Raw genomic sequence first — 57,671 nt, forward strand, 5'->3', positions numbered from 1 at the left:
GACCTTAAGATTTGCACCTTTTGTTGACAGGACTGAACCAGGAACATATGAAATTCGTGGTACTGTATTTGAAGAAGATGGAATGGATGTCAATAAATGGACACCACTCAACTTTGAAGGGTTCTATTACGATATTGATGAAGGACTTCAAACAGAATCACTTAAAGTCACTGATGATACTGGTGATGATATCGGATTAGATTATATTAGTGATGCTGTTAATGTTGAATTTGAATATGAAGACTGGGGCAAATACAAAGTCATAGGGTTCATGGCTGAAAAATATTTTGCAGGTTACCATGAAAGCAATGATGAAAACAACACTGAATTTACAAATGATGACATTAGTCCATTATCAGATGGTCAATTGTCTAAAGCACTGATAGATAGCGAAGAACAAAAGTCCATTTACACAGGTTCATCATTAATACTTGAAGAAGGATATACACTGAATATAAACGAAGTAGACGTTAACGGAGATAATGTTTTCATAGAACTTAGAAATGGTGGTGAACTGATAGAACAGGATATCATATCCAGTGGTGAAGAATACGTATATGAAAAAGACCTCGGTTCTACTGATGATGTCCCAATAATTGCAGTCCACTTCTCTGAAATATTTAGAGGTCAGGAAACAAATGCCGTCTTTGTTGATGGAATATTCCAGATTTCTGATGAATATACAGAAATAGAAAATGGTGATTCCTATGGAAAAATGAAAATTAACAACATCGGAAGAAACAGTATAAAAATGACAAATGATGGTTCCATCACCCTTGATAAAGGAGATACAATTAATATCATGGGAGATATCAAGTTCAAGGTCGCTGACTCCGATACACTGAGATACTATCCCTTTGTAGAAGTTACAACCGAGCGTGGTGAATCACTGAATCTTGATATCCCTGATACCGCAATAAGAGGAGAAACATTCACAATAACTGTGACTTCTCGAGGTGCAGCAATTGAGAACGCCGAAATCAGTTACAATGGTGAAAATGTTGGAGAAACATCCACAGATGGAACTTTAGAATACACACCCGAAGATACCGGCACCTACACAATAACAGCTGAAAAACCGGGATACGTGTCAGCAAGCGGTCAGGTTGATGTAGAAATACCAGAAGAAGCTAAAGAAAAAATGAGTGTCAGTGTCGATTCAGAAGACATCTTTGAAGGTGATGTTATAAATATAACAGTCACCAGAGCTATCGGCAACGAGCCGATTGAAAATGCTGACGTTTTCTTTGACCAGAGCCGTATTGGAGAAACAAATGAAAATGGAAAGCTTTCCTACACTACAACAGAAATTGGATTCCATAAAATAACAGTATCCAAAGAGGGATATAAAGAAGCCGAAGAAAACATCGAAGTTCTTGAATTGATGGCTGATTTTGAATTTTCAGACCTGAAAATTAATCCCTCCACAGTAAGTCCCGGTGAAACCGTAAAGATTTCAGCCAACGCCACAAACACTGGAGAAGTCTCAGGTGATTATAATGTTGAACTTGTAGTAAATGGCAGTGTTGTGGACTCAAAGCAGATTAACCTTAATGTTGGTGATAATACCACAGTGCAGTTTAATCATTCAAAAGAACAAGCAGGTAACTACTCAGTAGAAATCGGTGAACTTACAGGTTCTTTCAAAGTAGAAGAGAATTCCAACATCATACTGTATTCAATAGGCATAATCGGTGCTATTGCTGCCGGACTTGGATATATGTTTACAAAAGGAGGATGGACGATTGAAATGGTTAGAGGAAGAATAACAGAACTTATCGGAAAAATCCGGTAAGTTTTACATCCAATACCTTCCACCTATTTTTTGAACCGCGATTTCAATTGCTTCAACAATACTTTTTCTTGGCATTATAGTTGTTACCGGCACCCTGATAATTTTTTCAACTGTTGAACTGACAATTGGAGCACAGACCAGTGCTTTTGCTCCTTCTCTTTCCGCCTGTACCGCAACTATAATAGCATCTTCTATAGAAGTAGCTGAATACTCCCTGATTGTAATGGTTTTGCCCTGTACCTTCCTTTTTGTTTCGTTGATATTATCCAGCACAGGTCGGGCTGCAATTACACCAATAAATTCTTCAGTCTCAGATTTTGTTAAGTTATCCGCGGTTTTTACAATCTGGCGTAATGTTTTCAAATTGGGTTCTCTGTTACCGGACAATATTTTATAAAGTGTACTTACCGGAACATCTGCTTTTTCTGAAAATTCAGCTATCGTCAAACCAAGTTCATCTTTAACCACTTTTGAAAGCGTATTCTGAAAGGACTCATCCGATTCAAAGGCTGCTTCTATAATTTTGTTTGCAGGCATCATTTTAAATTCTCATTTTTACAAATTAATTATCCTCATTAGGCTTTAACATAGAATTATTAATACTTTAAGGTCAAAAATGTGGCGCTTACGGTAAATCATATATAAGGTGTATAAGCGATAATTAACAATTACTTGACAAATAATTAAAAAAGAGGTGGAACCATTGAAAAATCACTCCAAAATAATATCCATTTCCATTATAATTCTTACCGCTATAATCCTTTCAGGATGTGCTGGTGATGGTGAACAAGATATAAACCAGCTAACATTTGGATACCAGCCAAGTACTCACCAGATCGCCTATATGACTGCTGCAGAAAAAGGATGGTGGGAAGACAATCTTGAACCCCACGGTATAGAGACTGTTAATGAAAACGAATTTCCTACCGGTTCACCGGAAATGCAGGCTATGCTTGCAGGTGACATCGATGTTGCCTATGTAGGCGCTGCACCTTTTGTCTCTGCTGTTGATAAAGGTTTGAACGCAAAAATTGTTGCAGGTGTACAAACACAAGGATCAAGCCTGGTACTCCGCCCTGAATTTGCCGAAGATTATGAAGAACCACAAGACCTTGAAGGGCTAAAAATTGCAACTTTTCCACCGGGCACTATTCAGGATACAATACTTCGAAACTGGCTGAAAGATAACGGTCTCGACCCTGACAAAGATGTTGATATTGTAGGCATGGGTCCAGGTGACGCAATTTCAGCCATATCCGCTGAGCGTGTAGATGGTGTATTTCTACCACATCCTGCACCAGCAATTATTGAAAGCGAAAACAATGGACAGAGTGTGGTAGAATCCGGAAAAATGTGGGACGAACATGCTTGCTGTGTATTGGTTATTAGTGATGAACTCATAAATAACAACCCCGAAATTACCAAAGAAATTGTAAAAACCCATGTTGAAGCAACAGAATATAACAAAAACCACATGGATGAAGCCGCCCAGATATTTGCCAATTATACAGGCTGGGAAGTATCACAGGTTAAAAAATCCCTAAATGAATGGGATGGACAATGGATTGCAGACCCCAAAGCAATTGTTGACCCAACTGTAAATTACGCACAGGTACAGTATGAACTTGGATACATAGACAAAAATCTCAAAAGAAGTGACATGTTTAATACAAGTTTTTATGAATCCATAGATACATCCTGAAAAGATAGGAATGAATAAATAAATAAATTAGAATTACTTACCGGTGTTGAAATAAATCAACGTGGTCATAATGAAACTTAAAGAAGTAGCTCAAAAAAACGCTCCAGAAATCACATCGCTGATTGTAGCAGTTACACTGTGGCAGATTGTAGCAGAATTTATCATCAAAAGAGAGCTGCTTCTTCCAAGTTTTTTTGATGTGGTCTCATCTTTTATAAGTACTGTTGAAAGCGGCACTTTATTCATTGATTTTTCAATCAGTCTGATGCATTTTGGAATTGGTGTTATTGCTGCACTGCTTATAGGAATCCCTGTAGGAATCGTGATGGGATGGTTTAAAACTGTAAATCGTATTTCTGACCCGATAATTGAAATCCTTAGACCTATACCTCCCCTTGCGTGGATTCCCTTTGCACTGGTATGGCTGGGGCTTACACATACAGCCGCAGGATTTGTAATTTTTGTAGGAGCAGTATTTCCTATAATTATAAACACTTATACAGGTTTTAAAAGTGTTTCAAAAATAAATGTCGAAGCGGCAAAAGTTCTTGGATGTGTAAAACAGAGAAGCCTTATAAGGCATATTGCATTTCCTTCATCACTACCATCCATAACAGCAGGTATAAGAATCGGAATGGGTGTAGGATGGATGTGTCTAGTTGCCGCAGAATTTTTCGGAGTCAGCAAAAACGGGCTTGGATATAAACTTTGGTGGCATTATGGTCTGCATCAGATGGATTTTGTCCTCATGTACATGTTCATGCTCGGTATACTGGGTCTTACCATTGATAAAGTGTTCCGAAAGTACATAGACAAACGACTTCTTAAATGGCAATCCGGTGTTGTGGTATAATTGGGAAAAGTAAGTATTGAAAACGTCTCACAATATTTTATCAATCGGGAAGGATACAAAACTCAAGCACTTAAAGACTTGAATCTAGAAATAAAAGATAAAGAATTTGTATGCATAATAGGACCTTCCGGCTGTGGTAAAACTACATTACTAAGGATTATTGCAGGGCTAGAAAATCCAAGTAGCGGTAAAGTTACTCTTGATGGTGAAAAAATCACCAAACCTGACCCAAAACGTGGAATGGTTTTTCAGGAATATTCACTGTTTCCTTGGAGAACCGTTATACGAAACATTACATTTGGACCTGAAATGCAGGGCATGGATAAAAACAAATCAGAAGAAATTGCTGAAGAATATCTAAAACTTGTAGGTCTTGAACAATTCAAAAACAGTTACCCATACGAATTATCAGGCGGAATGAGGCAGAGAGTAGCAATCGCAAGAGCTCTTGCAAATGATCCCGAAGTATTACTCATGGATGAACCTTTCGGGTCGCTGGATGCACAGACAAGAAATGTGCTGCAGAGTGAATTACTGGACATATGGGAGAAAAAACAGATAACTATTGCATTTGTAACACATAGTGTAGATGAGGCAGTATTCCTTGCAGATAAAATTGTTATGTTAACTTCAAGACCCGGGAAAATTACAAATATAATTGATGTGAACTTGCCAAGACCAAGAAACCGTACAAGCCCCGATACTAATCAATTCAGAGACAGGGTTTTAAAAATACTGGCAGAAGAAAGAGTTAAAGAATAATATTTTATTCTGTACGTATAATTACCCTTGTACCGCGTTCTATTTCTTTGACATCCACATTGCCAATCAATTCCAGAGTTTTTTCAGCTTTAACAAATCCTATCCTACATCCCGGTCTTACGCTCATTTCCCCGCCGCATATCACAGATTTTACCACAGCACCATCAAGAATTTTAATAGTGTTTTTTATTTCCAGATTGCCGTCTATCTTTGAATACGGACCTATAAGTGCATCATCTGCTCTAACATTACCTCTTATCACAGAACCTTTTCCAAGTTTTAGAGAACCGTTAACATCTAAATCTTTCCAAAAATTTACCCCTATACCTGTTATCAGGTTACCGTTAATATTCACGTCATCTTCAAAAAACGCCTGTTTCCTGATAATATAGGTATTGGATTCGGGATGGTACTTTAAAAAATTAGGATCCATAAAAATCACATGTTTCCTGAATATAGATATAACCATGACCCGAAAATCCATCATAAAACCGGTTGATGGGCAGTGGATACTGGATTATTTGCCACCTTCCCGGTTTTCTTTAATTATTTTTGCTATCTGTTTTAAAAGATATGATTTTGGAGCTGTTTTATCAACCATCACTCTTCCGCTTACTTCCCACCATGATCTGGGATAGGCTTTATCTTCTTCTACTTCAGGGTTCAACCCCAGTTTGGATGCAGCTTTTTCGATTTCTTTAAGTTCTGGTTCTCTAACGGACTTTTTCTTTGATATGATTCGACCATCGCTTCTCGTTCTTGTCCGGTCCAGATATACCGGCCAGATTACCAGTTTTCCTCTATCACGCATTAACATATTAAACAAATGTAACTTCATTAAATTTAAAGTTGGCTGATATTTTTAATCCAGTGATGCCATAATTACCAAAATATATATAATTATTTAAACGTTAGTAAGTTTACATGATTGACTCGGAAACAAACATTACAGTAGAACCAGACCTTGAAGAATTTATACTTAACAACGATAAGGATTTCCGATTGTCCACAACCTGTGGTGGGCCTATCCTGATACCTACTTCGCTGAAACCCCCTAAACCATCGGATATAAAAATCGATATTGGTGAGAATACTCTATATATATCAAGGGTTCAGGCACGGTATGTAAGCCATCTTAACAAATCCATGATACTCAATTCTCCAATATGCGAACTTGACTGATTAAACTCTCAAATTATTTATTATTTTTTTACCGGCAACTACATCATCAATTGAAAATACTTCCAGATTATAAATACCCCTGTATCCTTTAATATCTTCAAGTATCGAAAAATCTATCGTACATTTTCCAGGTGCCTGATGTAAGTCACCGTCATAATCCTTTGTCCATAATCCATAATTATCATGAAGATGCATATGAACTACATACTTTGATATTCTGTTTGCAAAATACCGCAGTTTTTGATTATCCCCACCACATGTAAGATTTGCATGACCGATATCAAAAGTCACACCAAGATAATCTGAATTTACTTCTTCAACTGCCTGTAAAAGTTCATCTGCATCGCAGCATAAATTGTTTGTATCGGTACCTTCTTTATTTTCAAGACCCAACATTACTCCATAATCTGATGCTGTTGATGCAAGTGATTTGAGATTATCCACCATTTTTGAAAACGATCTATATCTGTCCTGATGGATTTTACCCGGATGTATTACTACTACTCTTGTATCCAGTTTATTGGCAAGTTTTATTGATTCTTCCATTAATCCAAACTGCTTATCATCCATAATTGTCGTATCAACAAGCAAATCGTCAGGATAGGTATCTACATCTGCAAAATATGGAGCATGCATGGATGTAAAGGCGTTGGATGTGGACAATTCATCATATACCTTTTTGAATTCATCATCCTGCAATTTCGAACCGTTATAAAGCCCCATTTTTGGTATATAGAGTTCTATAGAGTCAACTTCATGCTTTAACTGGTATACACTTCCTGCAAGTGATGATGCTCCGATTATCATATCTAAAAAACTGGTAACTGGTTAAATAATGGTTTTGGTTAGTAGGAAATCAAAGTAACAAAAAATTTGTTGTATAAAATTGACGAAATATAAAGTTTAAATATTTAAAAACAATATTATCGGGTGTTGATTTTAAATCAAAAACCAAAAGCTTTATGAATGATTTGAGATTATCCAATCAAGTTAACAAAGTCTATTCCCTATCGATTATAATACAGCATACCCACATCAGGAGATGCTTATTACAGTTTTTTACACTGATTTATAATCATAAAAAGAAAGGAGGAAAATGAATGGACCCACTCTTAGGTATGGGTGTACTGGCACTTATGGGAGCTGCAGCAACCATTGCTGGCGCTACAGAGGATCTTGAATCTGATGTTGGATCGCAAAGTAATCCCAACTCTCAAGTGCAACTTGCACCCCAAATGATGCATCCACATAGAATATACAACAAAGCTATTTCTGGAGAACCACCATCAAACGCTCTAATGTGTGCGATTGGAGGTACCATAGCTTCAGTTATGATGAGTGCATATGGTTTGTCTGTGGTTTTTGCAATTACATTTGGTGCAGCTATTGCCGCAGTTATACATGGAACATATGCAGCATCATCATTTATGGGTAGAGTTTCCAGTCAGAAACGTTTTAAACAACCATTGTACCTTGATATTGTTAGGTCGCATACACCTGTCATCATAGGATATGCATTTTTAACCACATTCTTTATACTGGTTATATCCTATCTAATGTCATCGGTGCTCAATCATCCGTTCCCATTGCCGCTTCTTGCGTTTATTTGGGGTATTACTGTTGGTGCGATTGGTTCATCCACTGGTGATGTACACTACGGTGCTGAACGAGAATACCAGAACGTTGAATTCGGATCTGGTATAAACGCTGCCAATTCTGGAGATATTGTTAGACACGGTGAATCAGGTCTCAGAAACGGTATCGACAACGCTTGGTTCTGTTCAAAATTCGGAGGACCTGTCACAGGAATTGCATTTGGTATGACCGTTTTCCTCAGTGGATGGGTAACAACCGTATTCAATCCCGGGGAAAGTATAACAATGGGCTGGCTTTCAGTAATTGCCGGCTTGTTAATAGTTGCTATTTTGATAATCGGAAATCGAATCATCGAAACCTGGGCACGCAGTACCTATGGCCCCTACCAGGAAGAAGAAAGTGAAGAGGTGACTGCATGATAGATATCGTAGGAATTCTTTCAGCCAACCTATTATATGTGCTTCTTATTACTATCGGGGGCACACTTGTTTCGTTTAGTGTTCATTTTGTTCCTGTCGGAGGTGCACCTGCAGCAATGGCACAAGCCCCAGGTATTGGAACTGGTACTGTGCAATTGGCTGCCGGTGCGGGTTTAACCGGACTAATTACCGCCGGTACAGTTTTAGGACTTACAAACAGTATTGCAATCGTCCTTGCATCTGGTGCAGTCGGTGCAATGTTAATGATTGGAAGTACCATGATTATTGGACAGATGGTATACGTTTTTGGAGTTGGTGTACCCCCTGCCGGTGGTAAATCCAAATATGATCCGATTACAAAAGACCAGCAAGACATCTATTCCTCACAGGGTACTGAAGGACACGCCCTGCCGACTGCATCCTATATCAGTGGAATAATCGGCGGAGGTCTTGGTGGTCTTGGTGGATCACTGGTTTATTATTCACTGGTTAATGTCACCAATAACATAGGTATGACAGACCTTGCCGGTTTAGCAGGTATCTTTGCTGTTGGTATTTTCTTCATAAACGCAGTTATACCTTCATACAACATCGGAGGAACCACAGAAGGTTTCCACGACCCCAAATTCAAAAAATGGTACAGAGCAGTAATATCATCCATAATTGCAACATTTATGTGTGCAATTATAGGCGTACTCGCCATAGGAGGTCTGTAAAATGTCTGCAGGAGGATCTGGCGGACCAGCAACAGGTGGAATTGACCACAACAAAATAATCATATTTGGTATTATAGGCGCTCTCGTAGGAATTTATGCAGCTTATTTCCTTGTAAATGCAATCGGTTCAGCATTTTCGTTTATCGCTGGACTAGGTGCAATATGCTCCATTGTATGGGGTGCATCTGCTGTAAGAAGAGTCAGTAATTATGGACTTGGTACAGGTGTTCCGTCAATAGGGATGTTGGCAATTGGTACTGGTATGGTTGCATCCCTCTTTGGAATGGCAGTAGGAAGTATAGCAGGACCTATCATATCATTTGTTACTGCATGCATCATCGGCCTGGTGATTGGTATACTTGCCAACCGTATCATCGGCATGGGCATTCCTATCATGGAGCAATCCATGACTGAAATTGCAGGTGCTGGTAGCCTTACCATTGTTGCTCTCAGTACTACTATGTCAGGTACATTCATGATTGAAACTATATTGCCCAATGTCATTGGTACTGGATATATCGCTATGATATTCATAATCGGTGCTCTCTCTATACTGCATCCGTTCAATGCCAATCTTGGACCTGATGAACACCAAGACCGTACATTGTCAACTGGTTTTGAAAAAGGTGCTATAGCTGTAATTATTGCAGGAATTGTAGCAACAACTACAGCTGGTGCCGCATCTATACCAACAATTCTGGTTGGTGCATTTATCTGGTACACTGCATTCTCGAAATTCTATGAATACATCAAAAGAGATGCGCATAAAGTGGTTGGAACTGGAGTACTACCAACCGAGGAGGAGTTAGAATGACCACCGTACATGTAGCACCTGAAGTGAATCTGGTAATGGACCCGATGAGCGGTTTGGTAGCAGCAGAAAGAGAAGATGTAATATCATACTCCATGGATCCAATACTGGAACAACTGGATGAACTGGATAAAGTTGCAGATGATATGGTTAATTCTTTGTCTCCGAATATGCCGTTGCTTAATTCTAATCCCGGGCGTGAACACACCTCGTATTATGCAGGAATTATATCCAACGCTTTCTACGGCATAATCGTGGGTCTGATATTTGCAACAATTATCATCATAGCTCTGTACGCCATGGGCCAGTTCGGAGGAGGTTTATAAAATGGCAGAAAAAAGAGAACCTGCTGAAGGGTGGCCAATTCTTAAAGGTGAATACGAGGTAGGAGACCCCAATAACTGTGTTGCAGTTATTACATGTGGTTCCCATCTTGAAGGCCAGCCAATGCTTGATGCAGGAGCTTCTATTGTTGGACCCTGTAAAACAGAAAATTTGGGTCTTGAAAAAGTGGTATCACACATCATATCAAATCCAAACATCCGTTACCTGATTGTCACCGGTGCAGAGGTTAAGGGACATATCACCGGTGAAGCAATGCTGATGCTTCATAAAAATGGTGTTAAAGACAACAGAATTGTAGGCTCTACTGGTGCCATTCCTTATGTTGAAAATCTTACAGAAGAATCTGTAGAAAGAATCCAGCAGCAGCTTGAAGAATGTGTGGATTTGGTAGGTACTGAAGACCTTAACACCATTACATCAAAAATCAAAGAACTTGCTGAAAAAGACCCTGGTGCCTTTGATGCCGAGCCAATGATTATACAGCTCGAAGAAGAAGAGGAAGAAGAAGAGGAAGGCGGAATCAAGCCGATGTCCGCTGAAATCGCAACCATACAGGCAAGAATCAGAAACATCGAAAAGGATATGATTAATGCAGGTGAAATGAACAAACTTCATTCTGGTGTACTTGCCGGTAAAATCGAAGGCATCATGGTAGGACTGGTCCTATCACTGTTTGTCCTTGGACTCCTGTTGTTTGGAGGTATGTAATATGGCAGAAGAAGAGGAATACGGACAGGGTGTACCCAAAGTTATAAACCCATTAATGGGACCCATCGAATCCGTTGTAGAAAAGATTCGTTACAGAGGTCAATTAATTGCAAGGAACCAGAAATTAGACTCCGGTGCATCTGCAACTGGTGCTATAGGGTTTGCAATTGGTTTTATAATTACAATAATTTTGACACTTGTAATCCCGTTCCTGGTCTGGCAGGTGGTATAAATGAGCGACAGTGATGAAAATAGGAGTATACCGAGTGTAATTGTAGACCCTGATGACTATAATGAAGTGGTTAAAAAACTCGACCGTATAGATGAGAAGGTTGAGTTTGCCAACAGCGAAATAGCACAGCGTATAGGTAAAAAGATAGGCAGAGATATAGGTATCCTGTATGGAGCAGTCACTGGAATACTGATATTTTTAATCTATATTTCAGTATCATCAATGTTCTGATTAAGAGGTGTTTAAATGTTTAGATTTGACAAAAAACAGGAAGTCTTCAAAGTAGGAGATGTCCATTTTGGAGGACAACCCGGAGAATACCCTACTGTTCTGGTAGGCACAATGTTTTATAACCGACATAAAATCGTAACTGATGAAGAAAAAGGAGAATTTGACAAAGAAGCCGCCGAAGAACTCTGGAAAACACAGGAAGAAATGGGAGATATTACCGGCAATCCCTACGTTAACCAGATTGTTGGGGAAACAAAAGAAGCAATCAGAAATTACATAGACTGGTTTGTAGAAGTAGATGACAGTACACCATTTTTGATTGATTCATCTGATGGAAGTGTACGTGCAGAAGCCGCCAGATATGTTACAGAAATTGGAGTTGCTGACCGTGCAATCCACAACTCAATTAATGCAAGCATCCACGAAGATGAAATTGAGGCTGTCAGCCAGAGTGACATGGAAGCTTCAATTGTACTTGCATTCAATGCAACTGACCCATCTGTAAAAGGTAAAATGGACATACTCGAAGAAGGTGGCGGCGGTATAGAAAAAGGATTGCTCGAAATTGCAAGAGAAAGCGGTATTACCAAACCACTGGTAGATGTAGCAGCAACCCCACTCGGTGCAGGTGCTGGTGCTTCAATGAGAAGCGTCACCACAGTCAAAGGTCATTTAGGGCTTCCTGCCGGTGGTGGATATCACAATATGTCGTCTGCATGGGATTGGATGAAGCAGTTCAAGAAAGAACACAAAGAAGCATATATGCCTGCTGATGTTGGTACAAATCTTGTTGCCCAGACACTTGGATCCAATTTCCAGCTCTATGGTCCGATTGAAAACGCAAAGACCGTTTTCCCTGCCACTGCAATGGTTGACATCATACTTGGTGAAAATGCCAAAGAACTTGGTGTAGAACTTGCAATGGAAGAACATCCATTGTACAAACTGGTATAACTACCAGTTTCTCTTTTTTCTAATTTTTAAAAAACAAATTCTTTATAAGAGCATGATCCTACATCCAGTTCATGACAGACATTATGCTCTTATGGGATACAAAAACATTATTTGAAAAACTTTTTCAGGAAAATGAACTTGGCTGTAAACGGGTTATGTCCAGTTCTCTGGGGACACCATTCCTGCCCCCATGCAAATCGGTTATAATTCCCACTGGTTTTGCCAATCCACAGTACACTACAATTTCTTCAGGTATTGAACAGAACAACAAATCATTTGAAAAATTCCTGAAAAACGGTGGTATAGTTACAGTATTTGGACCTATGGTCTCTGAATATCATTATCAGTGGTTACCTGTACAGCTTACCTATATACAGAAACACAAGTCCACACCGCTTCAAAAAGTAGGAGAAAATGAAGCACAATCCATAATTGAAGACCTCAGCGAACCAGTCGAATGCGATGGATATTTTTCGGAAACAGATGGGCAAGTATTATATAAAAACGATGAAAACCAACCTGTAATGATCGTCAGGGAATACGGTGATGGATTAATAATTGCAACCACTATACATGAATTTCCTTCCAGTAAATTCCTTACATGGATAAAAAATAGCGGTAAAAAAACACAAATTTAATCTTATTTTTTGGTTTTTACCGTTTTATCCGAACGCAAACGTTTTACTTCATCAGGTTCGTTTCTAATTCTTAGTACAAATAACCCTGAACACGGTTTGACATACTGGAAAAGCAGGTCAGAATCCTTTACACCCACCGGTATTTCATGACCACCTCTTAATACCACTCCCAGCAGTTTATACCCACCCGGTACATAGAATGTTTCATCTGAATTTTGTTTTATGTATTTTTCACTTTCTGAAGGTGTTACACCGCTCAGAACTATTTCGTAGGGTAGGTCACTTATACATGTCATATTATTGAATCCTTATTCATGATTGTTCGATTACAAGATCTGAAACTCGTATTCCACTTTCAACAATCCTGCCCACTACTTTACCATCCACCATATCGGCAGCTTCGTCAGCCTGCTCTTCTGGGAGGATTATCACAAATCCCATACCCATGTTAAAGGTTTTATACATTTCCAAATCTTCAATATTACCTTTTTCCTGAAGGAATTTAAAAATGTCGCTTACTTCAAGCGGGTCGTAAAAATCGAATCCCATCTCTGTAATCCTGTTAAGTTTCAAAAGTCCGCTACCTGTAATATGAGCAAGACCGTGTACATCCAATTTTTTAACCACATCCAGTACTTCTAGATAAATACGGGTTGGCTTTAGTAATTCTTCACCTATTGTAGTGGAAGTATTATAAGGGAACTGGTCAGAATAGGAATAACCAGAGTTTTCAATAACCTTTCTTGCTAATGTGTATCCATTACTATGGATTCCGTTACTTGGTATCCCTACTATTGCATCCCCCTCTTGAATATTGTCCCCGGTGATTATCGAGGATTTGTCAACCATTCCAAGACAGGTACCTGCAAGGTCAAAACCTTTGATAATATCCGGCAGAGTAGCCGTTTCCCCACCTACTATCGAAATATTTGCAATTTCTGCTCCCTTTGCAAGACCTTCTCCTACCTGTTCAGCAAATTCTTTGCTATAGGATTCCACTGCAAGGTAATCAACAAATGAAAGTGGTTCAGCACCAATAGCAAGCAGGTCGTTTACATTCATTGCAATACAATCAATGCCTACCGTGTTCCATTTCTGCATTTCATTGGCAATCAGAACCTTTGTACCAACACCATCGGTTGTCAATGCGAGTGCATATTCACCAAAATCAATAAGACCAGAATAATGACCGATTTCACTCAGTGGTGCACCTATCCCCTCACGTTTATATTTCATCTTGCTAGTGATAGATTTGATGGAATCTTCTTCTTTTTTAATATCAACACCTGAATCCGAATATGTCATACGGTTTCCCAATTTATTTCCTCCCGCTTCTTTGATTCAAGTTCAAACTCTTTATGCAATACCCTTACAGCGTCAAATGCTTCCTCTTCACTGACTACAAATGAAATATTATGCTGGGAAGATCCCTGACTGATGGTAATCACATTGATATTATCTTTTCCAAGAGAACTGAATACTCTGCCAGATACCCCTGGTATGCCTGCCATGCCTGCACCTACAACTGCAACCACACAGATATTGTTATCATAGGTCACATCCTTTATAACATTTTTATCAAATTCTGAATTGATGGCATTTACTGCTGCTTCCAGATGGTCTTCATCGACAACTATAGACATATTGGATTCAGAAGATGCCTGACTTATCATTATAATGTTTACGTTAGCATCTGCAAGCGAATTAAATACTCTGGCTGCTGTACCGATAGTACCTACCATTCCAGCACCGGATATATTGACAAGTGATACTTTTTTAATAAGGGTAACAGCTTTTACCACATCTTCTGTTGGTCTTTGTTCGGACACTACTAGTGTTCCGGAAAAATCAGGTTCAAAAGTGTTTTTGACCCTTACCGGGATTCCGTTCCTTATTGCAGGTTCAATTGCTCTGGGATGAAGCACTCTTGCTCCAAAATATGAAAGCTCCATTGCTTCTGCATAAGATATCCAAGACATTGACCTTGCTTCAGGTACTATCTTGGGGTCTGTAGTCATTATACCGTGAACTTCTTTCCACAACCAGATTTCATCTGCGTCGATGGACGCACCTATGATTGATGCACTAAAATCAGAACCACCTCTTCCGAGAGTGGTTATTACACCATCTTTGTTTTCTGCAATAAACCCTGTCACAACAGGTATACATTCAGAAAGAACTGGCCTGAGTGTTTCACCCACTTTCTGATAACTCTGTTCAAGTGGTTTGGCATTTCCATATTCATTATCGGTTACTATCCCTACATCTCCGCCTGTATACATTTTTGATTTGATTCCAATAGACCTGATTGCTCCTGATACTATAGGAGCAGCCAGACGTTCACCATAGGAAGAGATATAATCTATTGAACGAGGTGTAAGTTCACCCAGATAACATATACCAATAAGCGCTTTTTCCAGTTCATCAACTCTGCAGTCAATTGTCTGGATGGTTTCATCAATAATGTCTTCATCATCTATAGCTTCATGAATAGCACTGTAATGTTTATGAGTAAGGTCAGAGATAAATTCTTTAATCTGTGAAACCTTGCCTTTTTTGGATACTTCAATTGCATTAGAAAGCAATCCATCAGTTACGCTTCCTAATGCAGATGTTACCGCAACTACCTCATAACCAGAGTCATAATAATCTTTCAAAAGTTGTGCTACATGCCTTATGTTATTGCCATCTGAAATGGATGTACCTCCAAATTTCATCACAATTCTCATTATTTAATCCCGTCACTACGATTCGTTATTTTAATAAAAGTTAAAGATATAGATTATCCGCTGTATTATAGATAGCTCAATTAATCTGTGTTTATAATAGTTTTTCCATTCACGACCATATTTATCTGAGCAAACTCAGGATAAAAAACGCCAGAATAGAAAACACAACAACTGTTATAACAGCCGACAAAGCTGTAACCAACCCGCCATTTTCAGATATTCCTGCTAAATTTGAATCTTCCGAATTTATACTGGAATTTATCTCTGTATTATTAGTTGTCAGTCTGTCAAACACTGAACCTGCCAAATTTTTAAGTTTATTACCCACCTTTGAAGAATTATCAGATAGATTCAAACTTACTTCATTCGAATTATCAGATGTGGATTTAACCACAAACTCTTTTGTTTGTTCTTTATTAACACCTTCTTCAGAAACTGCTGTAATAGTTGTATTATGAACACCACTGGTCAAATTACCGGTTAAAGTCACATAAGTACCTGAATCCACATCATTTCTGAGATCTATCTGTTTACCCTCAAGTTCAACCTCTACTTCAGAAAAATTGCCGTTTTTAAGTGTGTAGGAAATAATTGCCTTGTCACCCCTTGTAAGCCCATCACCGTCCAAATCCTTTACTGTTGTGTTTAAAGTGATATCAGAATCAATACCTGAACTGGAATTAAAATTGTAATGCTTTCTGAGAGTCATCTTTTCAAGGAAAACTGTATCGTAATCTTTACTTGTAAATAATTCACTCAATTTAGCCAAAAATATCGTTGTACTACCAGTCCTGGTCTCTTTTGTGTATGTAAAATAATCGCCTACATTAGTTTCTGTTTCTTTGACAGTAGAACCATCCTTTTTTAATGTTAAAACTGCTGATTCTTGACCAAAATTACCAACATGAAGTGTATAGTTGTTTTCAAGCTCCAGTGGATTGATATTGTTAACTGATTCTGTATCATCAATTATAAAGTAATTATCGGTATCTATTTCAGGGTCTAAATATTGTTCAATTTTGTATTTTACCGATACATCATTTGAAGTTTCTATTAATTCAGCAGGAGTAATACGAATTATAAGATGTTGTTTTTCATCTCCATTTTCAGTTACAGTTTTTCTATATTCAAATGGGTCGTTTTCTTTACTAAACTGGTCATCTGTATCAACTTTTTCACCGTTAAAATAGAGTTCTATCCAGCTATTTCCTGTTCCATCATTGATATCACGCACTTTGAAGGAATAACCCTGATCCAGTGAATAGGTATCTCCGATATCCAGTGAATCCTTAGAATAGTGTATCATTACATCTGATTCCTGTGCAGATACTGTTGTGGATGCTAAACCAGATAATACTAAAGCTATAAGTACAAAATATATATATCTCATAGATAAATCAACAACTGTTATTTGTTGGAATTATTTTAATGTCCTTTTTATATTTAGGGCATTGATAAATTAATTTATTGGTGTTATACTCTGCAATCAAGGTGAACAGATGAAATACATAGTACTTATAGGAGACGGAATGGGTGATTATCCCATCAAAGAACTGGACAACCAAACTATCCTACAAAACGCAAAAACCCCGAATATGGATTATATTGCAAAATACGGCATTACCGGATTTGCTAAAACTGTTCCCGAGGGCATGCATCCCGGAAGTGATGTTGCTAACATGTCTATTATCGGCTATGACACAAAAAAATACTACACAGGAAGAGCCCCTCTTGAAGCGGCAAGCATGGGTATAACACTTGATAAAGATGATGTGGCTTTTAGATGCAACCTTATTACAATAAATAATGATATTATAAAAGACTACAGTGCAGGACATATAACAACTGAAGACTCAAAAATTCTGATTAAAGAGATAAACCAGCAACTTGGAAACGCTAATATCCATTTCTATCCAGGTATGAGTTACAAACATCTCATGGTTGCCAAAAATAACATTGGCGCAGATGCGAACTGTACACCTCCGCATGACATTATGGGTAAAGACAAAAATTCCCATATGCCTTCAGGCAAGGATTCTGGAACTCTTTCTGATTTGATTGACAGGTCATACATGGTTCTCAAAGACCACCAGATAAATACTGACCGCATTAAAAGCGGGAAATCTCCAGCAAATTCAATATGGCTATGGGGTCAGGGTTATGCACCAGAAATTCCGCATTTTAAAAAACTATATGGGTTATCTGGGTCTATAATATCAGCTGTTGACCTTATAAAAGGGATAGGTACATATGCAGGCCTTGATGTGGTAGATGTCCCCGGTGCGACCGGGTATTTGGACACAAACTATTCAGGGAAAGCAGAATACGCCATTGAATCACTTCAAAACCATGACGTTGCTATTGTACATGTTGAAGCTCCAGATGAAGCGGGTCATATGGGAAGTATCGATGCCAAAACACAGGCAATTGAAGATTTTGACAGAATTGTAGTCGGCAAAATTCTTGAATTTGTACAAAATGATAAATTGAATGAAGATTATACAATACTGGTTACACCCGACCATCCCACCCCTATATCTCTGAATACCCATACATCAGACCCTGTTCCGTTTGCAATTTATTCCACAATAATTAAACAGCCCGATGAAGTCGACTCGTTTAATGAAAAATCCATGATAAATGGATGCCTGAAAACAGTAAATGGCGACAACATTATAAATATAATGTTAGAGCTCAACCAATAATAAACAGCATCTATTAACCTTTTTTTATAATTCTTTAACCAAAACTTTTTTATAGTAGTACTGACAATTTAGATAATGGTTCAAACTTGAACGGAGTAAAAACAGGGGTACATAACGCAAGGAGTGGAGATTATGACACGTGGTATAATCAGATGGGATCCAGTAGAAGATATAACACGAGCACTGGATAGATTTGCACCAGGTGGAGAAATGCTTGCTGGAAGAACATTAGCTCCGCTGGTAGATATCAAAGATGAAGATAATAACATTATAATCAATGCCGATTTACCAGGAGTTAATAAAGAAGACATTGATATAACGGTCAGTGATAACACTGTACAGATTAATGCAAAATGTAGTAAAGAATCCACTGAAGAAGTATATTACAGACAGGAACGTACATATGAAGGATTCTCAAGAACTATAGTATTACCAGAGGCAGTTACTGAAGAAGGTGCAAGTGCAAAACTTGAAAACGGTGTACTAAAAGTTACATTACCCAAATTAGAAAAAGAACATAAAATAACCGTACAATAAAAGGGGGATTATAAATGGCTGAAATGATAAGAAGAGGACCTACAGGAATGAGAAGAAGGAGACCCACAGGAATCGCAAAAGGACCATCGTTATTCTCATGGGATCCTTTTGAAGAACTTAGAGAAACCCAGCAGCATTTAAGTGATTTATTCGAGAACCTTATGCCTGCAGAATGGGCAGAAAGTGAAACCTTTGCACCACTTGTAGATGTCAAAGAAGAGGATAACAATGTTGTTGTTAGCGCTGATATGCCGGGTGTAAACAAAGAAGATGTGGACATCAATGTCAGAGACGACATGGTAGAAATTAATGCCCAGCATAAAGAAGAATCCGAATCTGAAGAAGAAGGATTTTACAGAAAAGAACGTACATACCGAGCATTCTCCAGAGCTGTACCACTGCCTGCATCTGTAACCGAAGAGGGAGCAAGTGCCAAACTTGAAGACGGTGTCCTTAAAATTACTCTACCAAAAGCCAGTGAGAAAGAAGAAAAGAAAATTACAGTCGAATAAACAAAATGGAGGTGATATACAATGGCTGAAATGATAAGACGAGGATCTACCGGAATAAGACGAAGAGACCCCTTTGAAGAAATCAGAGAAACTCAGGATTATTTAAGTGATTTATTCAACCGATTTGCACTTGGAGGATTCAGCGGCGTTACAGGTACAACATTCTCGCCGCTTGTAGATGTAAAAGAAGAGGACAAAAATGTTGTTGTTACCGCTGACATGCCGGGTATAGATAAAAATGGCGTTGATATTACAGTAAGAGACGATACCTTAGAAATCAGTGCCAAACGCAGTGAAGAGTCCGAAACCGAAGAAAAAGGATATTACCGCAAAGAGAGAACCTACAGTGAATTTTATAGAACTGTCCCATTACCTGTAACTGTAGATGAAGAAAACGCAAGTGCCAAACTTGAAGGTGGAGTGCTGAAAGTCACTTTACCAAAGTCTGAAAAAGAACAGGAACACAAAATTACTGTTGAATAATGTGGATAATTGAATTGAATCGATTTATCCACTACTTTTTTTGATATATTGGCGGCATCAGAGATTAGATATTCATCATACTTTTACTCAGTCGGGGTAACTTTCATCATCGCCGCACAATAGATGTTATATAGATGATATTATATATTCCTACTGCTACTTTTAACTGCTATAATCTAAAAGAGGAATATAATTGAAATTAGAAGCGTTTACTGTAGATAATATACCCCTGATTAAAAAGGGCGATGACCTTGCAGAAATAATAAGTAATAACATCGAGTTGGATGACGGAGATATTGCTGTAATCGCTTCCACAATTGTAGCCAAATCCGAAGGTCAGGTATTCAAACTTGAAGACATAAAACCTTCTGAAAATGCGGTAAGAATTGCAAACAAAAACCGTTTTACTCCTGCTTTTGTACAGGTGATTCTTAACAGAAGTAGAGAATGCCTTGTCGAATCCCCAATAATGCTTGTTGAAACATGTAATGGAAACGTCTGTATAAATGCTGGCATAGATGACTCAAATATAGAAAAAGGTTTCATTCTCGACCTACCGGAAAATCCTGATGAAAGTGCTGAACTGATAGGTAAACGTCTTACAGAACTTACCGGCAAACAGTTAGGAGTTATCATTACAGATACAAACGGCAGGGCATTTAAAATCGGACAGACAGGCGTAGCAGTGGGTGTATATCAAATTCCGGCAATCAAGAACTGGCGCGGTGAAACAGACCTTTACGGTAATGCTCTTGAAATCACAGAAGAGGCTGTTGCGGATGAAATTGCCGGTACTGCCAATCTGCTGATGGGAGAAGGAGATGGCGGTAACCCTGTGATAGTTGTAAGAGGGATGGATATTTTAACCGAGGAAAAAAGAACGGTTAAAGAGATGCATCGTCCAGACGATGAAGATATAATCAAAAAGGGATTACGCTGTTTGAATCAGTCAAATTCCTGACTGAAATTAATAGTTTCGATTCCCGCATCTGAAAGGAAGTTCAGTGCTTCATCATCAGGATAATCTGAAAAATAAATTACCTTTTTTATATTGGCATTGATTATCATTTTAGCACATAGTATACAGGGCTGATGAGTGCAGTAGATAGTTGCATTGTCGGTACTTACACCATGAAGAGCCGCCTGGATAATAGCGTTTTGTTCGGCATGAACTGCACGACACTTTTCATGCTGTGTTCCTGACTCTATATTATACTGCTGTCTAATACAACCAATATCAAGACAATGTTCAAGGTTACTCGGTGCTCCGTTATAACCGGTAGATATAATTCGCTTGTCCCTTACAATAACAGCGCCTACCCTGTTACGCAGGCATGTAGCTCGTTTTGCAACAACCGATGCTATCTCAAGAAAATATTCATCTATACTGAGTCTATCCTCATTATCTGTCATCAATATTCATAAAATAAAAAGTGGTATATATAATTATAAGCGTCTAATCTCCCAAACAATTGGAAGGAAATTTTTAAAAATAAATCGTGTCCTTTACAGTATCAGAGGTTTGAAGAGTATGAAGGGTTACTTTAAAATTTAGTTAATTTGGAGTTATTAACCATGAGATTTGGTCTGATAGAAAGTCTGGATTCATTTGTAAAAAATCATAACAACCGGCAGGTTATAATGCTACCTGTTGCAGTTTTTCTGGTTTCACTTTTAATTATAGGATTGATGTTTTTTAGCAGCGGTTCCCCTGTTAGACTCGGAATGGAATTTGAAGGCGGTTCCATGATTGCCATGACCACAGAGGATTCTACTGATTATCTGGAAGAACAGTATTCCGAGTTTCCCATACAGGATTTGCGTAAAACAGGTGACAGGGTGGTTATGCAGTTTGGGCCTATGGGTAGTGAGCAGCAAATTGCTATTGAAGATGAGATATCATCCAAATATTCAAATGTAGAAATACGACAGATTGGACCTGTGTACGGGGAATCCCTACAAAGGCAGGCACTGATGGCATTACTTATTTCGTTTATAGGTATGGCTGCTGTGGTTTATCTGATATTCAGAACCCCTGTACCTTCGTTTGTAGTTATCGCTTCTGCTGTTTCTGATATAACAATTGCTGCCGCACTTATGAACCTTACAGGAATTGAACTGTCTTTTGGCACGGTTGCAGCATTATTAATGATTATAGGATATTCTGTAGACAGTGATATATTGCTCAACAATCGTTTGTTAAAGAGAAAGGGTAACCTTGATGAAAAAATAACCAGAGCAATGCATACCGGAGTTATCATGACAACTACTACACTTTCAGCAGTTGTTATGCTTTATCTCATATCAACCTATACATATCTTATCATACCCTGGATTTCTCAAGTGAGTATTTTATCCGACATATCCGTAGTGCTTATCTTCGGATTAGCCGCAGACCTGTTAAATACATGGGTGTTTAACACCGGGGTACTGAGATGGCATCTTGGAAAAGGTAAAGGCAGGAGGTCAAAAGCATGAGTGATGATGAAGAAAACGGTAGTCTGCTGAGAGACAGGCGCGTTCAAATTTTTATATTAGCTATTATAGCGTCCCTTATTGCTATACAGCCTATATACGTCCCCGGTGAAGGTGCACAATCAAACCTTAATTATGGACTCGACCTTGAAGGGGGTTCATGGCTCCAGTTACAGCTTCAGGGGGCTATCGCTCAGGTTGATGGTGACTCCGGTAAAATGGTGGAAGATATTGTCGAATCCTCAATAGATGCAGATATTACAATAACCAATGTAAATATACCTCCAGATGACAGTACCACCGGAACTGTAACATTTGTTACAAACAGCTCCCTTACCCAGTCGCAGATAAACCTTTTAAATATTGGTCAGGCTTCTATAAACAGAGAAGATAACCAGACCAATGTTGAAATCCAGACCACAAAGCAAAGACTGATTACTTCTTATTTATCCAATGCTTTGGATACTGAAGTAGTACCTTTGCCCCGACAGGACAGTACAGAGTATGAAATACGAACTTCTGTTTCACAGCAGGAACTACAAAACCTGATGCAAAAAGTTGATGGATCAATTGTAACAGGTCCAGAAGGGTCTCCACTATACCGACAAGGCGTTACTGAAGATACAAGAGAACTTACTAAAGAAACACTGAGTGAAAAACTGAACGCCCTTGGTCTGAAAGATATACCCGTACGCAGTGCCGGTGAAAATTACATTCTGATTGATTTTGCCGGTGTTGATCTTGCCACTGCAAAAGAGGTTGCCCAGCAACCCGGTAAATTCGAAATACGGATTGTTACCGAAGGCAACAGAACCCGTCATGTCCTGTATGGTGAAGAAATAAAAAGTGTAGGGGTACCAAGCTTCCAGAATCAGCAATGGAATGTTCCGTTTACTCTATCAGACTCAGGTGCAAAATCACTCCAGAAAGCCGCTATAGAAACAGGTGCAATCAATAATCCTTCTGAACATCCTCTAAAAATGTATCTTGATGATGAGCAGATATATAGTGCTCCGTTAAGTCCATCTGCAGCCAATACTCTGCAGGATTCACTTATCTACTCCTGGCAATCATCAGTTGGCGGAGGAGAAGAAGGAAAAGATGAAGCCGAACAGCTCCAAATACACCTAAGGGCAGGTGCGTTACCGGTAAATGTTGAAATCGTCGGTTCTGGACACATCGATGCATCACTTGGTGAACAATTCAAAACATTGGCAGTTTTAGCAGGTTTATTTGCTCTGATAGGAGTCGCAGGTGTTATATATAACAAATACAGGGAAAAGCGTATCCTTATCCCAATGGTTGGAATATCCTTCAGTGAAGCGGTCATGATACTAGGATTCTCCGCTGCTATCGGATGGCAGCTCGATCTTCCAAGTATTGCAGGCATTATAGCCGCCATTGGTACAGGTATTGACCATCTGGTAATCATAACAGATGAGGTATTATACGAAGGGAAATTACCTCCCACAAAGATATATCTTTCAAGAATCACCAAAGCCTTTGGAATTATAATTGGTGCAGCAGCAACAACAATTATAGCCATGTCACCTCTAATGGTTCTTGGTTTTGGTGCACTGAGAGGTTTTGCACTTACAACTATTGTAGGTGTGTTAATCGGTGTGTTCATTGCAAGACCGGTTTACGGAAAAATCATAAAAGAGGTGCTTAAAGATACCACCACGGACGGTACTGAGATATAAGAATAAGGTGTGGATTAGATGAAGGATATCTGGACTGTAAAATACAAACCGAAAAAACTTGATGATATAGCAGGTAATGAGTTTTCAATCAATACATTGAAAAAAATATTAAAGTCCAATAACCTTCCACACCTTATTTTTCAGGGTCCTGTTAATTCCGGTAAATCATCCACTGCTTTTGCACTTGCAAATGAACTCTATGGTAAACATTATGAAAACAATTTTACGTATTTCAATGCTTCTGATTTCTTTGATCAGGGAAAACGATATCTGGTCAGAGATAGGCGATTTGCACGTATTATCGGTACTCAAGACCCCAAAAAAATACGCATGAGCGTACTATCCATATTCAAACAAATTATCAATGAATATGCGAGTATGCGACCTATTGATTCTGATTATAAAATCATATTCATAGATGATGCACAATCTCTGGATTCCAGTTCCCAACAAGCTCTTCGACGTATCATGGAAAAATACACCTCAACCTGCAGGTTCATACTTTCTACAACCCAACCGTCAAAACTTATACAACCCTTAAAGTCCCGGGGTTTAAGGTTGTTTTTTACCTATGTAACCGAAAAAGAGCTTAAAGATTATATTCAACCGATCGCAGAAAACGAAGGCATACAATTTACAGAAGATGGTCTCGAAGCGCTTTGGTATGTATCCAGAGGAAACATTTCCAGAGCATTAACCACCACACAAATTGCGTATTTGCATTCCAAGGATGAGGATACAAATATATCCCTCCAGGACATTTATGAAGCTGTATTGAATGATATTCCCGAAAAAGAAAATATCGACCAGCTTTTTAGTGCGGCTGTTAACAAAGATATCGACACAGCACACAAAATTATAGACAATTTGCTGATTGAAAGCGGTTTTTCAGGATACGAAATACTGGAATCTCTTTATGATGTAGCGGTTGAATCCGGTGACAACGACCTGAAAGTTGCTGATATGGTTAAAAAAATCGCGGAGATTGATTTCCACATACTTGATGCTGCAAATGCACGTATACAGTTGGAATATCTGATAACTGATTTGTATTGAAAAACTTTAATTACCCTTACTAATTAATCCTTCATATAAAATAACCTTTTTTGAATAAAAATGTCAGAAAATACAGATGATTTTAACCGGGTTTGCAGACAACTTCTTGAAATGGTACTGGATGGTACAATAACCAGCAACACAGAATTGAACAAAGCCAAGAAAAGATTGAGTTCAGCCTATCGGTTTTCCTCACTTCCGAGAAATTCAGACATCATAACGGTGGGTACTGAAAAAGAACAAAAACAAGCAATGGAGATACTTCGCCGTAAACCTGTACGCACTATCTCCGGTGTAGCAGTGGTTGCTGCAATGACCTCTCCCGCCCCATGTCCTCATGGTGTATGTGTCCCGTGTCCCGGTGGACCGGATTCAGAATTTAATTCCCCCCAAAGCTACATGGGCCTTGAACCTGCAACCAGACGTGCTATTCGTAATGAATACGACCCATATAAACTGGTCACATCGCGTTTATCCCAGTTAAAAGAAATCGGACACGATATAGACAAAGCTGAACTTATCGTTATGGGTGGTACATTTACATCAAGGCCTATAGATTATCAGGAATGGTATACCAAAAAATGCATTGAAGCAATGAACGATTTCTATGACACTTCATGGAGAGATAACGCCCATAAAATCGGTAAAACCCAGACATATATACCTCTTGAAGAGGTGCAGAAGGCAAATGAAAACGCTCCTATAAGAAACATAGGCATAACCTTTGAAACCAGACCTGACTGGACAAATACCCAACATATAGACAGAATCTTGAAACTGGGTGCTACAAAAGTAGAAATCGGTGTCCAAAGTGTATACGATTTTGTACTTTCAAGGATTAAACGGGGACATACCGTCAATGATACTGCTGAAGCAAACCGTATGTTAAGAGATAGTGGGCTCAAAGTTGGATTTCACATGATGCCAAATCTTCCAGGCATGGATTATGAGCGCGAGCTTAGAGGATTTGAGAGATTGTTTGATGATTCACGATTTATGCCTGATTACCTAAAGATTTATCCAACTCTTGTAACAGAAGGTACTGAACTCTATAAGATGTGGGAAAGAGGTGAATACACTGCTCTTGATGACAATGAAGCCGTCGAACTGATTTCAGATGTTAAAGCAATGCTTCCAAAATGGGTGCGTTTGCAGAGAATCCAGCGAGATATACCATCCCAGCAGATATTTGCCGGTGTTAGAAAAAGCAATATCCGCCAACTTGCAAGAGAACGTCTCCAGGAAAAAGGTGGAAAATGCCGGTGTATCAGATGCAGGGAAGTGGGACACAACATCCTGAAAGGTATTGAACCCAGTGATGAAAATATCGAGTTTACTGTTGAATCCTACAATTCCTGTGGAGGAGTAGAGCATTTTCTTGCTTTTGAAGATGTAAAACAGGACATACTAATAGGATTCCTGAGGCTTCGATTTCCTGCAAGACCCCACCGAAATGAACTGCAGGATGCATCTGTTGTAAGGGAATTACATGTCTATGGTTCAATGGCACCGTTTGGAAGTTCAGAAAATAAATACTGGCAGCACAGAGGTTACGGTTCCGAACTGCTCGAACAGGCAGAGAAAATATCATATAATAGTGGCTACAAAAAACTGGCAATCATAAGTGGTATTGGCGCTCGCGAATATTATCGCAAATTTGGATATTACCTTGATGGGGTCTACATGTCAAAACGTCTTTATTAATGATGCAAAAAACAATATCTCTATAAACAGATTATTAGGGTTGGTTTAAAATGCTATCAATGTATTATATACCAGTATCCCATATCGAAACTACATTGACAGTCCATGATTACAATGTCTGAAAACGATACATTTGACCAAATACTTGACAAACTGAACGAAATCAACGAAAAACTGGACAGACTATTACAGGATACAAACAACAGCAACATAAATGATAAAGACAAAGAAAGCATAATATCAAATTCTATGGATGTGATGACACTTATATCACTTCCAGAACACCTTCGCACTACAGCAACCACATTACTTAAACTGGAACAGGCTACTGCCAATGAAATAGCAGAGATAACTGAAAAAGAAAGGGCGGTTGAAAGTAATTATCTGAACCAGCTGGTTAAACTGGGATATGCTTACAAATTCAGGAAGGGAAAACAGATATACTTTAAATTCGATGATAACGTGAATTAACAATAATTTTAATAAATATTAATTGAGTGGGAATTATATGAGTTTTACACTAGCGGTTCATTCTTCTAAAGGGGGCACTGGAAAAACAAGTATTGCTATAAATCTTGCAGGTGTATATGCATCAGAAGGTTACAACGTATGCCTTCTTGATTTTGATTTCAAAGCTCCATCATTCACCAATTTTTTCAAAATAAAACCCAGATACTGGATTAATGATGTCCTTCATGACAGATGCAGTATTAAAGATGCAGTAAATGATATTAGCAATGATTTTGATACATCAGGGCGTTTATATGTAGGTCTTACAGACCCGGATATAGAATCCATCCGCGAGATTTCAAGTAAAGACCGTGACTGGCAGGCAAAAGCTCTGAGATTCCTTATAAGAGCAAAAAAAGAACTTATTGATTCAGGAATAGATGTTGTTATACTGGATACAAGCCCGGGTATTGACTATGAGTCAATCAATGCTGTTGCGGCATCCGATTATGTCGCCGTTGTAGTCAAACAAAACTATACATGCATCAAAAGTACTGAACAGGTAATAGACGGCATCTACAACATACTTCACAAAAATTGTGCCATAATTGAAAACATGTGCCATGATGGATATTTATACCCTAAAAATAGTAAAAATCAAAACACACCTGTTGTAGAATCAATTCCATGTATGTGCGATATAACTGCAAAAACCGACAATGACCTCATCGTATTTTCTGAACCCGACCACGTTTTTTCAAAGGCGATGTATAAAATATCACAAAATATTACAAAGATGGGGTGACAGGGGTACGTGAAAGCCAACGGTTTCTAACCGTTCTCTTTAAATCAAAACACTCTAAATTGGAATTTAGAGTTAAATTTAAACCATTGATTTAAGTTGTTTAAAAGATATCTTTAAACGAAGTTTAAAGAGTGATAAAACAACCCCGTTGGTTATTTTTTTTGAACCAATATTTTTTTATTTTTGTATAGCATATATAGTATTATAGATACAGCAATGCTATCATTGTACAGTTGCTTTGAGCAAGCTGCCTGATGTAAGACATTGTTCAGTCGGTTGTTTGTGTATCATCAGGTTCCATCAAATACTGCTTGGTGTCGAGCACAAACGATGCGGCGGAGACAGTGATGCATCGTAAGGGAGTACTGGCGCCCCGCAAGTGGCAACGTCAAGATGGATGGCGACCACAGAACCCTACGGATTTATCCGTTGGAGTACGTCAGACAAAACAGTTAATCTTTATTTTTGTTCTCCAAATCCTTATTTTTATCTTCCTGTTCTTCATCCAGTATGCGTTTGACATCATACTGTGCATAATTTATCAGATTCTCCATTTGCATATCATCGATTTCACTATCGGTTTTTTTAAGTTCCATAATGGAATACTGGAGTGCAGCCACGAGAATAAACATTATGAATGCCGCTCCAAATGCAAGTATCGACCGTTCAATTGGATAAACAGTAACACTTGACTCAAATAACCTTACAGGCAAATCCATTACCAGTAGTGCAGTGATATTACCTGACATATGGTCAGTTAATATTGCCATGAGTGAGCCCATAAACAACAGTACAAACGTGTATACACTTACATGCATTAGCTTATGATGATATCGTTTATAGAATATAATGAATGCAAAAAGAACCAATATATGAAACCATGGTAAATAGAAAACTTCTCGACCTGTGTCAAAAAAATACCACAATACAATCAGAGATGAAAAAATATACAGTGCCGGTTTTTCTTTTTTTGTAATTATAAGTCCGGAAACAACCGAAGATAACATGACAAATACAGGAGTTGCAAAATGAAATAAATTAGCACTAATATGGCTGGTATTGGTTATAACATGTGTCATAATACCAAAAAACGATACAATTGGTCCAATATAAGGTCCAAGAAGCATACCGTTTAAAGGACCAAAAGCCGCGACTGAACTAATATTAACTCCTTCTATCCCCTGCAAGTGAAAATCCGGAAGCCAGCTTGCAAAATATGTAAGGATAAATGCCAATGTTATATAGATTAATTTCAATTTTCTTTTTTTAAGCAGTTGATAATGGTATTGTATAGACACGATATCAATCTTGAAACTTATATATTTATATAATTTGGCATTAATTATTAGTTTTTACAGAATTATTTTCACTATATATTGTCGCTATTTTACTCCAAAGAGAATAATCTTTAAATAGTATCGTGTATATACAAAAAATTGTATTGTATAAATTTTTTATGCAATATAAAAAAACCACTGATTAATAGTAAGGGATATTATGAAAATTCGAGTCGTAAGTTCAAAAGAAGAAATCGAAAACGTAGATGAAAGCGAAGAAATAGTACACATGGCTTTCAGACCATCCAATACTGATATTTTTTCACTGGTAATGAGATGTCCAAATCTTAAAGCACTGCATATTCCAAGTTCGTACAAGCGGACCATTTCAAGCTCTGCCAAGATGTTTCTTGAGATGCAGGGAATCTCATTATTGGAAGGTGACGTTTGGGGACACAGAAAAGACATCAACGAATATTCTGAAGTATCCAGAAATGTATACAACAGAATAAAGGATTTAAGAGAAAGTGGTCTCTCAGACGAAGAAATAGTTGATAAAATGGTCAGAGAAACTAGACTAAGCACCGATTTCATCCAGTTCCTTATGAAACAGCAGGAGTCACAGGACACTCAAAAAGCTGCTTCTACAAAGTGAATTGCTCCTCCCTTTTGGGAGGAGCTTCCTGTTTCATAGTTTGTTCTAACAAACACAACTCCACAGGCTCTACCCCTCATCTCGAAGGTGACTTGATGCCTATTAGATTCTGTCTATCCAGTGCAAACTTTTTAATGTTAACTGATGCATTGATGTCTCTATCATGTGTCGTTTTGCAGCCAGGACATTCCCATTCTCTGTCTCTAAGTTCCAAATCCTTATTATAATATCCACATACATGACAGATTTTGCTTGAAGGGTCGAATTTCCCTATAATGATAATGTTTTTACCATACCATTTTGCTTTATACTCTAATTTCTGTACAAAACTACTCCATGAAGCATCAGTTATATGCTGTGCTAGATTATGATTTTTCAGCATTCCTTTAACATTCAAAGTTTCCAGACAGACAGCTTGGTTCTCGCTTATCAATCTGGAACTTAACTTATGCTGGAAATCTTCTCTATGGTTGCTAATCTTCTCATGGTATTGAGCTATCTGTTGTTTCAGTTTTTTGTAATTATTAGAACTTTTCTTTTTTCTGCTGAGTCCAATCCTTAAATGATTGGACATTAACTGTTTTTATTCGCCATAAATCTGGAGTATAAGTTCTCTATATCTCGGTCTGTTGTCCAGATTTATCAATACAATCTGTTGCCACGGACCGTTAGCCAGTTCGCTGTTAATTATTGGAAATGTTTCACTCTGACCTAATAAAGAAGCACGAACATGAGAAAATCCGTTGCCATCGTGCCATTTATTATCATGCTGATATTCAACATCACTTGGTGCTATTTTTTCCAGTACACTGGTCAAATCAGATGTCAACCCCGGTTCATATTCCATACTGGTTACTGCCGCTGTAGAACCAGGTACAAAAACTGTCACAAATCCGTTTTTAATTCCTGAATTGTCGATTACATTGGATACGTCCGAAGTGATGTTTACTATATCTATATTGGCTTCTGTTTCGTATTTTAGACGTCTTGTCAGTACACTCATAACCAATCAACCCTTTAGAGCATTATTCTCCATAATCGACTTTCACAAGTTTCAGTCCCAACACCGTAGAAAGCAATACAAATACCAAAAATGATACAATATAACCTTCTGGTGTTAGTCCTGTCTCCTCTACCAGTATCAATAAAATTATTAAGATTACTACTGAACCTATCGCTGAAAGAATTTCAAAGCTTTTTTTATTCATCAATTATCAGATGAAATATATTATACATCAAGTTAACGCAAATTTAAAAAGAATACAATGTTTATAGTAATGCAGGAATTAATATAAGAAAAACAGATATTCTGGTTTATCCATGACAGAATTTGAAAGAGTACTTGTACAATCATTCAACATATTTTTTGAGCAAAACGGTATTAAAGGTATTGCACATCGACTCAAGCAGCATAGATTCGCCCAGCAATTTCTGGATGTACTTGTAGATTCACTCGACCCTGATTATTATCTGGGTATAGAATGCAAAAGCATATCAGTTGATAAAGGAGCAAATGCCCTTTACTTCACCCAGCATTTCACAACGGACAAAAACAACATGCATCAAATAAATCGTATATCGGATTTTTTGAATAAATCAGGCAGGACTGGATTCCTTGCTGTAGAACTCAGGATGGGTTCAGGATGTTCCAGAAAAGCTCATATCATTCCGTGGACAGAACTTGTTGAACGCTTTCATAACGGTGAATCTAAGTATACAGTTTCTGAAATACAGGCTTTTCCAGAAATCGAAAGAGATGGAAGCGGATATGTAATAGACCCCAATAAGTGGATATTGGGAAGTAGAATTTAAACAGAGGTCAGATACAAAGATGGATTACAATCAGGTAATGCAGGAAATGCGAAATCATGCTGTTAAGTGTGTAGAAGAAATAACAAAATACGACACAGTACATGTAGTATCCCATATAGATGCAGATGGTCTGACATCTGCAGGAATCATCTGTAAAGCTCTTCAACGCAGAGGTATTAATTATTCCACTCGTTTTTTGAAACAGCTGGATGAAAGTGCCATAGAAGATATCTCCAGTGAAAACCATGAACTTGTTATATTTACAGACCTTGGCAGTGGTATGATTGAAGAAATAAAGTCAGCAGGTATTAATGCTATGATATCAGACCACCATCAACCCAAAGGTGACACAAAGATACTACAAACCCACCTCAACCCACACCTTTTTGGAGTAAATGGTTCATCAGAACTTAGCGGTTCAGGTACAACCTACATTCTTGCATCAGTCCTTGGCGACAATAATGACCTTGCGGACCTTGCTATTGTTGGTGCTACCGGTGATTTTCAACATTCTAAAAAAGGGTATCTTACAGGTATTAACCGTTTGATACTACAGGAAGGTGCTGAAAACGGTGTATTGCATTACAAAAAGGATTTAACACTTTTTGGAAAACAGACCCGACCTGTTTTCAAATTGCTCCAGTTTTCATCCGACCCATTCCTTCCTGAACTTACAGGCGATGAAGATGCATGTATAGAATTTTTACACAACCTTGGCATCCGATTCAGAGGTGATGAACGCTGGAGAAGATGGATTGATTGTACACAGGATGAAAAACAACATATAGTTTCTGCACTTATGCAACATTGTGTAAGGTCAGGTGTCCCGTCCTACAAAATAGAAAGGCTTGTGTCTGAAGTATATGTCCTTTTAAAAGAACAGGAAGGGACAGAAATGCGTGATTGTTCTGAATTTTCCACTCTTCTTAACGCAACTGCACGATATGACCATGCTGATATAGGTCTTGCTGTCTGTATAGGTGATCGTGGTGAAGCCTATGAAAAAGCCAGCAAACTATTAAGTGAACACAGACAAAATCTTGTCAATGGGTTAATGTTTGTTAAGGAGAACGGTGTTACAAAACTCAACAACCTGCAATATTTTGATTCAGGGTCAAGTATAAAAGAAACAATAGTAGGCATCATTGCTGGTATGAGTACAACTGTTGTCGGTGACCGATCCTACCCTATAATTGGTTTTGCAGATACTGATGATGGTGTAAAAGTATCGGCAAGAGGAACACAAGACCTTTTAAGACAGGGACTTAACCTTTCAGAAGCCATATCCAAAACCTGCGAAGAAGTAGGTGGTGTAGGAGGAGGTCATGATATAGCATCCGGTGCTACAATACCGCATGAAGTAAAAGAAGAGTTCATATATAAACTGGACGAAATTATTGGTTCACAGATAGGAAGATATAAGAAAAACAGCAACCAATCGGTGTGAAAGTAACCGGATTTTTTAAATAAGCAGGAACAAAAGGTTTAATGCCAATAATTTCTAATTTTTATATTTAAAATATACTAATGTAGCGTTTTCTATGGACGAATATAGCGACATCAATAAAATAAAGAATTTTTTCATGTTTGCTGGTAAAGAACAATACCTTATCAAAGAATTAGGTTTGCCGGAAGAAGCCATACTTCCACTAATGCTATCTTTAAAATCGGGTGGTTCATGGAGCTATTCTACTGATACACTATCAGTTATGTCTATAAAAAACCCCTCAACACAATACGATGAAAATAAAGGCACAGGGTATACATTAGAGGAAATCTACCTGTTTTTAAACCCTGAAATTATAAATAAACAGGGAAGCGTTTATCGGCTTGAAAAATGCAGTAAACGTGGTGAGCGAGTACTTGTAGAACGTCCCTACAGAATAACTGTTAAAGGTGAAAGGATCATACTGGCACAGGTAAATCCGGAAAAAAAGAAAATTGAGATTTCTGAACCTGAATACAAATCCATTATTTTCACGGGCTCTCCTGCATACAGTGCAGCACATGAAATAGAACATCTAACAACAGAAGAAATAAATGGAGAACCTATCTGGAATTTTGAATTATCAAAATAACAATAATTCGGGTTATAAATGAGAGATGATTATACAAAAACCTATCCTGTAACGAAAGTGGATAGAAAAAAAACGGCAACATGTACCAGTTTTTCAGTTGCCAGAGAAGAAAATGTTGAGTTGTATATTAACGGGTCAAAAATAGCCTCAATTCTCACCTCTCCTGTAGATATAAAAGAACTTGCAGTGGGTTATGTGATATGTGAGGGTATTGCTGATTTTGCAGATATAAACAGAATCTATGAAAATAAGAACAGAATTGACCTTGAGATTTTGGATATGGACTGCAAAAGTTTGTCATATGAATTGCGGTCATCCGGATATATGGGTATCAGTGCAAAAGATTATCCGACAAAAATAGAATCCAATGTGATTTTTGAACCAGAATACATTTTTTCATCTCAAAAATTTCTTGAATCCGGTGTATATCGTCTGACAAAAGGCACCCACCTTGCTGCACTTATTAATCAAAACGGTGAACTTGTAACACAAGCAGTGGATATAGGCAGACATAATGCAATTGATAAAGTAATAGGCTATTCCAAACTTGCAGGACTGGATGTTTCCAGTTTGTATCTTCTCTCGACTGGCAGACAATCTAATGGAATGGTGTTGAAGTGTTCAAGATCAGGAGTACCGTTGTTGGTTACAAAAAGCGCACCTTTTGACAGTGGAATTGAAACCGCCAAAAAAACAGGATTGTGCCTTGTAGGCTTTGCCTCTGAATCCAAGATGTATATTTTTGCCAACCCAGAACGTGTTAACCTGGATGATAATACTGATAAAAATAAAAATTAATATAATAAAACAAGTAATTTTTAAATGATAAATAAACAGGAGATGCCCATTTGAGTAAAGATATACTTTTGTGGGATGAAACGTTGTTCAAAAACGCTGAAGTCCTTGAAATCGACCACATTCCTGAACATTTTGCCTATCGGGACAACCAACTTCAGGCAATCAAATACAGCTTAAAACCTGTTATAAATGGTACGAATCCAATCAATTGTCTAATAAGTGGACCCCCGGGAACGGGTAAAACCACCGCTGTAATGAAAATATATAACGAAATACAGGAATATGTTGATGATGTTATCTTTTTAAAGGTTAACTGCCAGATTGATTCCACACGCTTTGCTGTGATATCAAGAATTTATAAACAGGTAACAGGAGTCACACCTCCAACTTCCGGTGTTTCTTTCAGGTCACTTTTTGATAAAACAATGGAAAGTCTTGTAGAAAATGATAGTCGCCTTGTATTAACTCTTGATGATATTAATTACCTTTTCTATGAAAACCATGCTGATGAAGTTATGTATTCACTGCTTAGAGCACATGAACACTATCCTGGTGTAAAAATAGGTGTTATTGCAGTGGTCAGTGATACAGGGGCTTTCTATCAGTTCGATACAAAAGTGACTTCTGTATTCCTTCCAGAAGAAATTGAGTTTCCCAGATATGAATACAGTGAATTGCAGGGCATTATAGATGACAGAATCAAAAATGCATTTTACCCCGATGTAATACCTGCAGAGGTAAGAGACCATATTGTGCAGTATGTGGACAACCTCGGAGACCTGCGTATAGGCATTGACCTTCTCAAAAGAGCAGGTTTGAATGCTGAAAAACGTGCAAGCAGATTTGTAACCAGAGATGATGTTGATAATGCATATGAATCATCCAAATTACTGCATATCTGCCGCAGTATAAGGTCACTTAATTCCAATGAAAAAAACCTTCTCAGGCTAATAGTGGATAACAATAATATATATGCTGGAAATCTTTATAAATCGTTCCATGAAGCAACCGAACATGGATACACCTACTTTTATAAACTGATAAACAGGTTATACGCAGCCCGGCACATAGACGTGGAATTTTCAGGACAGGGCAAAAGAGGCAGGTCACGGCTTATTAAACTCAAAACCAGTCCCAGTGATATTTTAAAGTGTCTTGAAAAATAAAGAAAAATAGAGCAGTTGTTAGAAACTGCGTATCTAATTTATTTACATCTGGGGCATTCCGCCCATTCCACCGGCTCCACCACCGGCGGCTTCTGAGCCACCGCCACTGGATGCTATTACATCATCGATTCTAAGAATCATTACTGCAGCTTCTGCAGCGGCATTGATTGCCTGTGTTTTGACTCTAAGGGGTTCAAATACACTTTTATCCCACATGTTTATAACGTCCCCACTGTAGACATCAAGCCCAGCATTGACTTCTCCTTTTTCGTGATGGGCTCTCAAATCCATCAGAGTGTCAATCGGGTCAAGCCCTGCGTTTTCTGCCAGTGTCCTTGGTACCACTTCAATTGCTTCTGCAAATGCCTTGACTGACAACTGTTCTCTACCACTAAGACTTGTTGAATAATCATGGAGTTTAAAGGCGAGTTCTACTTCAGGTGATCCTCCACCTGCCACCAGTTTTTCGTCTTCGATTGCAACTCCTACAACACGCAGTGCATCATGAAGTGCTCTTTCGATGTTATCGACTACATGTTCTGTTCCGCCGCGTAGTAGGATGGATACAGCTTTTGGATTGTCACATCCTGTGATGAAAGTCATTTCGTCGCCGCCGACTTTCTTCTCCTCTACGAATTCAGCTTTACCAAGGTCATTTTCAGATATTTCCTCGAGGTTTGTTATCAGTCTACTACCGGTTGCGAGAGCAAGTTTTTCCATATCGCTCTTTTTGACACGCCTTACAGCATAGATACCGGCTTTTGCAAGGAAATGCTGTGCCATATCATCGATGCCTTTCTGACAGAATACAACATTTGCTCCACTATCGATAACCTTCTGCACCATGTCACGTATCATCTTTTCTTCTTGGTCAAGGAAGGACTGGAGCTGGTCTGGAGAAGTGATGGAAATCTCGGTTTCAGTTTCGGCTTCTTTGAGTTCGATTGCTTCATTGATAAGAGCGATTTTTGCACCTTCAACTTTCTTTGGCATGTTGGAATGTACACGCTCTTTATCGATGAGCATTCCCTGTATCAGTTCAGAATCGTCTATACGACCTCCAACTTTCTTTTCAACCTTGATATTGTCCATATCAACGTTTTTACCGTCGCCTTCTTCAACAACGTTGGTCGCTGCATCTACAACGATTTCTGCAAGTTCACTTTTGGATGCTTCAGCGCCTTTACCTGTCATTGCGGTTTCTGCGATTTTAAGAAGCTGATCTCTGTCAGAAATAGTAATGTCACTTGCAATTGAATTTAAAATTTCACCGGCTTTTTCTGCCGCCATGCGGTATCCTGATGCGATGATTGTGGGATGTATATCCTGTTCAATCATTTCTTCCGCTTTTTTAAGTAATTCTCCTGCAAGAACTGCAGCAGTTGTGGTACCGTCACCGACTTCATCATCCTGTGTCTTAGCTACTTCCACAATCATTTTGGCGGCAGGATGCTCGATATCCATTTCTCTAAGGATGGTAGCCCCATCGTTTGTTATCACTACATCACCCATAGAATCAACAAGCATCTTGTCCATTCCTTTTGGACCGAGTGTAGTCCTTACAGCGTTTGCAACTGCTTTACCTGCCATTATATTGTTGCTCTGTGCTTCTCTCCCACGGGTTCTCTGGGTGCCCTCTCTTAAAATGAAAATTGGTTGACCTGATGATTGCCCGCCGTATTGCATTTGACCTGCCATTTTATTTAGCCTCCTTTTTGTTATTGTTATCTTGATGATACTGTTATCTCAAGCTATTTTTTAGTTGTTTGAAGTTCTATATAAAACTTGTTATTTTTGTTTAAACAGCTAATTCTGGCAGACATCGCCAGTAAAACAAGAAAAAGGAAAAGTTTACAGTAAAGTCCAATTTAAAAATTTACTTTACTATAGATTTTGGAGAGCGTTTTTTAAACCTGCGTTTGGTTCCATCTGAAGAGAACCTTTGAGCCGGTCCTGTATGTGTTTTATTTGATCTTGATTCTGGTACTTTTATGGTGTTTCCCTTTCTGCCTTTTACTTTGATCCAGTTGATACTTCCTGTTTTGCCCATATTTTCATCCTCATTTATGTTTAATATTTATTATTCAAAACTTTCAGATTTGTATATTCGTGCAAGATGTCATATATAGTTAAAAAGTTTGTGGGATACTCATCAACTGGTGAATAAGTAACTATTTGTGAACTACCACTTGTCTAAAGACCAAGTGACTTACTATTTCATACTTTTCCCATATGAGAACAAGTCCACAGACTCTACCCCTCATCCCGAAGGTGAAATTAAATTCTGTCTATCCAGTGCGAATTTCTTAATGTTAACTGATGCGTTGATGTCTCTATCATGTATGTCTTTTTGCAGTCAGGACATTCCCATTCTCTGTCTTTAAGTTCCAAATCCTTATTATAATATCCACATACATGACAGATTTTGCTAGATGGATCGAATCTTTATAAATAATGATATCCCTGTTAAAATACAATACTGATAGGACTGATTATTATGGGATTCATGGATAAGTTGGTGCTTTTTATCATATGCCTTGTTGCTTTTTTCGGAATGGCTGGCGGTGCACTGATGGGGCCCGTGTTACCATCGATGGTCGAACCGCTTAATACATCCCGTGAAGCGGTTGGATGGGTGCTTGGTGTATATACGTTTTCTACCGCATTGTTTATGGTACTTTTAGGAGTGGTGACAGATAGAATAGGTCGCAAAAAAGTGCTCATACCCTGTCTTTTAATCAATGGTGTAGCTGGTCTAGCGGGTTATTTTGCACCAAACCTTCCAATACTTCTTGTATTCAGATTTATCCAAGGTATCGGTATTGCAGGCATGATGCCTGTGGTAATGACCATGATAGGCGAACTCTATGACGGACTTGAAAGGGTTCATGCTATGGGCAGAATGAGCATGACCACAGCCGTAGGTTCGGTGTCTGCACCACTTATCGGAGGAACCCTTGCAGTTCTCGGGTGGAATTACCCCTTCCTGTTTTATGGGTTGACTATTCCTCTTGCATTTATAGCAATGCTTTTCTTGCCCGAAACCATGAACTCTAATCCAGAACAAAGAACAGGTTTTAAAAAAATGTTCATGTCTCTCAAAGATATCAGAGTGGCATACACAGTGTTTTTAAGTTTTGCAGTATTCTTCCTTTTATACACAATTGTAATTTATGTCCCATTTATATTGAAAGATAATTTTGGTTTTACATCACAGGGTGCAGGTCTGGCTCTTGGTGTACAGGGTGCTTCTATGGTAATATTTGCATCTCAAGCAAAACGTCTGGCATCAAAATATCCAAAATATACCATACTTGGGATAGGGTTCACACTACTGGGTATTGCAGTCGTGGGCATGTCTGGTGTTTACTCTATACCACTGGTATTCCTATTATTGCTGGTTTTTGGTGTTGGTTTCGGGATGGTTCAACCGTTGCTAAACACACTTGTCACTCAGGTGGCTCCCAATGATGCAATGGGGAGTGTTGTGTCACTATTTAATACAATGAAGTATGTCGGCCAAACTGCAGCACCTGCAGTACTTGGTGTAATACTGTTAAATTCCAACCTTGTTGTAGTCTTTATAGCCTCAAGTTTGCTGGGTTTTTGTGTTGCTATATCCACCTACATAATGAGACACAAAATCTATACAACAGACACCTGAATCACTGCACAATCGTGAAAGGTACCAGTGTGAAGCAGAGAGCTCCAAGAACAAATGTGACAATTCCTACTGCAAGCCTTCCTTTATCAAGGTTTATACTGTCTTCAAGAGGTTCTGGATGTCCAACCATTGAGAAAAACGACAATATAAGCCCCCATACCAGCCATATAGAACCATTTTTATTTAATATATAATTCACATATATACCGATTCCAAGAAGTAAAAACGGCATGACCGACGATATATATCTGGATTTATTACCAAACATTGCTTTTAATATATGTCCACCATCAAGCTGTCCTGCAGGAAGCAGATTCAACAGTGTAATAAACATACCTACCCATCCAGCAAAGGCAACCGGATGAATAGAGTTTCCAACTGTTCCTGTAAGTTCCATGAGAAATAAGAACAATGGTGGTAAGCCAAGTTCCAGCATAACGGATTGTTGTGTTGTCTGTGAGACGGGATTTAATGACAGCCCTACAATAGTTACAATTATTGACACCACAAGTCCTATTATAGGTCCAGAAACCCCTACATCAAATAGAGATTTTCTGTCAGGTATCATCCCCCTGTGTTTTATAACCGCACCCATAGTTCCGATGATTGTGGGAAATGGTATAAAATAGGGCAGTGATGTACGCATTCCATGCCATTTTGCAGCAAAATAATGTCCCATTTCATGTGAACCCAGTACAGCCATTATTGCTACTGTAAAAGGAAGTCCTTTAACAATCTGTAATGGGTTGCCGGTTATATCCACACCAAACATCGTCGCTCCTGCAAACATAGTGGTAAAAAACGTAGCTACAGCTAAAGCCAGGTTGACATTAACATTTTCTTTTTTCTCCACATATGGAGTTGCTGCAATGATATGTTCTCCAAGTTCTGATTTGATATGGAGTTGATAACCCTTATTTGCAAAAAGTTTCCATAGACTCTTGTATATGGTTTTCAAGTCAAGTTTAGGATCACCGTAAAAATAAAGACTGCTATTGTGTCCTTTTCTAATTTCATATACATTAAACACAGGGTCTATATACTTATGCATTTCACTGATAAGGTTATCCTTTAATTGTTCCTTTCTATCTGTGTCCGATTTCATAATTAAATTTAATTTTGATGATTATAGTTTTTTATCTCAATACATCCATTACTTCCATCAATTTTTACACGGCAACCGTTTTTTAAAAGCGTATATGGATCTCTATCAAGTTTGTCCACCAATGGTATACCGGATATAATAGCACCTACAGCTACAATAGGTTCAGATTCGATATTTATCATCGCAGCAGGAGCCACATCATTTTTGCTCAACTGGTATAATACATAAGAACCAACTGTAGAACCTTTACCCTGCGGAAAAACAAGAACTTTATCCTTTATGGATTTGTTGTAAAGTTCGTGACCTGGTTCAACTACAATTCCGGTTTCTGGGTCTACGTTCCCCAGAAATGAGATAGAATCACCAGTAATAAGCACCTCTCCCTCTGCGAATCCTCTGGATATCGTCCTGCAGTTAATTTTTGTTGTTTCTATTGTTATCCCCCGCTTCCCTTATACAATCCATTATACTACCAAATTTTGAAGGTATTTTGCACATACCCGGAACATAATTTAATGCTTTGCCTGAATTAACCATCATCATATTGTAATTTTCGCTTGCTGGAGATACTATCATACAGGTGTCACAAACTACCATTGCACCACTTTTTTCTATTCTGTCAATAATCTGTGAGTTTTTATCCGCAACCTCTCTGGAGGTGCATATCCATACATCCCTGTCAACCTGTTTATTATCCAGCAACTGTGCAATGTATTCCAGTTCATCTCCCGAACAGTGCGGACATCCAAGGGCTATAATTTCATCACTGTTCTGGATGTCAGAATTTGTATTATAGACTTCCTGTATCTGGTCAGCTTCGATTGTTATATTTTCTGACGGCTGTTCAAACCCTATATTTTGGGTTTCAGGGGTCACCCCATCTACATGGTACAGAGCAACCGCACCAGTAGCAGCCATTGATGCTCCAAGTGCCTTCAACTCATCAGATGACGGTGTATTTTTCAGATGAAACAGTGGAACACGGTTACCCACCATCATTCCTGTCTGATACCCGAGTGCACCGTAATCAGAACCTGTAAGTTCGCACTCAACCGTTATGGACACATCAGGTATCCTGTTTTCATCCAGATGGTAGCCGTAATTTGCTGTTTTTCCTATAAGTGCAGCAGACAGTGCTGAAGGTCCACCTTCTCTGTTTGTTCTTGCTCCAATAACCGAATTGGCATATGATACAGCAGATGATTCACTCCATGCCAGATGGTCCCCATATTCTGTATCAAAGCCTTCAAGGTAATAGGGAGTACAGGTGCACTTAGTATTGACACCGAGTTTCCTGTAAGCATCAATAATCTCCTGCTGTTTTCTGGCAAAATCTTTTGATATGTCCATTTCATTCCAGTTTTCAAGGTCCATTCCCGCAGGATTCAGGATGGCAGGAACTTTGACTTCACCTTCAAGGTCGGATATCCATTCAAGTCCTGCATCACCGATGGTTTTGTAGGATACACCTGCAATCTGGGCACTTTTTATAGGTATCAATCCATCGGCATCATAGATGTCACCAAGAGCTACAAGAATCTCAATCGCCTTTTGAAGTGTTTCTCCGTGTTCTCCGTTTAATATTTGCTCTTCTTCTTTTGTAAGATGCATATTTGGATGTCCTTGATGTTATTCAGGTATTCTGGCTCTTTCGAATTTTTCTGACTCTTTTAGTATTTTGGTTGCATCAAGTCCAATTTTAGTAGTGGTACCGTCTGATTCGCCTCTGGGGTCAAGTGAACTACCGCGTACATTGGAGACAGTTAAAATATCGGAATCACCCTTTAATCTGGTTGCAATTGCAAATTCAATGTCATCTGAATCAAAAATATCGATATCATTATCCACAACTACGACATGTTTCAGACTGCTATGTGCTGCAAATGCAGCCATGATTGCATTTTTTCCATCCCCTTCTGTCTGTTTTTCAATCTGTACAACAGCATGTAAATAACAGCAACCACCCTCAGTAAGAACGACATTTTTAACAGTAGTAACCTCATCAACAGCGTTATAGATTTTGGGTTCGTAGGGAACACCCATCATAAGAAGATGTTCAGCACCTGCTGGAAGAATTCCATGATATATTGGGTCTTTACGGTGCATGATTTTTGTAATGGTGATAACAGGTTCAGGTCTTACATGGTCGTAGGTTCCTGTAATATCTACAAAAGGACCCTCTTCAGCTCTTTCTTCAGGTTCAATGTAACCTTCAAGCACGATTTCAGAATGCGGTACTTTGATACCATTATCACATTTAAATAGTTCAATGGTGCCACCACGCAATGCTGCAGCATATTCAAATTCTTTACCGGTAGGTACACGTGTGGTCGATGCAAAACCAATTACAGGGTCTGCTCCAATTACAATAGCAACCGGTAAACGTTCACCATTTTCAGATGCTTTTTTGTGAAGAATATAAGTATGTCTTGGTGGAACAAGGCGAGCAGCCAGTTTGTTTTTTCCGACGACCATAAGTCTATGGATGGATGCATTAGTAGTATCCCCATATTCTGACACCACAATCCCTGAAGTGATATATGGCCCACCATCCTTTTCAAAATGGGTCATTATGGGATATTTTGTAAGGTCTACCTCATCATCAACGATTTGTTTTGTAGGTGATTCATCAACAATCCTTATTTCTCCATTTGGTTCTACATTTGAAAGTTTATGTATGATATTGTCCTTTGAAATATTGAATAAAGAGGCGAGTTCATCCCTTGAACCCAAAAGGTTCATAATTGCTTTATTGCCATCGATGTCATGGAACAATACTGGTGAACCAATATTTCTGGCAATTTTTGGAGCTTCAAAGTTTCTGGATACAGGATATGTTATTTCTTCCAATTTTCCGTCGTTTTTGAGGCGGTCTATAAAATTTCTAAAACTCATTCTATCCTATCAATAAAAATCAGGTGAAACAATATATACATTGCCCCGTTAAAGTATCTTTATTTTTGAGTCCATTTCAAAACTTTAAGATTTTAATAATCCCTCATACAATTTCTGTATGAGGGGAGTGAATGGAATTCAAAGAACTTACTGATGATCAATGGGAATTCATCGAACCTTATCTACCGCCGCAACCATCGACCGGCAGGAAGAGAGTTGATGACCGCAAGGTCATCAATGGTATACTCTTTGTACTGGTCACCGGTTGCCGATGGGGAGATATGCCCAGATGTTATGGTTCACCTGTGACTGCATGGAGACGATTGAAGACATGGTCACAGGATGGTGTCTGGGATGATATCATACAGGCACTACGCGATACCGCATACAGCAACGGTAACCTTTCGTTAGATACTGTATGTATTGACAGCAGTTTCATCGAGACCAAAAAAGGGGAGAAATAACACGATATAATGGTTACAAGAAGAGGAAGGGTATAAAACTCCATGCGTGTGTAACCACTGATGGATTTCCTGTAGCATTAGTCGTCTCTCAGGGAAACGAACATGACAGTAAAAAGTTCGTTGAACTCATGGATTCAATCAAGATTAATACCGGGTCCAGACCCAGAACAAGACCTGATGAAGTATTGGCCGATTCGGCATACGATACATTAGATATCCGTGGATATCTAAGATTCAGATTGATTAAAAGCAATATACCGGTGAATCCCAGAAATCAGAAAAGGAGGAGACGTGGAAGACCTACAAGATTTGAACCAAGGTCTTATCAAAAGAGAACTACTATTGAACGGTTCTTTGCATGGTTGAAAATGGGGTTCAGAAAACTGGACAGCAGATATGAAAGATTGGATTCAGTATTTAAAGGGTTATTAAATATCGCATGTTTTATGTTATGCTGGAACAAGGTTTAAACCATGTTTTGAAATGAGTTCTTTATCTAATATATTAAGATTAGATATTGAATTAAACTTTATAGCAAGAATTTTGTATCTCTCTGTTCTATAATTTATAGGGGGAATTATATGAAAATACTGACGATTTCTGATTTTCACGGTGAAACTGAGTTAATGAATAATCTTGTTGAAAAGATTGAGGAAAAATCACCTGAACTAATATTTTCAGGTATAAACGCTTTTTCTACTACATAACCCCCTACTACCATTGTTGGAAGAATCACTGCCAGAACAAATGCAGCTGCAACCCGTTTTCTATTTAAAGTTATACCTCCTCAAAATTTTAATTAAAAAGTTAGTTAATTTTGAAGACATGTAATACAAAAATAAAATATAATTGGTTAATGAGCCAATTATCAGTTAGTATTCTTCACATTTTACTTCGAAATAGTTGTACGGGTGGTCGCATGAAGGACATTTTTCAGGTGGTTCTGTACCGGTATGCACATATCCGCATTTGCGGCATACCCACTGCACTTCTTTATCCTTCTTGTACACTGTATTGTTTTCCAATTCTTTAAGAAGTTTTTTAAACCTCTCCTGATGATGTTTTTCAACCTCTCCGATTGCTTTTAACCTTTCAGCGATTTCTGTAAGGTTTTCTTTTTCAGCAGTATTGGCAAATTCAGGATACATGGAAGTTGTTTCGTATTCTTCTCCTGAGATTGAATCCTTGAGATTGTCTATAGTACTTCCACAAACCGGAATGTCCACATCAAGGTTTACTTTGTCAGGACTGTCTCCACTTTTGCTTTTAAGTTCGTTTATTAACTTCATCATCCATTTTGCATGTTCGCGTTCATTTTCTGCGGTATTGAGAAAGATTTCAGATATCTGTTCATATCCTTCTTCTTTTGCTACTTTTGCAAAATTAGTATATCGGTTTCTTGCAAGACTTTCACCTATAAAGGCTTTTGTCATATTTTCTATGGTCTTTTCCATGATATCCCCCTTACTTAAACTATCCTACAATTGTATTATACTTTTCCCTTTATTTTTACATACACGGTTAAAACCATTACGGGTTATTATTTTGTTATTTTGTAGTCATTAAATAACAATATATGTTCACAAAATTCCATTTATGAATAAAAATATGAACATAGATTATATCTATTTGTCCATTAATATATACAGAGTGGAGATATAAAAACTAAATTATAAAATCTCCCTGAAAAAACGGAAAAACGGTTTGCTCCATTGTTGGATGGGCTCACTCCTCTTGCCCGTAAAACAAGTTGGATGGTGAAAAACGGAAAAACGGATGTTTAAGACTATACCCCCATAGTCTAATACCCCACTCCTCGTGAAACAGGGTAAATACCCTGTTTCCGACTATTCTTGCTCTTATTTTTAGAATAATAATTACACTAATTTTTATAGGACACCAAGGGGAAATTATATATATAAGAATATTGATGCTGTACTTCTTCATCAAGGATGCGGGGTGTACCACATGGATGACAAAAAAAAGAACTTAGATCACCTGCTCAAAAATCTCATAAGATATCGGAATGGGTACTTAGCGTTTGAAGAGCTGGAGTACAGCATCAAAAAAATGATCCACAAATCCAATTCAGAGTTTATAAAAGATGAATTACCCTGTATTCTCTATACAATAAGGTTCTATCCTAACAGAATCGATATAATAAACAAAATTATTTCTTATATAGAAATTGAATTGTGGAATACAGAACTTAAACAATATTCACATGACCTGATTTACATGGGTCAATAAAAAATAAAAGATTAGAAGAGAAATAGATTATCGCCTTTTCATCATCGCTGCACCGACTATTAACAGCAAACCAAACAGTGTAATCACTCCGGTTGTTGTTGTGGGTGCATCCTCTTCCAAATCCAATACTTCCAGATTCGTGTCCTCATACATTATATGGAGGTACGGTTGGTCCTGTTCGTTTGATAATTCATATTGTGTGGGCACTGGTGAATCTTCAGGTCCTTCAGGAGTGACTTTTGTATTTGGCATCATTATATGGGTATCTATACCTTCATGCGGTAATTCACTATCTGTCATGAGTTCGTAATTATCATCTCTTACATTTTCAGTTGTCATTACATGGAGCAACCGATTGTCACTGACAAGTGTTCCGTTTATATACAGTTCACCTACACCCCAGAAGGCACCATATGTATAGACAGTTGGCATCAGCCGTGTACCATATCCTGTTGTACCATGCAGATATCCATCAACAATCACACCACCAAAGAATGAATGTGCTGGACCTACAGGGATTAGTTTCTTGAGTACAACCTTGTATTCATTTTCACCATCAGGACCAGTGAATTTGAATACCCCATTAGCTACATCCTTTGATTGTTTGGTATCAAACGGTGTTTTGTCTATCATCTTGGTTTCAAACGAACCGCTTATTACTGCATGTTTATCCGAAAACCCTGTTGGAAATGCGGTTTCATTCCATTCAGTTCCATTGTTTTTGGTGGTTCTTTTATCAATAGGTACACCAATATCGTGTTCAAACCCCAGAGGTTTATCAGGTGTTCCAAATATCTTCGGGTCAAGTTCTCTGGGTCCCGGTAAAATCCAGTGGACATCCTGACCCTCTTCCTGAGAGGCTTCTATGCCTTGACTTAGTTGCATCTGTTTTTTTTCAGTATTAGTAGCTGCTCCTGCAGAACTGGTTAAACCTGCAGCAAAACAGATGACAAGTAACAACGACACAAATAATACTTTTAATTTTTTTTTATCAGCATCCAAACTATTTATGGTATCTCCCCCATCATCTTATTAAAGATAGCATACAAAATAAAGCATGGATTTTATTTATAAAAAAGCGAAAAATAGATACTAAAAATTGTTAAGGAAAAAAATGCACATATAAAACAGTAGCCAATTAGCTTAAAATGAGAGCCCCGGGCGAGATTCGAACTCGCGACCTAGTGATTACAAATCACTCGCTCCTCCTGGCTGAGCTACCGAGGCATATATTTTTATTGGAGCGAACTATTATACAGACAATCATTGCACATAAATGTTATGGATGAAATACAATAAATTTGGGTAATATGTGGCAGGAAATATCCAGAATAGGCAGAAAACTTGTAGAACACGGTCTTGTAGAATCACATTTTGGTAACATCAGTGTTCGTGTCGGAAATAAAATGATTATAACAAGAAGCGGTTGCCCTCTTGATGAGGTGACAGAAGGGAATGTGGTAGAAATTGATGTCGACAAGCCCTGCAGCATGGATATTATAGGATCATCAGAATCCATTGTTCACCGGGAAATTTATAAAAATACATCAGCACTTGCTATAATCCACGCACATTGTCCTTATGCTGTCACACAATCACTACTTAATGATAAAAAATCACTGGTACCAGTTGACAGTGAGGGAAAATATTTCCTCGATGAAATACCTGTTGTTGAAGGAGATATAGGCACAGAAAAACTTGCATACAACACAGCAGATGCACTGGGTAAATATAAAGGAACAATTGTTTACAGTCATGGTACATTTGCCGCTGGAAAAATTCTGGATGACGCCTATATAACAACAACCCAGATAGAACACTCCTGCAAAATAAAATACCTTTATGATATGGCTAAAAAATAAAAAATGGATATAAATATTAATATTCTATTATACAGTCCAATAAACAATTTGTATATGTGAGCAACGATGACATCTGATTCATTGAGACCACTGGTGTCAAAAATAATTGAACCATTTGCAGAAAAAGCAGTAGATATTGGGCTATCACCCAACATTGTCTCATTTTTATCCCTTATATTTGCTATAACTGCAGGAGTTTTTTTTTATTACTCATATACAAATCCATTGTTTGTACTAATAGCAGGATTACTGGTGGCTTTAAACTCGTTCCTTGATGCAATGGATGGAATCATGGCAAGACATATGCAGACAGCCAGTTTAAAAGGTGATTTTCTGGACCATGTGATTGACCGATATTCTGATATATTTGTTATCTGCAGCATATTTCTGGCAGGTCATGTCCAATGGCAAATAGGACTGGCTGCAATTGTTGGAGTACTACTAACCAGTTATCTTGGGACACAAGCTCAGGCACTGGATATAGGGAGATATTACGGCGGTATCATGGGCAGAGCCGACAGACTCATTTTAATAATCGCAGCATCATTAATATATTTCCTGTACCCATCTCTGATTTATGGATTTTCAGTACTTGGATGGACCATTGTAATAATTGCAGTGGGCAGTCATGTCACTGCTATTCAAAGAATATACCACATATGGAAACAGTTCTGACGTACTCTAACAGATAAATCCGTTGGGTTCTGTGGTCGCCATCCATCCTGACGTTGCCACTTGAGGGGCGCCAGTACTCCCTTACGATGCATCTCTGTCTGCACCGTATCGTTTGTATTCGACACCAAGTAATACTTGGATGGAACTTGATGATACACAAACAACCGACTGAACAATGTCTTATATCAGGCAGCTTGTTCAAAGCAACTGTACACTGAAGGCATTATTGTATCTATAGAAGTATATATGCTATAACATAATTAAAAATTGATGGTTAAAAACAATAACCAACGGAGTCGTTTTATCTCTCTTTAAACTGTAGTTTAAAGATATTGGTAAATTTTCAATTTAGAGTGTTTTGGTTTAAAGAGAACGGTTAGAAACCGTTGACTTTCACGTACCCCTGTTGCCCTATTTTCGTAAAAACACCTGTTGGAATTAAGTTGTTCGGTTAATTTAATGTAGCACAAGCTTCAATTTTATATCATATGTCTTCTCATGGAACGGAAAAATTCGAATTCTTGGAACATACAGCTGATGCACAATTTAGAGCATATGGAAACACGCTTGAAGAAGCTTTTGAAAACGCAGCACTTGCAATGTTTAATGTTATGGTCGATACAGATAGTGTTTCCGACAGTGTATCAGAATCAATTAACATCGAATCACCGGATTTAGATATACTACTTGTGGACTGGTTGTCTGAACTGTTATATCTGTCTGATGTCAACCATTCAGTTTATTCAACATTTAATGTAGAATCTATCAAAGAACAAGATGGGAGATATTTTTTATCAGCCCAGATTTATGGAGAAACTCTGAATCTGGACAAACATGAAATTGATACAGAAGTTAAGGCTGTCACCTACAACCAACTGGAAGTCAGAAAGCTATCAAACGGCTGGATGTTACAGGTGGTTGTTGATATCTAATCCACACCTGTTTTATAGTAAAAACCATTGGATAATTTTGAAGCGTAAGAGGAGGTAAATATAATGAAAGGTGAAGATATTAAAGATAATGAAGTTTACCAGATACTTGAAAAAATCGATGACAATACATGGAATGTACCAGTTACCTATAAGTCGACAATGAATGTGCCCGGACGTATTTTTGTCTCCAGTGAATTGATGAAAGATTTAGAGAAAGAAACACTTGACCAAATGGCAAATGTTGCATCTCTGCCGGGTATTCAGAAATTTTCAATGGCAATGCCTGATGCTCATCTGGGTTATGGATTTCCCATTGGAGGGGTCGCTGCTTTTGACAAAGATGAAGGAGTTATCAGTCCGGGTGGGGTCGGTTTTGATATTAACTGCGGTGTAAGACTTCTTCGCACCAATTTGCAAATAGAAGATACCCGACCTTATATAAACCAACTTGTTAACAATCTTTTCAATAAAATCCCCTCTGGACTGGGTTCAAAGAGTGGTTTAAAAGTATCAGATGCTGAATTGGATGATGTATTTGTACATGGGGCTCAATGGGCGGTTGATAATGGATATGGAGTAAAAGCCGATGTTGAACATTGTGAAGGTAATGGTCTGATTGAAGGAGCTGAACCTTCACAGGTAAGTAAAGAAGCTCGCAAACGTGGAAGACCTCAACTCGGTACTCTGGGAAGTGGAAATCATTTTCTTGAAGTTCAATATGTAGACAAAATTTATGATGAGTACATAGCCTCTGATTTTGGTCTTGAAGAAGGGCAGGTAACAGTTTCAATACACTGCGGATCAAGGGGTGCAGGCCATCAGATATGTTCAGACCATCTTCGGGAACTAACACAGGCTGTCAAAAAATATGGTATTCAATTACCGGACAAACAACTGGCATGCGCTCCCGCAAATTCAAGAGAGGCACAGAATTATTTCAAAGCAATGGCATGTGCTGCCAATTATGCATGGGCGAACAGACAGGTAATCAACCACTGGACAAGGGAAGTTTTTGAAAACATATTCGGCAAAGATATTGATATGAACCTTGTCTATGATGTGGCACATAACGTAGCCAAATTCGAAGAACACACAATCAATGGAGAAAAGAAACAGGTTTATGTACACCGTAAAGGAGCTACAAGAGCATTTCCACCAGAACATCCCGAACTATCAGATGACTACCAACAATCCGGTCAGCCAGTATTGATACCGGGTAGTATGGGAACTCCTTCGTTTGTACTCCATGGGACTAAGGATTCAATGGATATATCCTTTGGAAGTGCATGCCACGGTTCAGGACGTCTTATGAGCCGAAAACATGCTAAAAAAGAATTATCAGGAGAAGAGATTCAAAAAGAACTTGCATCAAAGGGCATAACAGTTAAAGTGGCAAACCCAAGAATGATTTCTGAAGAAGCTCCTGAAGCATACAAATCCAGCAGTGAAGTAGTGGATGTTGTTCATGATGTAGGCATAGCCAGAAAAGTAGCAAGATTAAGCCCTGTTGGAGTGATAAAAGGTTAAGTGAAAAAGTAGGATAGAGGAAACGGTTTTTTTGTTTTAAGAGGGGATGAATGGTTTGCTTGGTAACAGTAATATATGCAAGCAATCACCGTTTCCTCAACATAAGATAAGTTTATTATTATATTTAAAGTTGTTTGATACTTTGTTAATTAGTTTGTTCAGTATGACCGCTAAACTTATAGTATCCATGGATTGTTTCAAAAACCATGAACAAAAAATTATCAACGGTTAGGATAATGGCAGATTATCAGTTCGGTAAAGGCTGTGGAGAAAAACTGTTTCCCGAAGATGTCTCTTTTTTATTGTCCAGAACTGGACGTATTAGACAGATTCTGTACAACAACGAAAGAATAGCAACTGTTAGAGCCAGCGACGGTGTGCTGACGTTGAGTATCAAAGGAGCAGATACAGTCCATAAAAACCTATCAAAACCCAAACAACGAATAATAATGTGTGAAGAAGCGGTTCCTTTTGTTTCTGCTGGAAAAACAGCTTTTGCAAAACATGTTATAGATATCGACCCACAACTTCGTGCAGGTGAAGAAGTACTTGTTGTGGATGAATCCGATAATCTCCTGGCTACAGGACAACTTATATTGTCACCCGAGGAAATCCATACGATAGAAAGAGGAAGTGCAGTTGACATAAGGACAGGTGTTCAACAACAATAAATAATATTAATAAATCTATATATATCACCCAATATTATATCCCCTTGTAGAAATGTACAACCATGATTTTAATTCTAAAAACGCTAAAACGGATTTCCAGGTGTCCGGGTTCTGGAGAGTGAGATTATCACCGATACAAAAGAAGATTTTTTGAAAAACTTAGTAATTCCTGATAATACAAAAATGGAAGAACATAACATAGTTGTAGATGGTGGAGTCATTGTTGGGAGCCATTCCAATATCAATTATGGAATCATAGCAAATTCTGCAATACTGGGTGAGAGTGTACAGGTATCAGGTGATTTGACCACTACATCAGAAGTCAGAATCGATACATTAACAAAAATTGGCGGAAGCGTTAAAACTGACTCTAATGCCTATATTGGCGAACTTGTTTCCATAAATGGTAAACTGATAGTCAATGGAGACCTTGATGTTGGAAACAATGTTAAAATCAATGACGGGTTTGTGGCAAAAGGATGGATAATGGTCAGAAACCCTATACCTGTAATGGTGTACCTTTTTTTATATATTAGTGAACTCCTGAGATTGGGCAAAGATGAGGAAGTTGAAAAAGCTCTTGAAGAACTTTTTGAAGATGATGAGTTAGAAGAATCAATGGAATCCGGTGCAATGGTAATACCAAACAGTTCAAGAATTTCAATGGATTCTATACATGTTCCGGCACATGCTTCTATAGGTAACAACTGCCGGTTAATCGGAAATATCCGCTCATCATCGTTTGACATGGGTGATGATACAACACTTTATGGAAGTATTCGAACCCAAAACGATATAACTATAGGGAAAAACAACAACATCCACGGTAATATCGTAGCCAAAAAGAATGTAACCATAGATAAAGAAACCCATATACTTGGTGAAGTCAGTGCCAACACCATTTCCATACATGAAAATGCACGTGTTGATGGTTTGATGAGAGCACCGGGCGGACTCTCTTTCAAACGTGAAGATGAAATTGAAAACACAAAGGATTATGAAGATGAAGATACCGATAAAAAAGAGCTTATAAAGCTGGATATCTGATATTCAAAAAAGTTCTTCTGTTTTCTGTGCTTTACAAAAGTTTTATTAACTTTTTTGTTTATGTAACAATGAAATAATATGGACCGAGTAGAACTGGACAGATCTTCATTCAAAGCACTTGCGTCCGATTCCCGCATTGAAATAATCAAACATCTCAACGAAAAAAGTATGCGGGTAACCGACCTTGCTGAAAAAATGCAGTTGTCCAAACCCACCCTTATAGAACATCTGAAAAAACTTGAAGAATCAGGGTTGATTGATAGAGAAAACCGTGGAGAAAAATGGATTTATTATCGCCTGACGGATAAAAGCCGTAATCTGATGGAGCCAAAATCCGACATAAGGGTCAAAATACTATTTGCAACATCAGTTGTAGCATTTATATCAGGTTTTGCTCAATTATACAGGTTTTTTGTCCAGCCCCAGCCAAAAGATGCTGGAATAATGACAGAAGATGCCAAAGAAATTCCTGAAAGCACAACACCTGATATACCCCCACAGGATATTGTTTCAACTATTCCATGGGATGCTGTCATTTTGCTCGGGATTGCTGTAGTATTGACAAGCATCACTATCTGGTACTTTAAAACAAGAAGCTCTCCTCTGGATTAATAATCAAAAAAAAAGATGGATGAGATATATCATCTCATCCGGATTAATTATCTTGGTGATATTTCCTTTTCTGCTGTGGGGGAGTAAGCTCTAGCATTATCATTTCTTATATCTTCAGTGACCTTGAATTCTATAGTTTTGTCACTGTTTGCACCCACTCTGATATCCCATTCAACAAAATCGGCGTTTGTTTCAACAGATTCTACACTAGAATCCAACAATTCACCAAATTCCCACATGTAACGAACCGTAACAGTTTCGGGGCTATTGCCAAAGTTAGTTATATTTATCTCACCGGTTCTTGTTATATTGCCTACATTCCTTGTTTCTTCAAGAATTTCTGTTTCACCTTTTAAATCAAAGGCATTACCAAGATTGATTTCAACTTCACCGCCTTCAGGTGTTCTCTCAATTGAACTTTGACCCACCATTACCTGTAAACCATCTTTTTCCTGATAAACATTAACAGTTCCCTTGGGCAGTGGTTCTTCATTGTTTGTAAAAGTTAAAAACTGCCGGACATTTTCACTTCTACCGTATCTTGAGGTAGCGTACATGAATTCGGTTTTTGATTCTATATTTTTGTCCATATATTTGGTTGATTGCCGTGAATATGCATCAATTGCAAGCTGTCCGAGTTCATATTTATAAACTCTACCTACCTTTTGAGGTGCTGAAACAGACCTTTCAAAACCATCACGTATAGATTCTCGTTCCTCAGCAAAGCCTACATATCTACTACTCATTACCTGTCCTGATATTAAGTTGAAGTTTCCATCATAGTTTGTATTACTGGGATTTTTGATTATCATATCTCCACTGAACCTGCTGGAACTATCCGAATCTTTCATGTACAGGTCATATGATGCATCCCATGTAATACCATTTACCCGGTATCTAAGCTGGAAATCAAAAGAGCCATTGCCTGAAGATTCAATTCTTGCCATAACTTTTGAATCCGAATCACCTGTTGTTTTTATCTGGTTGACATTGTTTGTATTAATGTAGGATATTCCCCCATCATTCTCAAGAACCATAAGACCATAAGGATAATTGTCTTCAATTCTTAAAAGCACACCTGATACTGTTTTACCAGATGTAAGTTCTACTTCAACTTCTTTACCGATGTTTGTTTTTATATTATCTCTAAAATCCGTTTTTATATCAACAACCTCTAATATATCCGAATTTTCAGGTTCAAGTTTTATAGAATCTGGATCAACATTATCCAAATTTTCCATATTCTCAAGTTCAACCCAATGTACCCCCTGTTCAAGTTCAAGGCTAATGCTTTTTTCTACAATACCTCCCTGATTTGAATCATAAATCAGATAGTTTTCATTTGAATTTCCGTTCACTCCATTAACCTGAGCAGATACTGCAACTGCGAGTAATGCGACCATTCCAATTATAAGAATAGCTTTTTTTAAAGTATATCTCATTTCCATCACCATGTATAAATTCTGCTTATGGCTTAATAAAATCATTCTTTTTGTAAGGGAAAGACCTAACAACAAATTTAGAAATATTATCCACCCAATACACAGCAGCTTAATATGGGACGAGAATAGTAAATATATAAACCAAATTTTGTAATATGAATATATTTATAAATCCAATTACAGGTTTGCTTATAATTTTAAAACTATATTATAGAGGGAAAATCTTGCCCGGGTCAGAAACGTATGAATCAATAGTCAGCAGGGACGAAAAATATGTGATGCAAAATTATACCCGCCAGCCCATAGCATTAAAAAAAGGTGATGGTGCGATTGTTTATGATGTGGATGACAATCAGTACATAGATTGTCTGGCTGGTATTGCAGTAAACAATGTAGGGCACTGCCATCCAAATGTTGTTAATGCGATAAAAAAACAGTCAGAACAGTTAATCCATGTGTCCAACCTGTATTATACCCAGATACAGACACAGCTTGCTGAAAAACTGGTAGAACTTACAGGAATGGACCGCATATTCTTCTGTAACTCAGGGGCTGAAGCAATCGAATCAGCAATGAAGCTTGCAAGGTCTGTATCGAAAAAAACGGATTTTGTGGCGGCTGAACAATCGTTTCACGGACGAACCATGGGGTCTCTCAGTGTGACGTATAAAGAAAAATTCAAAAAACCATTTGCCCCTTTGATAGAAGATGTAAATTTTGTACCCTATAATGACTCACAGGCAGTTGCAGATTCGATAACTGATAATACCGCCGCAGTAATCGTGGAGCCTATACAGGGCGAGGGTGGAGTGAATATACCTTCAAATGATTATCTCAAAAAATTACGAAAAATATGTGACGATACAGGTACACTTCTAATATTCGATGAAGTACAGACTGGTTTCGGAAGGACTGGTGAATGGTTCTGCAAACAACATTCAGGTGTACAGCCGGACATAATGGCAATGGCTAAGGCTATGGGTGGCGGTTTTCCAATAGGAGCAATCGCATCAAAAGAAGGTATTACCTTTGATAAAGGCGAACATGCATCTACATTCGGAGGTAACCCTCTTGCCTGTGCAGCATCACTTGGAGCGATAAAGGCCATAGAAGATGATTCTTTGATACAGCGTTCAAAGAAACTTGGAGATTATTTTGTAGAACGTCTTAAAAACATTTCACGTGATGATATAGTGGAGGTACGTGGTAGAGGTCTTATGATAGGTATGGAACTGGAATCTGATTGTAAAAAGATTTTGAATTATGCACGCGAGAACGGTGTATTTTTAAACTGTACCTCAGATTCAGTATTGCGTATAGTCCCTCCTCTTGTTATAACCAGTGAGCAGATAGACAGGGTGGTGGACGTAATTGAGCAGGCGTAACCTCATTAAAGACGGCATAGAAAATATATCAGAATATGTACCCGGCAAAACCATTGATGAGATTGCTCTCTCGTATGGGCTTGACCCTGACACCATAATAAAACTGGGTTCTAATGAAAATCCACTTGGACCATCACCTGAAGCTGTGGATGCCCTTGACAGATACAAGCAGCTTTATCAATTAAGTGTTTATCCATCCGCAGATTCAGGAGAACTTGTAGAGGCTCTTTCTGGCTACACAGGATTTCCTGAATCAAATCTCGTTGCATCTGGTCCCGGAATGGATGGATTAATCGATAACCTGATGCGTCTTGTCATCTCACAGGGAGATGAAGTTATAATTCCCACACCTACCTTTTCCTATTATGAAATTGCAGCACGTGCAAACGGGGCAGTACCAGTATTTGTTAAAAGAGGTAATGAATTCCAGATAGATACAGACTCTGTACTTGAAGCAGAAACCCCACGTACCAAGATGATATTTATCTGTTCACCAAATAATCCATCCGGTAACCTCATAGATGAAGAAAAACTTCGCAGGATAGCAGAATCCACGAAAGGACTTGTTTTTGTGGATGAAGCATATGTTGAATTTGCAGACAGGAATATGGCAAACCTTATCGATGACTATGATAACCTCATAATAGGTAGGACTTTTTCCAAGGCATTTGGTCTAGCTGGTATGAGAATCGGGTACGGTATTATGCCAAAGTGGCTGAAATCCGAATACATGAGGGTCTCGACACCTTTTAATTTAAGCGGTCCAGCAATAACAGCAGGTATTGCTGCTCTATCAGATACCAGACATCTGAAACAAAGTGTTGAACTGGCAAGGGAAGGACGGAAATATCTTAAAGATAATATACCATTTAATGTATATAATTCTCAGGCTAATTTTGTTCTTGTGGATGTTGCCCCTAAAAAAGCTAAAGATGTATGTGAGCGGCTGCTTGAAGAAGGTATCATTGTCCGGGACTGCACATCATTCAGGGATGCAGGTGATTCATTGATTCGCGTAACAGTAGGAACAAAAGACCAAAATAAATGGGTTGTAGAAGCCTTTAAAAATCAATATCCGGGTTGATTATGCTTACCAGTACTTATATACACATTCCAAAAATAGGTAAATCCACCGAACATAAAATATGGGCATCAGGAATCACAACATGGGAGGACTTTATAAAATACCATGATTCAGTTCCCCTCCCGAAATCCAAGCAAAATATTATACTTGAAGGTATAAATGAGTCA

67 protein-coding genes, 1 tRNA gene and 2 pseudogenes (1 of these 70 running past the window's edge) are annotated in these 57,671 nt (G+C 38.2%); 46 read left to right on the plus strand and 24 right to left on the minus strand.

Features of this window, described 5'->3' with window-relative positions; genetic code table 11:
• Positions 1-1,795: S-layer protein domain-containing protein (locus QZ276_RS10835; protein ID WP_292487903.1), on the plus strand; the 1,795-nt coding region annotated here is incomplete at its 5' end.
• Positions 1,796-1,798: 3 nt separating this feature from the next.
• Here the strand turns inward: QZ276_RS10835 and QZ276_RS10840 are convergent.
• Positions 1,799-2,335 carry a helix-turn-helix domain-containing protein gene (locus QZ276_RS10840; RefSeq protein WP_292487904.1) on the minus strand — a complete coding sequence of 179 codons (537 nt, stop codon included), beginning with the start codon at positions 2,333-2,335 and terminating at the stop codon, positions 1,799-1,801.
• Positions 2,336-2,498: 163 nt separating this feature from the next.
• Here QZ276_RS10840 and QZ276_RS10845 point away from each other — a divergent pair, with 163 nt between their 5' ends.
• The 3 genes from QZ276_RS10845 to QZ276_RS10855 all read left to right on the plus strand — a co-directional run bounded on the left by QZ276_RS10845 (position 2,499) and on the right by QZ276_RS10855 (position 5,112).
• Positions 2,499-3,497 carry an ABC transporter substrate-binding protein gene (locus QZ276_RS10845; protein WP_292487906.1) on the plus strand — a complete coding sequence of 333 codons (999 nt, stop codon included), beginning with the start codon at positions 2,499-2,501 and terminating at the stop codon, positions 3,495-3,497.
• 70 nt (positions 3,498-3,567) lie between these two features.
• On the plus strand, positions 3,568-4,350 hold the full coding sequence (locus tag QZ276_RS10850) for an ABC transporter permease (RefSeq protein WP_292487908.1): 783 nt from the start codon (positions 3,568-3,570) through the stop codon (positions 4,348-4,350).
• Entirely contained in the window at positions 4,351-5,112 is a 762-nt protein-coding gene (locus tag QZ276_RS10855) for an ABC transporter ATP-binding protein (RefSeq protein ID WP_292487911.1), read from the plus strand. It begins immediately after the preceding gene.
• Positions 5,113-5,116: 4 nt separating this feature from the next.
• Here QZ276_RS10855 and QZ276_RS10860 read toward each other — a convergent pair whose 3' ends face one another.
• Both QZ276_RS10860 and QZ276_RS10865 read right to left on the minus strand, forming a co-directional pair.
• Positions 5,117-5,545, minus strand: a complete 429-nt coding sequence (locus QZ276_RS10860) for a polymer-forming cytoskeletal protein (RefSeq protein ID WP_292487913.1) — start codon at positions 5,543-5,545, stop codon at positions 5,117-5,119.
• Between the two features lie 84 nt (positions 5,546-5,629).
• On the minus strand, positions 5,630-5,923 hold the full coding sequence (locus QZ276_RS10865; RefSeq protein ID WP_049891303.1) for a signal recognition particle protein Srp19: 294 nt from the start codon (positions 5,921-5,923) through the stop codon (positions 5,630-5,632).
• A gap of 113 nt (positions 5,924-6,036) precedes the next feature.
• Here QZ276_RS10865 and QZ276_RS10870 point away from each other — a divergent pair, with 113 nt between their 5' ends.
• Positions 6,037-6,294 carry a hypothetical protein gene (locus QZ276_RS10870; protein WP_292487914.1) on the plus strand — a complete coding sequence of 86 codons (258 nt, stop codon included), beginning with the start codon at positions 6,037-6,039 and terminating at the stop codon, positions 6,292-6,294.
• On the opposite strand, the gene QZ276_RS10875 is transcribed toward QZ276_RS10870, so the two are convergent.
• On the minus strand, positions 6,295-7,101 hold the full coding sequence (locus QZ276_RS10875) for a sugar phosphate isomerase/epimerase family protein (protein ID WP_292487916.1): 807 nt from the start codon (positions 7,099-7,101) through the stop codon (positions 6,295-6,297).
• 293 nt (positions 7,102-7,394) lie between these two features.
• On the opposite strand from QZ276_RS10875, the gene mtrE reads away from it, so the two are divergent.
• From mtrE to QZ276_RS10920, 9 genes are all read left to right on the plus strand, one after another.
• A complete protein-coding gene (gene mtrE / locus QZ276_RS10880) occupies positions 7,395-8,309 on the plus strand; it encodes a tetrahydromethanopterin S-methyltransferase subunit E (RefSeq protein WP_292487918.1) in 915 nt (304 codons plus the stop codon).
• Positions 8,306-9,025 (plus strand): tetrahydromethanopterin S-methyltransferase subunit D, encoded by a 720-nt coding sequence (mtrD, locus tag QZ276_RS10885; protein WP_292487920.1) that lies wholly within the window; start codon positions 8,306-8,308, stop codon positions 9,023-9,025. Before mtrE ends, mtrD begins: the two co-directional genes overlap by 4 nt.
• A gap of 1 nt (position 9,026) precedes the next feature.
• A complete protein-coding gene (mtrC, locus tag QZ276_RS10890) occupies positions 9,027-9,839 on the plus strand; it encodes a tetrahydromethanopterin S-methyltransferase subunit MtrC (RefSeq protein WP_292487922.1) in 813 nt (270 codons plus the stop codon).
• Positions 9,836-10,162: a tetrahydromethanopterin S-methyltransferase subunit B gene (locus QZ276_RS10895; protein WP_292487924.1), complete on the plus strand. Its 327-nt coding sequence runs from the start codon at positions 9,836-9,838 to the stop codon at positions 10,160-10,162. The genes mtrC and QZ276_RS10895 overlap by 4 nt, the downstream gene beginning before the upstream one ends.
• 1 nt (position 10,163) lies before the next feature.
• Positions 10,164-10,889, plus strand: coding sequence for a tetrahydromethanopterin S-methyltransferase subunit A (gene mtrA, locus QZ276_RS10900; RefSeq protein WP_292487926.1), 726 nt, complete (start codon positions 10,164-10,166; stop codon positions 10,887-10,889).
• A gap of 1 nt (position 10,890) precedes the next feature.
• Entirely contained in the window at positions 10,891-11,121 is a 231-nt protein-coding gene (locus tag QZ276_RS10905; RefSeq protein WP_292487928.1) for a tetrahydromethanopterin S-methyltransferase subunit F, read from the plus strand.
• Positions 11,122-11,352 (plus strand): tetrahydromethanopterin S-methyltransferase subunit MtrG, encoded by a 231-nt coding sequence (gene mtrG, locus QZ276_RS10910; protein ID WP_292487930.1) that lies wholly within the window; start codon positions 11,122-11,124, stop codon positions 11,350-11,352.
• A gap of 15 nt (positions 11,353-11,367) precedes the next feature.
• Positions 11,368-12,306, plus strand: a complete 939-nt coding sequence (gene mtrH / locus QZ276_RS10915) for a tetrahydromethanopterin S-methyltransferase subunit H (RefSeq protein ID WP_292487932.1) — start codon at positions 11,368-11,370, stop codon at positions 12,304-12,306.
• Between the two features lie 71 nt (positions 12,307-12,377).
• A complete protein-coding gene (locus QZ276_RS10920; protein ID WP_292487934.1) occupies positions 12,378-12,944 on the plus strand; it encodes a hypothetical protein in 567 nt (188 codons plus the stop codon).
• A 2-nt stretch (positions 12,945-12,946) separates the two neighbouring features.
• Here QZ276_RS10920 and QZ276_RS10925 read toward each other — a convergent pair whose 3' ends face one another.
• The 4 genes from QZ276_RS10925 to QZ276_RS10940 form a co-directional block, all read right to left on the minus strand.
• A complete protein-coding gene (locus QZ276_RS10925; protein ID WP_292487936.1) occupies positions 12,947-13,240 on the minus strand; it encodes a DUF1894 domain-containing protein in 294 nt (97 codons plus the stop codon).
• Positions 13,241-13,256: 16 nt separating this feature from the next.
• Positions 13,257-14,249, minus strand: coding sequence for a phosphoribosylformylglycinamidine cyclo-ligase (gene purM, locus QZ276_RS10930; protein ID WP_292488111.1), 993 nt, complete (start codon positions 14,247-14,249; stop codon positions 13,257-13,259).
• A complete protein-coding gene (locus QZ276_RS10935; protein WP_292487938.1) occupies positions 14,246-15,673 on the minus strand; it encodes an aspartate kinase in 1,428 nt (475 codons plus the stop codon). The genes purM and QZ276_RS10935 overlap by 4 nt, the downstream gene beginning before the upstream one ends.
• Before the next feature lie 121 nt (positions 15,674-15,794).
• Positions 15,795-17,063, minus strand: a complete 1,269-nt coding sequence (locus QZ276_RS10940; RefSeq protein WP_292487939.1) for a hypothetical protein — start codon at positions 17,061-17,063, stop codon at positions 15,795-15,797.
• Between the two features lie 109 nt (positions 17,064-17,172).
• Here QZ276_RS10940 and QZ276_RS10945 point away from each other — a divergent pair, with 109 nt between their 5' ends.
• The 5 genes from QZ276_RS10945 (at position 17,173) to QZ276_RS10965 (ending at position 20,871) form a co-directional block, all read left to right on the plus strand.
• Positions 17,173-18,378, plus strand: coding sequence for a cofactor-independent phosphoglycerate mutase (locus QZ276_RS10945; protein WP_292487941.1), 1,206 nt, complete (start codon positions 17,173-17,175; stop codon positions 18,376-18,378).
• 132 nt (positions 18,379-18,510) lie between these two features.
• On the plus strand, positions 18,511-18,915 hold the full coding sequence (locus QZ276_RS10950; protein WP_292487943.1) for an Hsp20/alpha crystallin family protein: 405 nt from the start codon (positions 18,511-18,513) through the stop codon (positions 18,913-18,915).
• A 14-nt stretch (positions 18,916-18,929) separates the two neighbouring features.
• Entirely contained in the window at positions 18,930-19,427 is a 498-nt protein-coding gene (locus tag QZ276_RS10955; protein WP_292487944.1) for an Hsp20/alpha crystallin family protein, read from the plus strand.
• A 21-nt stretch (positions 19,428-19,448) separates the two neighbouring features.
• Entirely contained in the window at positions 19,449-19,910 is a 462-nt protein-coding gene (locus QZ276_RS10960) for an Hsp20/alpha crystallin family protein (RefSeq protein ID WP_292487945.1), read from the plus strand.
• A gap of 193 nt (positions 19,911-20,103) precedes the next feature.
• A complete protein-coding gene (locus tag QZ276_RS10965) occupies positions 20,104-20,871 on the plus strand; it encodes a coenzyme F420-0:L-glutamate ligase (RefSeq protein WP_292487946.1) in 768 nt (255 codons plus the stop codon).
• On the opposite strand, the gene QZ276_RS10970 is transcribed toward QZ276_RS10965, so the two are convergent.
• Positions 20,856-21,323, minus strand: coding sequence for a cytidine/deoxycytidylate deaminase family protein (locus tag QZ276_RS10970; protein ID WP_292487947.1), 468 nt, complete (start codon positions 21,321-21,323; stop codon positions 20,856-20,858). The genes QZ276_RS10965 and QZ276_RS10970 overlap by 16 nt on opposite strands.
• A 162-nt stretch (positions 21,324-21,485) precedes the next feature.
• Here QZ276_RS10970 and QZ276_RS10975 point away from each other — a divergent pair, with 162 nt between their 5' ends.
• From QZ276_RS10975 to QZ276_RS11000, 6 genes are all read left to right on the plus strand, one after another.
• Positions 21,486-22,388 (plus strand): protein translocase subunit SecF, encoded by a 903-nt coding sequence (locus QZ276_RS10975; RefSeq protein WP_292487948.1) that lies wholly within the window; start codon positions 21,486-21,488, stop codon positions 22,386-22,388.
• Positions 22,385-24,088: a preprotein translocase subunit SecD gene (locus QZ276_RS10980; protein WP_292487949.1), complete on the plus strand. Its 1,704-nt coding sequence runs from the start codon at positions 22,385-22,387 to the stop codon at positions 24,086-24,088. Before QZ276_RS10975 ends, QZ276_RS10980 begins: the two co-directional genes overlap by 4 nt.
• Before the next feature lie 18 nt (positions 24,089-24,106).
• Positions 24,107-25,144: an AAA family ATPase gene (locus QZ276_RS10985; RefSeq protein ID WP_292487950.1), complete on the plus strand. Its 1,038-nt coding sequence runs from the start codon at positions 24,107-24,109 to the stop codon at positions 25,142-25,144.
• Between the two features lie 60 nt (positions 25,145-25,204).
• The gene (locus tag QZ276_RS10990; protein ID WP_292487951.1) at positions 25,205-26,848 is read left to right on the plus strand and encodes a tRNA uridine(34) 5-carboxymethylaminomethyl modification radical SAM/GNAT enzyme Elp3; all 1,644 of its coding nucleotides are present in this window, start codon (positions 25,205-25,207) and stop codon (positions 26,846-26,848) included.
• Between the two features lie 105 nt (positions 26,849-26,953).
• Entirely contained in the window at positions 26,954-27,319 is a 366-nt protein-coding gene (locus tag QZ276_RS10995; protein WP_292487952.1) for a transcriptional regulator, read from the plus strand.
• Positions 27,320-27,356: 37 nt separating this feature from the next.
• Entirely contained in the window at positions 27,357-28,103 is a 747-nt protein-coding gene (locus QZ276_RS11000; protein ID WP_292487953.1) for a MinD/ParA family protein, read from the plus strand.
• Positions 28,104-28,555: 452 nt separating this feature from the next.
• Here the strand turns inward: QZ276_RS11000 and QZ276_RS11005 are convergent, their stop codons facing one another.
• The gene (locus QZ276_RS11005) at positions 28,556-29,338 is read right to left on the minus strand and encodes a hypothetical protein (protein WP_292487954.1); all 783 of its coding nucleotides are present in this window, start codon (positions 29,336-29,338) and stop codon (positions 28,556-28,558) included.
• A 262-nt stretch (positions 29,339-29,600) separates the two neighbouring features.
• Between QZ276_RS11005 and QZ276_RS11010 the strand changes: the two genes are divergently transcribed.
• On the plus strand, positions 29,601-30,035 hold the full coding sequence (locus tag QZ276_RS11010; RefSeq protein ID WP_292487955.1) for a DUF1699 family protein: 435 nt from the start codon (positions 29,601-29,603) through the stop codon (positions 30,033-30,035).
• Positions 30,036-30,111: 76 nt separating this feature from the next.
• Here the strand turns inward: QZ276_RS11010 and QZ276_RS11015 are convergent.
• The 3 genes and pseudogenes from QZ276_RS11015 to QZ276_RS11025 form a co-directional block, all read right to left on the minus strand.
• A pseudogene (locus QZ276_RS11015) lies at positions 30,112-30,585 on the minus strand (RNA-guided endonuclease TnpB family protein); the annotation flags it as partial.
• Between the two features lie 33 nt (positions 30,586-30,618).
• On the minus strand, positions 30,619-31,038 hold the full coding sequence (locus tag QZ276_RS11020; protein WP_292487956.1) for a secondary thiamine-phosphate synthase enzyme YjbQ: 420 nt from the start codon (positions 31,036-31,038) through the stop codon (positions 30,619-30,621).
• A 22-nt stretch (positions 31,039-31,060) separates the two neighbouring features.
• Positions 31,061-31,243 carry a hypothetical protein gene (locus QZ276_RS11025; protein WP_292487957.1) on the minus strand — a complete coding sequence of 61 codons (183 nt, stop codon included), beginning with the start codon at positions 31,241-31,243 and terminating at the stop codon, positions 31,061-31,063.
• Between the two features lie 112 nt (positions 31,244-31,355).
• Between QZ276_RS11025 and QZ276_RS11030 the strand changes: the two genes are divergently transcribed.
• From QZ276_RS11030 to QZ276_RS11050, 5 genes are all read left to right on the plus strand, one after another.
• Positions 31,356-31,847, plus strand: coding sequence for a hypothetical protein (locus QZ276_RS11030; protein WP_292487959.1), 492 nt, complete (start codon positions 31,356-31,358; stop codon positions 31,845-31,847).
• A gap of 19 nt (positions 31,848-31,866) precedes the next feature.
• Positions 31,867-33,294 carry a DHH family phosphoesterase gene (locus QZ276_RS11035; protein WP_292487961.1) on the plus strand — a complete coding sequence of 476 codons (1,428 nt, stop codon included), beginning with the start codon at positions 31,867-31,869 and terminating at the stop codon, positions 33,292-33,294.
• A 94-nt stretch (positions 33,295-33,388) separates the two neighbouring features.
• A complete protein-coding gene (locus QZ276_RS11040; protein ID WP_292487963.1) occupies positions 33,389-33,925 on the plus strand; it encodes a RimK/LysX family protein in 537 nt (178 codons plus the stop codon).
• Positions 33,926-33,943: 18 nt separating this feature from the next.
• Positions 33,944-34,723, plus strand: coding sequence for a formate dehydrogenase accessory sulfurtransferase FdhD (gene fdhD, locus QZ276_RS11045; RefSeq protein WP_292487965.1), 780 nt, complete (start codon positions 33,944-33,946; stop codon positions 34,721-34,723).
• Positions 34,724-34,773: 50 nt separating this feature from the next.
• The gene (locus tag QZ276_RS11050; protein WP_292487967.1) at positions 34,774-35,889 is read left to right on the plus strand and encodes an ORC1-type DNA replication protein; all 1,116 of its coding nucleotides are present in this window, start codon (positions 34,774-34,776) and stop codon (positions 35,887-35,889) included.
• Positions 35,890-35,931: 42 nt separating this feature from the next.
• Here the strand turns inward: QZ276_RS11050 and thsA are convergent, their stop codons facing one another.
• The 3 genes and pseudogenes from thsA to QZ276_RS11065 form a co-directional block, all read right to left on the minus strand.
• A complete protein-coding gene (gene thsA, locus QZ276_RS11055; RefSeq protein ID WP_292487969.1) occupies positions 35,932-37,587 on the minus strand; it encodes a thermosome subunit alpha in 1,656 nt (551 codons plus the stop codon).
• A 178-nt stretch (positions 37,588-37,765) separates the two neighbouring features.
• On the minus strand, positions 37,766-37,939 hold the full coding sequence (locus QZ276_RS11060) for a DUF5350 domain-containing protein (RefSeq protein WP_292487971.1): 174 nt from the start codon (positions 37,937-37,939) through the stop codon (positions 37,766-37,768).
• Positions 37,940-38,149: 210 nt separating this feature from the next.
• Positions 38,150-38,340: pseudogene (locus QZ276_RS11065) on the minus strand (zinc ribbon domain-containing protein); the annotation flags it as partial.
• Between the two features lie 46 nt (positions 38,341-38,386).
• On the opposite strand from QZ276_RS11065, the gene QZ276_RS11070 reads away from it, so the two are divergent.
• A complete protein-coding gene (locus tag QZ276_RS11070) occupies positions 38,387-39,553 on the plus strand; it encodes an MFS transporter (protein WP_292487973.1) in 1,167 nt (388 codons plus the stop codon).
• A 1-nt stretch (position 39,554) separates the two neighbouring features.
• Here QZ276_RS11070 and QZ276_RS11075 read toward each other — a convergent pair whose 3' ends face one another.
• From QZ276_RS11075 to QZ276_RS11090, 4 genes are read right to left on the minus strand one after another with little or no spacing between them, the layout of a single operon-like run.
• Positions 39,555-40,658: a site-2 protease family protein gene (locus QZ276_RS11075; protein WP_292487974.1), complete on the minus strand. Its 1,104-nt coding sequence runs from the start codon at positions 40,656-40,658 to the stop codon at positions 39,555-39,557.
• A gap of 8 nt (positions 40,659-40,666) precedes the next feature.
• Positions 40,667-41,092, minus strand: coding sequence for a DUF126 domain-containing protein (locus QZ276_RS11080; RefSeq protein WP_292488113.1), 426 nt, complete (start codon positions 41,090-41,092; stop codon positions 40,667-40,669).
• On the minus strand, positions 41,073-42,269 hold the full coding sequence (locus tag QZ276_RS11085; protein ID WP_292487976.1) for an aconitase X catalytic domain-containing protein: 1,197 nt from the start codon (positions 42,267-42,269) through the stop codon (positions 41,073-41,075). Before QZ276_RS11085 ends, QZ276_RS11080 begins: the two co-directional genes overlap by 20 nt.
• Before the next feature lie 18 nt (positions 42,270-42,287).
• Positions 42,288-43,553 carry a UbiD family decarboxylase gene (locus tag QZ276_RS11090; RefSeq protein WP_292487978.1) on the minus strand — a complete coding sequence of 422 codons (1,266 nt, stop codon included), beginning with the start codon at positions 43,551-43,553 and terminating at the stop codon, positions 42,288-42,290.
• A 131-nt stretch (positions 43,554-43,684) separates the two neighbouring features.
• Here QZ276_RS11090 and QZ276_RS11095 point away from each other — a divergent pair, with 131 nt between their 5' ends.
• The 3 genes from QZ276_RS11095 (at position 43,685) to QZ276_RS11105 (ending at position 44,724) form a co-directional block, all read left to right on the plus strand.
• Positions 43,685-44,017, plus strand: coding sequence for a transposase (locus QZ276_RS11095; RefSeq protein WP_292487980.1), 333 nt, complete (start codon positions 43,685-43,687; stop codon positions 44,015-44,017).
• Positions 44,018-44,049: 32 nt separating this feature from the next.
• Positions 44,050-44,487 carry a transposase gene (locus tag QZ276_RS11100; protein ID WP_342765729.1) on the plus strand — a complete coding sequence of 146 codons (438 nt, stop codon included), beginning with the start codon at positions 44,050-44,052 and terminating at the stop codon, positions 44,485-44,487.
• A 111-nt stretch (positions 44,488-44,598) separates the two neighbouring features.
• Positions 44,599-44,724 (plus strand): hypothetical protein, encoded by a 126-nt coding sequence (locus QZ276_RS11105; RefSeq protein WP_292487982.1) that lies wholly within the window; start codon positions 44,599-44,601, stop codon positions 44,722-44,724.
• 165 nt (positions 44,725-44,889) lie between these two features.
• Here QZ276_RS11105 and rbr read toward each other — a convergent pair whose 3' ends face one another.
• A complete protein-coding gene (rbr, locus tag QZ276_RS11110; RefSeq protein ID WP_292487984.1) occupies positions 44,890-45,471 on the minus strand; it encodes a rubrerythrin in 582 nt (193 codons plus the stop codon).
• Positions 45,472-45,985: 514 nt separating this feature from the next.
• Between rbr and QZ276_RS11115 the strand changes: the two genes are divergently transcribed.
• Positions 45,986-46,267, plus strand: coding sequence for a hypothetical protein (locus QZ276_RS11115; RefSeq protein ID WP_292487986.1), 282 nt, complete (start codon positions 45,986-45,988; stop codon positions 46,265-46,267).
• A 27-nt stretch (positions 46,268-46,294) separates the two neighbouring features.
• Here QZ276_RS11115 and QZ276_RS11120 read toward each other — a convergent pair whose 3' ends face one another.
• Positions 46,295-47,269, minus strand: coding sequence for a hypothetical protein (locus QZ276_RS11120; protein WP_292487988.1), 975 nt, complete (start codon positions 47,267-47,269; stop codon positions 46,295-46,297).
• A 151-nt stretch (positions 47,270-47,420) separates the two neighbouring features.
• A tRNA-Thr gene (locus tag QZ276_RS11125) sits at positions 47,421-47,494 on the minus strand.
• Positions 47,495-47,577: 83 nt separating this feature from the next.
• On the opposite strand from QZ276_RS11125, the gene QZ276_RS11130 reads away from it, so the two are divergent.
• The 7 genes from QZ276_RS11130 to QZ276_RS11160 all read left to right on the plus strand — a co-directional run bounded on the left by QZ276_RS11130 (position 47,578) and on the right by QZ276_RS11160 (position 53,593).
• The gene (locus QZ276_RS11130) at positions 47,578-48,129 is read left to right on the plus strand and encodes an aldolase (RefSeq protein WP_292487989.1); all 552 of its coding nucleotides are present in this window, start codon (positions 47,578-47,580) and stop codon (positions 48,127-48,129) included.
• A 66-nt stretch (positions 48,130-48,195) separates the two neighbouring features.
• Positions 48,196-48,804 carry an archaetidylinositol phosphate synthase gene (gene pgsA, locus QZ276_RS11135; protein ID WP_292487991.1) on the plus strand — a complete coding sequence of 203 codons (609 nt, stop codon included), beginning with the start codon at positions 48,196-48,198 and terminating at the stop codon, positions 48,802-48,804.
• Positions 48,805-49,292: 488 nt separating this feature from the next.
• Positions 49,293-49,736 (plus strand): archease, encoded by a 444-nt coding sequence (locus tag QZ276_RS11140; RefSeq protein WP_292487993.1) that lies wholly within the window; start codon positions 49,293-49,295, stop codon positions 49,734-49,736.
• Positions 49,737-49,799: 63 nt separating this feature from the next.
• The gene (locus QZ276_RS11145; protein WP_292487995.1) at positions 49,800-51,263 is read left to right on the plus strand and encodes an RtcB family protein; all 1,464 of its coding nucleotides are present in this window, start codon (positions 49,800-49,802) and stop codon (positions 51,261-51,263) included.
• A 206-nt stretch (positions 51,264-51,469) separates the two neighbouring features.
• Positions 51,470-51,934 (plus strand): PUA domain-containing protein, encoded by a 465-nt coding sequence (locus tag QZ276_RS11150; RefSeq protein WP_292487997.1) that lies wholly within the window; start codon positions 51,470-51,472, stop codon positions 51,932-51,934.
• Between the two features lie 150 nt (positions 51,935-52,084).
• Complete coding sequence (locus tag QZ276_RS11155) at positions 52,085-52,981, plus strand: polymer-forming cytoskeletal protein (RefSeq protein WP_342765725.1); 897 nt, start codon at positions 52,085-52,087, stop codon at positions 52,979-52,981.
• A 78-nt stretch (positions 52,982-53,059) separates the two neighbouring features.
• Positions 53,060-53,593, plus strand: a complete 534-nt coding sequence (locus QZ276_RS11160; protein ID WP_292487999.1) for a winged helix-turn-helix domain-containing protein — start codon at positions 53,060-53,062, stop codon at positions 53,591-53,593.
• 47 nt (positions 53,594-53,640) lie between these two features.
• On the opposite strand, the gene QZ276_RS11165 is transcribed toward QZ276_RS11160, so the two are convergent.
• Complete coding sequence (locus QZ276_RS11165) at positions 53,641-55,035, minus strand: DUF4139 domain-containing protein (protein WP_292488001.1); 1,395 nt, start codon at positions 55,033-55,035, stop codon at positions 53,641-53,643.
• Positions 55,036-55,259: 224 nt separating this feature from the next.
• Here QZ276_RS11165 and QZ276_RS11170 point away from each other — a divergent pair, with 224 nt between their 5' ends.
• The 3 genes in view from QZ276_RS11170 to QZ276_RS11180 are tightly spaced (at most 2 nt apart) and all read left to right on the plus strand, a layout consistent with a single transcriptional unit that may run on beyond the window.
• Positions 55,260-56,420, plus strand: a complete 1,161-nt coding sequence (locus QZ276_RS11170; protein WP_292488002.1) for an acetylornithine transaminase — start codon at positions 55,260-55,262, stop codon at positions 56,418-56,420.
• The gene (gene hisC, locus QZ276_RS11175) at positions 56,407-57,504 is read left to right on the plus strand and encodes a histidinol-phosphate transaminase (protein WP_292488004.1); all 1,098 of its coding nucleotides are present in this window, start codon (positions 56,407-56,409) and stop codon (positions 57,502-57,504) included. Before QZ276_RS11170 ends, hisC begins: the two co-directional genes overlap by 14 nt.
• Positions 57,505-57,506: 2 nt before the next feature.
• A protein-coding gene (locus QZ276_RS11180) for a ribonuclease H-like domain-containing protein (protein WP_292488006.1) crosses the window boundary here: on the plus strand, positions 57,507-57,671 show its beginning. Its footprint extends 600 nt past the window's final position; the window shows 165 of its 765 coding nt (coding positions 1-165); it begins with the start codon at positions 57,507-57,509; the stop codon falls past the right edge of the window.

Origin of the sequence: Methanohalobium sp. (assembly GCF_018609725.1) — an archaeon.
Taxonomy (GTDB): Archaea; Halobacteriota; Methanosarcinia; order Methanosarcinales; family Methanosarcinaceae; genus Methanohalobium.

Coding starts and splice junctions, on each gene's coding strand:
- QZ276_RS10840 (WP_292487904.1), bottom strand. CDS start 2,335: ATGATGCCTGCAAACAAAATTATAGAAGCAGCCTTTGAATCGGATGAG.
- QZ276_RS10850 (WP_292487908.1), top strand. CDS start 3,568: ATGAAACTTAAAGAAGTAGCTCAAAAAAACGCTCCAGAAATCACATCG.
- QZ276_RS10860 (WP_292487913.1), bottom strand. CDS start 5,545: ATGGATCCTAATTTTTTAAAGTACCATCCCGAATCCAATACCTATATT.
- QZ276_RS10865 (WP_049891303.1), bottom strand. CDS start 5,923: ATGCGTGATAGAGGAAAACTGGTAATCTGGCCGGTATATCTGGACCGG.
- QZ276_RS10870 (WP_292487914.1), top strand. CDS start 6,037: ATGATTGACTCGGAAACAAACATTACAGTAGAACCAGACCTTGAAGAA.
- QZ276_RS10875 (WP_292487916.1), bottom strand. CDS start 7,101: ATGATAATCGGAGCATCATCACTTGCAGGAAGTGTATACCAGTTAAAG.
- mtrE (WP_292487918.1), top strand. CDS start 7,395: ATGGACCCACTCTTAGGTATGGGTGTACTGGCACTTATGGGAGCTGCA.
- mtrD (WP_292487920.1), top strand. CDS start 8,306: ATGATAGATATCGTAGGAATTCTTTCAGCCAACCTATTATATGTGCTT.
- mtrC (WP_292487922.1), top strand. CDS start 9,027: ATGTCTGCAGGAGGATCTGGCGGACCAGCAACAGGTGGAATTGACCAC.
- QZ276_RS10895 (WP_292487924.1), top strand. CDS start 9,836: ATGACCACCGTACATGTAGCACCTGAAGTGAATCTGGTAATGGACCCG.
- mtrA (WP_292487926.1), top strand. CDS start 10,164: ATGGCAGAAAAAAGAGAACCTGCTGAAGGGTGGCCAATTCTTAAAGGT.
- QZ276_RS10905 (WP_292487928.1), top strand. CDS start 10,891: ATGGCAGAAGAAGAGGAATACGGACAGGGTGTACCCAAAGTTATAAAC.
- mtrG (WP_292487930.1), top strand. CDS start 11,122: ATGAGCGACAGTGATGAAAATAGGAGTATACCGAGTGTAATTGTAGAC.
- mtrH (WP_292487932.1), top strand. CDS start 11,368: ATGTTTAGATTTGACAAAAAACAGGAAGTCTTCAAAGTAGGAGATGTC.
- QZ276_RS10920 (WP_292487934.1), top strand. CDS start 12,378: ATGACAGACATTATGCTCTTATGGGATACAAAAACATTATTTGAAAAA.
- QZ276_RS10925 (WP_292487936.1), bottom strand. CDS start 13,240: ATGACATGTATAAGTGACCTACCCTACGAAATAGTTCTGAGCGGTGTA.
- purM (WP_292488111.1), bottom strand. CDS start 14,249: ATGACATATTCGGATTCAGGTGTTGATATTAAAAAAGAAGAAGATTCC.
- QZ276_RS10935 (WP_292487938.1), bottom strand. CDS start 15,673: ATGAGAATTGTGATGAAATTTGGAGGTACATCCATTTCAGATGGCAAT.
- QZ276_RS10940 (WP_292487939.1), bottom strand. CDS start 17,063: ATGAGATATATATATTTTGTACTTATAGCTTTAGTATTATCTGGTTTA.
- QZ276_RS10945 (WP_292487941.1), top strand. CDS start 17,173: ATGAAATACATAGTACTTATAGGAGACGGAATGGGTGATTATCCCATC.
- QZ276_RS10950 (WP_292487943.1), top strand. CDS start 18,511: ATGACACGTGGTATAATCAGATGGGATCCAGTAGAAGATATAACACGA.
- QZ276_RS10955 (WP_292487944.1), top strand. CDS start 18,930: ATGGCTGAAATGATAAGAAGAGGACCTACAGGAATGAGAAGAAGGAGA.
- QZ276_RS10960 (WP_292487945.1), top strand. CDS start 19,449: ATGGCTGAAATGATAAGACGAGGATCTACCGGAATAAGACGAAGAGAC.
- QZ276_RS10970 (WP_292487947.1), bottom strand. CDS start 21,323: ATGACAGATAATGAGGATAGACTCAGTATAGATGAATATTTTCTTGAG.
- QZ276_RS10975 (WP_292487948.1), top strand. CDS start 21,486: ATGAGATTTGGTCTGATAGAAAGTCTGGATTCATTTGTAAAAAATCAT.
- QZ276_RS10980 (WP_292487949.1), top strand. CDS start 22,385: ATGAGTGATGATGAAGAAAACGGTAGTCTGCTGAGAGACAGGCGCGTT.
- QZ276_RS10985 (WP_292487950.1), top strand. CDS start 24,107: ATGAAGGATATCTGGACTGTAAAATACAAACCGAAAAAACTTGATGAT.
- QZ276_RS10990 (WP_292487951.1), top strand. CDS start 25,205: ATGTCAGAAAATACAGATGATTTTAACCGGGTTTGCAGACAACTTCTT.
- QZ276_RS10995 (WP_292487952.1), top strand. CDS start 26,954: ATGATTACAATGTCTGAAAACGATACATTTGACCAAATACTTGACAAA.
- QZ276_RS11000 (WP_292487953.1), top strand. CDS start 27,357: ATGAGTTTTACACTAGCGGTTCATTCTTCTAAAGGGGGCACTGGAAAA.
- QZ276_RS11010 (WP_292487955.1), top strand. CDS start 29,601: ATGAAAATTCGAGTCGTAAGTTCAAAAGAAGAAATCGAAAACGTAGAT.
- QZ276_RS11020 (WP_292487956.1), bottom strand. CDS start 31,038: ATGAGTGTACTGACAAGACGTCTAAAATACGAAACAGAAGCCAATATA.
- QZ276_RS11025 (WP_292487957.1), bottom strand. CDS start 31,243: ATGAATAAAAAAAGCTTTGAAATTCTTTCAGCGATAGGTTCAGTAGTA.
- QZ276_RS11030 (WP_292487959.1), top strand. CDS start 31,356: ATGACAGAATTTGAAAGAGTACTTGTACAATCATTCAACATATTTTTT.
- QZ276_RS11035 (WP_292487961.1), top strand. CDS start 31,867: ATGGATTACAATCAGGTAATGCAGGAAATGCGAAATCATGCTGTTAAG.
- QZ276_RS11040 (WP_292487963.1), top strand. CDS start 33,389: ATGGACGAATATAGCGACATCAATAAAATAAAGAATTTTTTCATGTTT.
- fdhD (WP_292487965.1), top strand. CDS start 33,944: ATGAGAGATGATTATACAAAAACCTATCCTGTAACGAAAGTGGATAGA.
- thsA (WP_292487969.1), bottom strand. CDS start 37,587: ATGGCAGGTCAAATGCAATACGGCGGGCAATCATCAGGTCAACCAATT.
- QZ276_RS11060 (WP_292487971.1), bottom strand. CDS start 37,939: ATGGGCAAAACAGGAAGTATCAACTGGATCAAAGTAAAAGGCAGAAAG.
- QZ276_RS11070 (WP_292487973.1), top strand. CDS start 38,387: ATGGGATTCATGGATAAGTTGGTGCTTTTTATCATATGCCTTGTTGCT.
- QZ276_RS11075 (WP_292487974.1), bottom strand. CDS start 40,658: ATGAAATCGGACACAGATAGAAAGGAACAATTAAAGGATAACCTTATC.
- QZ276_RS11085 (WP_292487976.1), bottom strand. CDS start 42,269: ATGCATCTTACAAAAGAAGAAGAGCAAATATTAAACGGAGAACACGGA.
- QZ276_RS11090 (WP_292487978.1), bottom strand. CDS start 43,553: ATGAGTTTTAGAAATTTTATAGACCGCCTCAAAAACGACGGAAAATTG.
- QZ276_RS11095 (WP_292487980.1), top strand. CDS start 43,685: ATGGAATTCAAAGAACTTACTGATGATCAATGGGAATTCATCGAACCT.
- QZ276_RS11105 (WP_292487982.1), top strand. CDS start 44,599: ATGAAAATACTGACGATTTCTGATTTTCACGGTGAAACTGAGTTAATG.
- rbr (WP_292487984.1), bottom strand. CDS start 45,471: ATGGAAAAGACCATAGAAAATATGACAAAAGCCTTTATAGGTGAAAGT.
- QZ276_RS11115 (WP_292487986.1), top strand. CDS start 45,986: ATGGATGACAAAAAAAAGAACTTAGATCACCTGCTCAAAAATCTCATA.
- QZ276_RS11130 (WP_292487989.1), top strand. CDS start 47,578: ATGTGGCAGGAAATATCCAGAATAGGCAGAAAACTTGTAGAACACGGT.
- pgsA (WP_292487991.1), top strand. CDS start 48,196: ATGACATCTGATTCATTGAGACCACTGGTGTCAAAAATAATTGAACCA.
- QZ276_RS11140 (WP_292487993.1), top strand. CDS start 49,293: ATGTCTTCTCATGGAACGGAAAAATTCGAATTCTTGGAACATACAGCT.
- QZ276_RS11145 (WP_292487995.1), top strand. CDS start 49,800: ATGAAAGGTGAAGATATTAAAGATAATGAAGTTTACCAGATACTTGAA.
- QZ276_RS11150 (WP_292487997.1), top strand. CDS start 51,470: ATGAACAAAAAATTATCAACGGTTAGGATAATGGCAGATTATCAGTTC.
- QZ276_RS11160 (WP_292487999.1), top strand. CDS start 53,060: ATGGACCGAGTAGAACTGGACAGATCTTCATTCAAAGCACTTGCGTCC.
- QZ276_RS11165 (WP_292488001.1), bottom strand. CDS start 55,035: ATGAGATATACTTTAAAAAAAGCTATTCTTATAATTGGAATGGTCGCA.